Source organism: Pseudomonas sp. SLBN-26, assembly GCF_006715895.1.
Classification (GTDB): domain Bacteria; phylum Pseudomonadota; class Gammaproteobacteria; order Pseudomonadales; family Pseudomonadaceae; genus Metapseudomonas; species Metapseudomonas otitidis.
On record NZ_VFOB01000001.1, the window covers coordinates 390,736 to 447,432 of the forward strand.

At 62.9% G+C, this 56,697-nt stretch carries 49 protein-coding genes and 2 pseudogenes (2 of these 51 cut by a window edge); 32 read left to right on the forward strand and 19 right to left on the reverse strand.

The genetic code is table 11. From position 1 onward, the window contains the following. Positions 1-310, forward strand: the 3' portion of a protein-coding gene (locus FBY21_RS30135) for a methyl-accepting chemotaxis protein (protein ID WP_373870829.1). It extends 92 nt beyond the left edge of the window; 310 of the gene's 402 nt are visible here — the last part of the coding sequence; its start codon lies off the left edge, out of view; the stop codon is at positions 308-310. Here FBY21_RS30135 and FBY21_RS01915 read toward each other — a convergent pair. Beyond that, the gene (locus tag FBY21_RS01915) at positions 303-2,204 is read right to left on the reverse strand and encodes a sigma-54-dependent Fis family transcriptional regulator (RefSeq protein ID WP_142008220.1); all 1,902 of its coding nucleotides are present in this window, start codon (positions 2,202-2,204) and stop codon (positions 303-305) included. The genes FBY21_RS30135 and FBY21_RS01915 overlap by 8 nt on opposite strands. A 308-nt stretch (positions 2,205-2,512) precedes the next feature. On the opposite strand from FBY21_RS01915, the gene FBY21_RS01920 reads away from it, so the two are divergent. The 10 genes from FBY21_RS01920 (at position 2,513) to FBY21_RS01965 (ending at position 11,304) form a co-directional block, all read left to right on the forward strand. Continuing rightward, a complete protein-coding gene (locus FBY21_RS01920; RefSeq protein ID WP_142008223.1) occupies positions 2,513-3,313 on the forward strand; it encodes an SDR family NAD(P)-dependent oxidoreductase in 801 nt (266 codons plus the stop codon). An 8-nt stretch (positions 3,314-3,321) separates the two neighbouring features. Then, positions 3,322-4,386: an ATP-NAD kinase family protein gene (locus tag FBY21_RS01925; RefSeq protein WP_142008225.1), complete on the forward strand. Its 1,065-nt coding sequence runs from the start codon at positions 3,322-3,324 to the stop codon at positions 4,384-4,386. Then, positions 4,367-5,341 carry a thiamine pyrophosphate-dependent dehydrogenase E1 component subunit alpha gene (locus FBY21_RS01930; RefSeq protein WP_142008227.1) on the forward strand — a complete coding sequence of 325 codons (975 nt, stop codon included), beginning with the start codon at positions 4,367-4,369 and terminating at the stop codon, positions 5,339-5,341. Before FBY21_RS01925 ends, FBY21_RS01930 begins: the two co-directional genes overlap by 20 nt. 43 nt (positions 5,342-5,384) lie before the next feature. Next, entirely contained in the window at positions 5,385-6,404 is a 1,020-nt protein-coding gene (locus FBY21_RS01935) for an alpha-ketoacid dehydrogenase subunit beta (RefSeq protein WP_044400480.1), read from the forward strand. Beyond that, entirely contained in the window at positions 6,401-7,513 is a 1,113-nt protein-coding gene (locus FBY21_RS01940) for an acetoin dehydrogenase dihydrolipoyllysine-residue acetyltransferase subunit (RefSeq protein ID WP_142008229.1), read from the forward strand. The genes FBY21_RS01935 and FBY21_RS01940 overlap by 4 nt, the downstream gene beginning before the upstream one ends. A 63-nt stretch (positions 7,514-7,576) precedes the next feature. Then, entirely contained in the window at positions 7,577-8,641 is a 1,065-nt protein-coding gene (locus FBY21_RS01945) for a 2,3-butanediol dehydrogenase (RefSeq protein ID WP_253543847.1), read from the forward strand. A 167-nt stretch (positions 8,642-8,808) separates the two neighbouring features. Beyond that, positions 8,809-9,093: a PqqD family protein gene (locus FBY21_RS01950; RefSeq protein ID WP_142008234.1), complete on the forward strand. Its 285-nt coding sequence runs from the start codon at positions 8,809-8,811 to the stop codon at positions 9,091-9,093. Continuing rightward, the gene (locus FBY21_RS30140) at positions 9,090-9,503 is read left to right on the forward strand and encodes a lasso peptide biosynthesis B2 protein (protein WP_142008236.1); all 414 of its coding nucleotides are present in this window, start codon (positions 9,090-9,092) and stop codon (positions 9,501-9,503) included. Before FBY21_RS01950 ends, FBY21_RS30140 begins: the two co-directional genes overlap by 4 nt. 8 nt (positions 9,504-9,511) lie before the next feature. Then, positions 9,512-10,468: a hypothetical protein gene (locus tag FBY21_RS01960; protein WP_142008238.1), complete on the forward strand. Its 957-nt coding sequence runs from the start codon at positions 9,512-9,514 to the stop codon at positions 10,466-10,468. Next, positions 10,465-11,304, forward strand: coding sequence for a sulfotransferase domain-containing protein (locus FBY21_RS01965; protein WP_142008240.1), 840 nt, complete (start codon positions 10,465-10,467; stop codon positions 11,302-11,304). Before FBY21_RS01960 ends, FBY21_RS01965 begins: the two co-directional genes overlap by 4 nt. Positions 11,305-11,334: 30 nt before the next feature. Here the strand turns inward: FBY21_RS01965 and FBY21_RS01970 are convergent, their stop codons facing one another. The 3 genes from FBY21_RS01970 to FBY21_RS01975 all read right to left on the reverse strand — a co-directional run bounded on the left by FBY21_RS01970 (position 11,335) and on the right by FBY21_RS01975 (position 14,257). After that, positions 11,335-13,260, reverse strand: a complete 1,926-nt coding sequence (locus FBY21_RS01970) for an asparagine synthetase B family protein (RefSeq protein ID WP_142008243.1) — start codon at positions 13,258-13,260, stop codon at positions 11,335-11,337. Between the two features lie 44 nt (positions 13,261-13,304). Next, positions 13,305-13,463 (reverse strand): hypothetical protein, encoded by a 159-nt coding sequence (locus tag FBY21_RS29315; protein ID WP_160158550.1) that lies wholly within the window; start codon positions 13,461-13,463, stop codon positions 13,305-13,307. Between the two features lie 68 nt (positions 13,464-13,531). After that, the gene (locus FBY21_RS01975) at positions 13,532-14,257 is read right to left on the reverse strand and encodes a hypothetical protein (RefSeq protein ID WP_142008245.1); all 726 of its coding nucleotides are present in this window, start codon (positions 14,255-14,257) and stop codon (positions 13,532-13,534) included. Positions 14,258-14,362: 105 nt separating this feature from the next. Here FBY21_RS01975 and FBY21_RS01980 point away from each other — a divergent pair, with 105 nt between their 5' ends. Further along, on the forward strand, positions 14,363-15,061 hold the full coding sequence (locus FBY21_RS01980) for a class I SAM-dependent methyltransferase (protein ID WP_160158551.1): 699 nt from the start codon (positions 14,363-14,365) through the stop codon (positions 15,059-15,061). 22 nt (positions 15,062-15,083) lie between these two features. On the opposite strand, the gene wecB is transcribed toward FBY21_RS01980, so the two are convergent. The 4 genes from wecB to FBY21_RS02000 form a co-directional block, all read right to left on the reverse strand. Further along, the gene (gene wecB, locus FBY21_RS01985; RefSeq protein ID WP_142008249.1) at positions 15,084-16,214 is read right to left on the reverse strand and encodes a non-hydrolyzing UDP-N-acetylglucosamine 2-epimerase; all 1,131 of its coding nucleotides are present in this window, start codon (positions 16,212-16,214) and stop codon (positions 15,084-15,086) included. Further along, on the reverse strand, positions 16,205-17,893 hold the full coding sequence (locus FBY21_RS01990) for an ATP-binding cassette domain-containing protein (protein ID WP_142008251.1): 1,689 nt from the start codon (positions 17,891-17,893) through the stop codon (positions 16,205-16,207). The genes wecB and FBY21_RS01990 overlap by 10 nt, the downstream gene beginning before the upstream one ends. Before the next feature lie 92 nt (positions 17,894-17,985). After that, the gene (locus tag FBY21_RS01995; RefSeq protein ID WP_160158552.1) at positions 17,986-19,737 is read right to left on the reverse strand and encodes a glycosyltransferase; all 1,752 of its coding nucleotides are present in this window, start codon (positions 19,735-19,737) and stop codon (positions 17,986-17,988) included. Continuing rightward, positions 19,734-21,032, reverse strand: coding sequence for a hypothetical protein (locus FBY21_RS02000; protein WP_142008255.1), 1,299 nt, complete (start codon positions 21,030-21,032; stop codon positions 19,734-19,736). The genes FBY21_RS01995 and FBY21_RS02000 overlap by 4 nt, the downstream gene beginning before the upstream one ends. A 103-nt stretch (positions 21,033-21,135) precedes the next feature. On the opposite strand from FBY21_RS02000, the gene FBY21_RS02005 reads away from it, so the two are divergent. Next, positions 21,136-22,299 (forward strand): nucleotidyltransferase family protein, encoded by a 1,164-nt coding sequence (locus FBY21_RS02005; protein ID WP_142008257.1) that lies wholly within the window; start codon positions 21,136-21,138, stop codon positions 22,297-22,299. 2 nt (positions 22,300-22,301) lie between these two features. Further along, positions 22,302-23,606 carry a sugar transferase gene (locus FBY21_RS02010; RefSeq protein ID WP_253543606.1) on the forward strand — a complete coding sequence of 435 codons (1,305 nt, stop codon included), beginning with the start codon at positions 22,302-22,304 and terminating at the stop codon, positions 23,604-23,606. Here FBY21_RS02010 and FBY21_RS02015 read toward each other — a convergent pair. Further along, the gene (locus FBY21_RS02015; RefSeq protein ID WP_142008259.1) at positions 23,536-24,465 is read right to left on the reverse strand and encodes a class I SAM-dependent methyltransferase; all 930 of its coding nucleotides are present in this window, start codon (positions 24,463-24,465) and stop codon (positions 23,536-23,538) included. The genes FBY21_RS02010 and FBY21_RS02015 overlap by 71 nt on opposite strands. A gap of 245 nt (positions 24,466-24,710) precedes the next feature. Here FBY21_RS02015 and FBY21_RS02020 point away from each other — a divergent pair, with 245 nt between their 5' ends. The 12 genes and pseudogenes from FBY21_RS02020 to FBY21_RS02075 all read left to right on the forward strand — a co-directional run bounded on the left by FBY21_RS02020 (position 24,711) and on the right by FBY21_RS02075 (position 38,721). Then, positions 24,711-25,907: a hypothetical protein gene (locus tag FBY21_RS02020; RefSeq protein ID WP_142008261.1), complete on the forward strand. Its 1,197-nt coding sequence runs from the start codon at positions 24,711-24,713 to the stop codon at positions 25,905-25,907. Further along, the gene (locus FBY21_RS02025; protein ID WP_253543612.1) at positions 25,907-26,833 is read left to right on the forward strand and encodes an NAD-dependent epimerase/dehydratase family protein; all 927 of its coding nucleotides are present in this window, start codon (positions 25,907-25,909) and stop codon (positions 26,831-26,833) included. The genes FBY21_RS02020 and FBY21_RS02025 overlap by 1 nt, the downstream gene beginning before the upstream one ends. A gap of 86 nt (positions 26,834-26,919) precedes the next feature. After that, a complete protein-coding gene (locus FBY21_RS02030) occupies positions 26,920-28,224 on the forward strand; it encodes a hypothetical protein (protein ID WP_142008265.1) in 1,305 nt (434 codons plus the stop codon). A gap of 19 nt (positions 28,225-28,243) precedes the next feature. Beyond that, positions 28,244-30,085 (forward strand): asparagine synthase (glutamine-hydrolyzing), encoded by a 1,842-nt coding sequence (asnB, locus tag FBY21_RS02035; protein WP_142008267.1) that lies wholly within the window; start codon positions 28,244-28,246, stop codon positions 30,083-30,085. After that, positions 30,078-31,079: a class I SAM-dependent methyltransferase gene (locus FBY21_RS02040; RefSeq protein WP_142008269.1), complete on the forward strand. Its 1,002-nt coding sequence runs from the start codon at positions 30,078-30,080 to the stop codon at positions 31,077-31,079. The genes asnB and FBY21_RS02040 overlap by 8 nt, the downstream gene beginning before the upstream one ends. Further along, on the forward strand, positions 31,076-32,368 hold the full coding sequence (locus FBY21_RS02045) for a hypothetical protein (RefSeq protein ID WP_142008271.1): 1,293 nt from the start codon (positions 31,076-31,078) through the stop codon (positions 32,366-32,368). Before FBY21_RS02040 ends, FBY21_RS02045 begins: the two co-directional genes overlap by 4 nt. Further along, a complete protein-coding gene (locus FBY21_RS02050; protein WP_142008273.1) occupies positions 32,349-33,131 on the forward strand; it encodes a WecB/TagA/CpsF family glycosyltransferase in 783 nt (260 codons plus the stop codon). Before FBY21_RS02045 ends, FBY21_RS02050 begins: the two co-directional genes overlap by 20 nt. Then, complete coding sequence (locus FBY21_RS02055) at positions 33,125-34,363, forward strand: O-antigen ligase family protein (RefSeq protein WP_253543614.1); 1,239 nt, start codon at positions 33,125-33,127, stop codon at positions 34,361-34,363. Before FBY21_RS02050 ends, FBY21_RS02055 begins: the two co-directional genes overlap by 7 nt. A 150-nt stretch (positions 34,364-34,513) precedes the next feature. Further along, positions 34,514-34,885, forward strand: a pseudogene (locus FBY21_RS02060) (zinc-binding dehydrogenase); the annotation flags it as partial. A gap of 140 nt (positions 34,886-35,025) precedes the next feature. Then, positions 35,026-35,563 (forward strand): annotated as a pseudogene (locus FBY21_RS02065) (helix-turn-helix domain-containing protein); the annotation flags it as partial. A gap of 270 nt (positions 35,564-35,833) precedes the next feature. After that, positions 35,834-37,675 carry a hypothetical protein gene (locus tag FBY21_RS02070; protein ID WP_253543616.1) on the forward strand — a complete coding sequence of 614 codons (1,842 nt, stop codon included), beginning with the start codon at positions 35,834-35,836 and terminating at the stop codon, positions 37,673-37,675. A gap of 149 nt (positions 37,676-37,824) precedes the next feature. After that, the gene (locus FBY21_RS02075) at positions 37,825-38,721 is read left to right on the forward strand and encodes a hypothetical protein (protein WP_142008276.1); all 897 of its coding nucleotides are present in this window, start codon (positions 37,825-37,827) and stop codon (positions 38,719-38,721) included. 181 nt (positions 38,722-38,902) lie between these two features. Here FBY21_RS02075 and FBY21_RS02080 read toward each other — a convergent pair whose 3' ends face one another. Continuing rightward, the gene (locus tag FBY21_RS02080; protein WP_142008278.1) at positions 38,903-39,400 is read right to left on the reverse strand and encodes a Bro-N domain-containing protein; all 498 of its coding nucleotides are present in this window, start codon (positions 39,398-39,400) and stop codon (positions 38,903-38,905) included. 602 nt (positions 39,401-40,002) lie between these two features. Further along, on the reverse strand, positions 40,003-40,761 hold the full coding sequence (locus tag FBY21_RS02085; protein WP_142008279.1) for a class I SAM-dependent methyltransferase: 759 nt from the start codon (positions 40,759-40,761) through the stop codon (positions 40,003-40,005). Between the two features lie 537 nt (positions 40,762-41,298). Here FBY21_RS02085 and FBY21_RS02090 point away from each other — a divergent pair. From FBY21_RS02090 to FBY21_RS02100, 3 genes are all read left to right on the forward strand, one after another. Then, the gene (locus tag FBY21_RS02090) at positions 41,299-41,892 is read left to right on the forward strand and encodes a hypothetical protein (RefSeq protein WP_142008281.1); all 594 of its coding nucleotides are present in this window, start codon (positions 41,299-41,301) and stop codon (positions 41,890-41,892) included. A gap of 108 nt (positions 41,893-42,000) precedes the next feature. Next, the gene (locus FBY21_RS30050) at positions 42,001-42,555 is read left to right on the forward strand and encodes a barstar family protein (RefSeq protein WP_142008283.1); all 555 of its coding nucleotides are present in this window, start codon (positions 42,001-42,003) and stop codon (positions 42,553-42,555) included. 121 nt (positions 42,556-42,676) lie between these two features. Continuing rightward, positions 42,677-43,183, forward strand: a complete 507-nt coding sequence (locus FBY21_RS02100) for a hypothetical protein (RefSeq protein ID WP_142008285.1) — start codon at positions 42,677-42,679, stop codon at positions 43,181-43,183. A 180-nt stretch (positions 43,184-43,363) separates the two neighbouring features. Here FBY21_RS02100 and FBY21_RS02105 read toward each other — a convergent pair whose 3' ends face one another. After that, on the reverse strand, positions 43,364-44,053 hold the full coding sequence (locus FBY21_RS02105; protein WP_142008287.1) for a GNAT family N-acetyltransferase: 690 nt from the start codon (positions 44,051-44,053) through the stop codon (positions 43,364-43,366). 342 nt (positions 44,054-44,395) lie between these two features. Between FBY21_RS02105 and FBY21_RS02110 the strand changes: the two genes are divergently transcribed. Continuing rightward, positions 44,396-45,427: a sensor domain-containing diguanylate cyclase gene (locus FBY21_RS02110; RefSeq protein ID WP_142008289.1), complete on the forward strand. Its 1,032-nt coding sequence runs from the start codon at positions 44,396-44,398 to the stop codon at positions 45,425-45,427. A gap of 96 nt (positions 45,428-45,523) precedes the next feature. Here the strand turns inward: FBY21_RS02110 and FBY21_RS02115 are convergent, their stop codons facing one another. The 4 genes from FBY21_RS02115 to FBY21_RS02130 all read right to left on the reverse strand — a co-directional run bounded on the left by FBY21_RS02115 (position 45,524) and on the right by FBY21_RS02130 (position 50,271). Beyond that, entirely contained in the window at positions 45,524-45,985 is a 462-nt protein-coding gene (locus tag FBY21_RS02115; protein WP_142008292.1) for a hypothetical protein, read from the reverse strand. Continuing rightward, positions 45,982-46,680, reverse strand: coding sequence for a deoxyribonuclease V (gene nfi / locus FBY21_RS02120; protein ID WP_142008294.1), 699 nt, complete (start codon positions 46,678-46,680; stop codon positions 45,982-45,984). The genes FBY21_RS02115 and nfi overlap by 4 nt, the downstream gene beginning before the upstream one ends. A gap of 259 nt (positions 46,681-46,939) precedes the next feature. Continuing rightward, on the reverse strand, positions 46,940-48,322 hold the full coding sequence (locus tag FBY21_RS02125) for a DUF1329 domain-containing protein (protein ID WP_142008296.1): 1,383 nt from the start codon (positions 48,320-48,322) through the stop codon (positions 46,940-46,942). Between the two features lie 32 nt (positions 48,323-48,354). Further along, complete coding sequence (locus tag FBY21_RS02130; RefSeq protein WP_142008298.1) at positions 48,355-50,271, reverse strand: DUF1302 domain-containing protein; 1,917 nt, start codon at positions 50,269-50,271, stop codon at positions 48,355-48,357. A 288-nt stretch (positions 50,272-50,559) separates the two neighbouring features. Between FBY21_RS02130 and FBY21_RS02135 the strand changes: the two genes are divergently transcribed. After that, on the forward strand, positions 50,560-51,183 hold the full coding sequence (locus FBY21_RS02135; protein ID WP_160158553.1) for a TetR/AcrR family transcriptional regulator: 624 nt from the start codon (positions 50,560-50,562) through the stop codon (positions 51,181-51,183). Between the two features lie 24 nt (positions 51,184-51,207). On the opposite strand, the gene betB is transcribed toward FBY21_RS02135, so the two are convergent. From betB to FBY21_RS02150, 3 genes are all read right to left on the reverse strand, one after another. Beyond that, positions 51,208-52,680: a betaine-aldehyde dehydrogenase gene (betB, locus tag FBY21_RS02140; RefSeq protein WP_142008302.1), complete on the reverse strand. Its 1,473-nt coding sequence runs from the start codon at positions 52,678-52,680 to the stop codon at positions 51,208-51,210. 20 nt (positions 52,681-52,700) lie between these two features. After that, positions 52,701-54,284 (reverse strand): N-acyl-D-glutamate amidohydrolase, encoded by a 1,584-nt coding sequence (locus FBY21_RS02145; RefSeq protein ID WP_236213766.1) that lies wholly within the window; start codon positions 54,282-54,284, stop codon positions 52,701-52,703. A gap of 245 nt (positions 54,285-54,529) precedes the next feature. Next, on the reverse strand, positions 54,530-55,441 hold the full coding sequence (locus tag FBY21_RS02150) for a LysR family transcriptional regulator (RefSeq protein WP_142008306.1): 912 nt from the start codon (positions 55,439-55,441) through the stop codon (positions 54,530-54,532). Between the two features lie 140 nt (positions 55,442-55,581). Between FBY21_RS02150 and FBY21_RS02155 the strand changes: the two genes are divergently transcribed. Further along, on the forward strand, positions 55,582-56,697 hold the 5' portion of the coding sequence (locus FBY21_RS02155) for an L-serine ammonia-lyase (RefSeq protein WP_142008308.1). 261 nt of this gene lie beyond the right edge of the window; only the first 1,116 of its 1,377 coding nucleotides appear in the window; its start codon is at positions 55,582-55,584; its stop codon lies off the right edge, out of view.

A 56,697-nucleotide genomic window follows, 5' to 3' on the forward strand; every position in this document is an offset into this window, starting at 1 on the left:
GCAGACCAACCTGCTGGCCCTCAATGCCGCCATCGAAGCGGCGCGGGCAGGGGACATGGGGCGCGGCTTCGCCGTGGTGGCCGATGAAGTGCGGCAACTGGCCGGGCGCACCAGCGGCGCCACCATCGAGATCAAGAGCGTGGTCACCGAGAACGTGAAGATGACCCAGCAGATCGACGACTACATGAAGAAGATCGAGGCCAGCGCCAAGGACAACAACGCGCAGATCTCCACCGTCGCCTCCATCATGGGTGAGATCAGCCGGGGCGCCGAACACGTCGCCAAGGTGGTCTCGGCGCTCTTCAAGTAACCCTGTCGGAAACGCTCTCCAGCGGGCTCGCCGGCTCGCTCTTCATGCGCGGCATCTCGATGCCGTGCTGCTTCACCCGCCGGTACAGGGTCGCCCGGGAGATGCCCAGGGCCCGGGCAGCGGGCAGCGGTTGCCAGCGGTGGCGCACCAGGGCGTCCAGCAGGGCCTGGCGTTCCGGGCTGGCGGGCGTCTCGTCCCGGAGTTCCGGCGCTGCGCCGCGCAGCTCTTCCGGCAGGTCCTGCAGGCGCAGGGTGTCGCCGGGGCAGATGGCGCAGGCATAGCGCAATACATGGCGCAGCTGGCGCACATTGCCCGGCCAGCGATAGCCCAGCAGGCATTCCAGCGCCGACTCGCACAGCCCCAGGCGCAGCCCGCAGCGGGCCGCTTCCTCGTCCAGCAGGCGGTTGATCAGCGCCAGCTTGTCCGTGCGTTCGCGCAGGGGCGGCAGCTCGAAGCTCGCCCCGTTGAGGCGGAAGAACAGGTCCTCGCGGAACTCGCCCGCCGCCACCAGCGCCGCCAGGTCCCGGTGGCTGGCGCAGATCACCTGGATGTCCACCGCCTGCCGGCGTGCCGCGCCCAGCGGCGCCACTTCGCCCTCGGCCAGCACCCGCAGCAGGCGGGTCTGCAGGGCCAGGGGCATGTCACCGATCTCGTCGAGGAACAGCGTGCCGCCATCGGCCTGCTGCAACAGCCCGCGCATGCCCTTGCGCTCCGCCCCGGTGAAGGCGCCGGCCACGTAGCCGAACAGTTCGCTCTCGATCAGGTTCTCCGGGATGGCCGCGCAGTTCAGCGCCACGAAGGGCTTGCCCCGGCGTGCGCTGGCGTCGTGCAGCTGGCGGGCGAACACCTCCTTGCCGGCGCCGGTCTCGCCGTGGATCAGCACCGGCAGGTGGCGGTCCTTCACCCGCACCGCCAGGCGCAGGCTCTCCGCGATGCGTGGGTCCAGTTGCGTGGCATCGCGGCTCGGCAGCGCCACGCTCACCGCCCGGCGCGGCACGCTGAGGCGGATGTGCAGCCCTTGCTCGGGCACATGGCGCGGGTGCTCGTCGGCGGCGGCCCGCAGCAGGTCCAGGTCGAACACCTCGCCGATGTGCTGCGGCAGGCGCCCGTGGCGTTCCAGCAGGTAGTGCCGCGCTGCCGGGTTCAGCGCCTGCAGGCGGCCGTCGGCGTCCCAGGCGAACAGGTAGTCCGGCTGGCTGTCCACGTAGCCGGGGGCTGAATGGGCGCGCAGCACCCAGTGGCCACGGGTGCTGTGCATGAAGAAGGCGTTCTCGATATCGCGGGCGCTCTGCACCGCCATCTGGCGGATCAGGTGCTGGCTGCGGCGGTCGTCCGGCGACTCCACGGCGGACACGTCCAGCACCCCCAGCAACTGGCCCAGGGGGTCGAACACCGGCGCTGCCGAACAGGTCAGGCCGATGAAGGCGGCGCGGAAGTGGTCGCGCTTGTGCACCGTCACCGGCACCCGGTTGGTCAGCACCGCCGCCACCCCGCAGGTGCCTTCCTCGCCCTCCGACCAGCAGGTGCCCAGGTACAGCCCCGCCCGGCGGCACTCGCCACGGATGGTGGCTTCCACGCGGTAGTCGATGGTGCGGCCCTGGGCATCGGTGAGCAGCACGCAGTAGTCGGCATCGCGCACCCGCCCGTGCAGGCGCGAGACCTCCTCGCCGGCGATGCGCAGGAAGCTTTCCGCGCGTTCGCGGCATTCCTTCAGCAGCGTCTCGCTGAGGATGCGCGGCCCCTGCAGCGAGCCCGGGTCCAGGCGGTGCTGGTCCATGGAGCGGCGCCAGGAGTCGAGGATCAGGTCCGGCACTGGTGGTTCGGGCAGGCGTTCGGCGTGGCGCAGCACACGGCTGATGCAGTCCACATGGGCTTTCGAGTTGGCAGGCAGCATGGGGCCTCCACGGCTCGTGTCGTTGTTCTTGTGCCGGTCATTTAAGCGCCGGCCCGGAGGGCGGACAAGCACGGCGGCGCGCCGCCCGGCGGATGAGACGCCGCGTCTCAGCGTCTCGCCCGCACCCCGTGCAGGCTGACATGGCGCGTCTCAGATCGCGCTGCGCACGGCGCGTCGACACACCCCTTGCGGCCGCTCTGGCCCGCACCTTTGCGCCCCGCCTGCGCCGTCCTGGCACCGCCCTTGCTCCTGTCCTGGCGACACCGGGACGCCGTCCCGCACCCACAACAACAATTCAGAGGTGCGTCATGACCCTTGTTACCCCTGCGCCATTTTCCCTTTCCGGCCGGATCGCCCTGGTCACCGGCGGCGGCCGTGGCATCGGCCTCGGCATCGCCTGCAGCCTGGCCCAGGCCGGTGCCGAACTGGTGATCGCCGACCTCGACCCGGCCCTGGCCGAGGAGGGCGCCGCCCAGGTCCGCGCCCTCGGCGCCCGCGCTACGGCCCACGCGGTGGACGTCGCCGAGCCGCAGAGCGTCCAGGCCCTGGTGGACGCCATCGCCCGCCAGCACGGCCGGCTCGACGTGGCGGTGAACAACGCCGGCGTCATCAGCATCCACAAGGTCCGTGAACTCAGCGTCGAGGACTGGGACCGGGTCATGACCATCAACGCCCGCGGCGTGTTCCTCTGCTGCCAGGCCGAACTGGCGCTCATGCAGGCCCAACGCTGGGGGCGGATCATCAACGTCGCCTCCATCGCCGGGCGGGTCGGCTTCCCGGACCTGGCCCACTACAGCGCCTCCAAGTTCGCCGTCATCGGCTTCAGCAATGCCCTGGCCAAGGAGGTCGCCCGCGAGGGCATCACCGTCAACGCCCTGTGCCCCGGCATCGTCGGCACCGGCATGTGGCGCGGCGAGGCCGGGCTCTCCGGGCGCTGGGCGCAGCCGGGGGAGAGCGAGGCGCAATCCTGGGCGCGCCACCAGGCCAGCCTGCTGCCCCAGGGCGAGGCGCAGACCGTGGAAGACATGGGCCAGCTCGCCGTCTACCTCGCCTGCGCGCCCCACGTCACCGGCCAGGCGATCGCCGTCGACGGCGGCTTCTCCCTGTGAGTGCCGCCATGCCCCTGCGCGTCGGCATCATCGCCAACCCCGCCTCCGGCCGTGACGTGCGCCGCCTCACCGCCAACGCCGGGCTGTACTCCAGCACCGACAAGGCCGCTGTGGTGCAGCGCCTGCTCGGTGCGTTCGGCGCCACCGGCGTGGACGAGGTGCTGATGCCGCCGGACATGACCGGCATCGCCGCCGCCGTGCTCAAGGCCAGCGCCAGCCGCCATGCCCACGACAGCCGCTGGCCGCGCCTGGAGTTCCTCGACCTGCCGCTGCGCCAGAGCGTGGAAGACACCCGCCACGCCGCGCGCCTGATGCTCCAGCGTGGCGTCGCCCTGGTGGCGGTGCTCGGCGGCGACGGCACCCACAAGGCCGTGGCGGGGGAGGTGGGCGACATCCCGCTGTTGTGCCTCTCCACCGGCACCAACAACGCCTTCCCCGAGCTGCGCGAAGCCACCGGCGCGGGCCTGGCCGGCGGGCTCTACGCCAGCGGCCGCATCCCGGCGGAGGTGGCGCTGCGCCGCAACAAGCGCCTGCGGGTGCGCATCGCCGCGCGCGGCATCGACGAAACCGCCCTGGTGGAGGTGGCCGTCTCGCCGCTCACCTTCACCGGGGCCCGTGCCATCAGCCGCGCGGAGGACCTGGCCGAGGTCTATGCCGCCTTCGCCGAGCCCCACGCCATCGGCCTCTCGTCCCTCTGCGGGCTGTGGAACCCGGTGTCGCGGCGCTACCCCCGTGGCAGCTGGGTGCGCCTCGCCCCCGGTGCCGAACACACCCTGCTGGCGCCGCTCGCGCCCGGCCTGCTGCAGGCCTGCGGCATCGTCGCCAGCGGCAGCCTGGAACCTGGCATCCCCCGGCTGCCGCACCTGGCCGCCGGCACCCTGGCCCTGGACGGCGAACGCGAGATCGAGTTCGCCGCCGCCGACCGCCCCAGCATCACCCTCGAACTCGACGGCCCGCTGAGCATTGACGTCGAGGCCGCCCTGGCCTTCGCCGCCTGCCATCGCCTGCTGGCCGTCCCTGGCAAGCCCGTGAACCACCCCGGAGAACAAGAAGATGTCCACGCTTTCGACTGAGCAATTGCTCCATGCCTACCGCGTGATGCGCACCATCCGCGCCTTCGAGGAACGCCTGCACGTGGAGTTCGCCACCGGCGAGATCCCCGGCTTCGTCCACCTGTACGCCGGCGAGGAAGCCTCCGCCGCCGGGGTGATGGCGCACCTCGACGACGAGGACTGCATCGCCTCCACCCACCGTGGCCACGGCCACTGCATCGCCAAGGGCGTGGACGTGTACGGGATGATGGCCGAGATCTATGGCAAGAAGACCGGCGTCTGCCACGGCAAGGGCGGCTCCATGCACATCGCCGACCTGTCCAAGGGCATGCTCGGCGCCAACGGCATCGTCGGTGCCGGCGCGCCGCTGGCCGCCGGTGCCGCCCTGGCCGCCAAGCTCAAGGGCAACCGCGCCGTGGCCGTGGCCTTCTTCGGCGACGGGGGCTCCAACGAGGGCGCCGTGTTCGAGGCCATGAACCTCGCCTCGGTGTGGAACCTGCCGTGCATCTTCGTCGCCGAGAACAACGGCTACGCCGAGGCCACCGCCTCCAACTGGTCCGTCGCCTGCGACCACATCGCCGACCGCGCCGCCGGCTTCGGCATGCCCGGCGTCACCGTCGACGGCTTCGATTTCTTCGCCGTGCACGAAGCCGCCGGCGCCGCCATCGAGCGGGCCCGGGCCGGGGAGGGGCCCTCACTGATCGAAGTGAAGCTGACCCGCTACTACGGCCACTTCGAAGGCGACGCCCAGACCTACCGCGCCCCCGACGAGGTCAGGCACTACCGCGAAACCCGTGACTGCCTCATGCAGTTCCGCGAGCGCACCACCCGTGCCGGGCTGCTCCAGGCCAGCGCGCTGGACGCCGTCGATGTCGAGGTCGAGGCCTGCATCGACGAGGCCGTGGTGCGCGCCAAGGCCGACCCCAAGCCATCCCCCGCCGACCTGCTCAGCGACGTCTACGTCGCCTACCCGTAACCGGCCGGCGAGCCGCCAGAAGAACAATCAAAGGAGAGCCATCATGGCCAGAAAGATCAGCTACCAGCAGGCCATCAACGAGGCGCTGGCCCAGGAAATGCGCCGCGACCCCAGCGTCTTCATCATGGGCGAGGACAATGCCGGCGGCGCCGGCGCACCCGGCGAGGATGACGCCTGGGGCGGCGTGCTCGGGGTCACCAAGGGTCTCTACCACCAGTTCCCCGGCCGCGTGCTGGACACCCCGCTGTCGGAGATCGGCTACGTCGGCGCCGCCGTGGGCGCGGCCACCCGGGGCCTGCGCCCGGTGTGCGAACTGATGTTCGTCGACTTCGCCGGCTGCTGCCTGGACCAGATCCTCAACCAGGCCGCCAAGTTCCGCTACATGTTCGGCGGCAAGGCCGTCACCCCGCTGGTGATCCGCACCATGGTCGGCGCCGGCCTGCGCGCCGCCGCCCAGCACTCGCAGATGCTCACCGCGCTGTGGACCCACATCCCCGGGCTCAAGGTGGTCTGCCCCTCGTCCCCGTACGACGCCAAGGGCCTGCTGATCCAGGCCATCCGCGACAACGACCCGGTGATCTTCTGCGAGCACAAGCTGCTCTACTCCATGCAGGGCGAGGTGCCGGAAGAGCTCTACACCGTGCCCTTCGGCGAGGCCAACTTCCTCCGCGACGGCGATGACGTCACCCTGGTGACCTACGGCCGCATGGTCCACCTGGCCATGGACGCCGCCGCCAGCCTCGCCCGCCAGGGCATCTCCTGCGAGGTGCTGGACCTGCGCACCACCAGCCCGATGGACGCCGACAGCATCCTCGAAAGCGTGGAGAAGACCGGCCACCTGGTGGTCATCGACGAAGCCAACCCGCGCTGCTCCCTGGCCACCGACATCGCCGCGCTGGTGGCCGAGCAGGCCTTCCACGCCCTCAAGGGGCCGATCCGCCAGGTCACCGCCCCGCACACCCCGGTGCCGTTCTCCGACGCCCTGGAAGACCTCTACATCCCCAGCGCCGCGAAGATCGAAGCCGCCGTGCTGGCGCTGCTGCAAGGGAGAAACGCCGCATGAGCCGCATCCATACCCTGACCATGCCCAAGTGGGGCCTCTCCATGACCGAAGGCCGGGTGGCCGACTGGCTCAAGCAGGACGGCGACACGATCGAGAAGGGCGACGAAGTGCTCGACGTGGAAACCGACAAGATCAGCAGCAGCGTCGAGGCGCCGTTCTCCGGCGTGCTGCGGCGCCAGGTGGCGCGCCCCGACGAGGTGCTGCCGGTGGGCGCGCTGCTCGGCATCGTGGTAGAGGGGGAGGCCAGCGAGGCGGAGATCGACGCCGTGGTCGAGCGCTTCCTCGCCGAGTTCGTGCCCGGTGGCGAAGGCGAGGCCGACAGCGGCCCCAGCCCGCAGAAGGTCGAGCTGGACGGCCGCACCCTGCGCTACTTCGAGCGCGGCGAAGGCGGCGTGCCGCTGGTGCTGATCCACGGCTTCGGAGGCGACCTCAACAACTGGCTGTTCAACCACGAGGCCCTGGCCGCCGAGCGCCGCGTCATCGCCCTCGACCTGCCCGGCCACGGCGAATCCGCCAAGCAGCTGGCCCGGGGCGACCTGGACGAGTTGAGCTGCGCCGTACTCGCGCTGCTCGACCACCTCGACATCGAGCACGCCCACCTGGCCGGCCACTCCATGGGCGGCGCCGTCGCCCTCAACACCGCGCGGCTGGCCCCGCAGCGGGTGCGCAGCCTCAGTCTGCTGGCCAGCGCCGGGCTCGGCGCCGAGATCAACGGCGCCTACCTGCAGGGCTTCGTCGAGGCCGGCAACCGCAACGCCCTCAAGCCGCAGCTGGTGCAGCTGTTCTCCGACCCCGCGCTGGTCACCCGGCAGATGCTCGAAGACATGCTCCGCTTCAAGCGCCTGGAAGGGGTGGACGCCGCCCTGCGCCAGCTCGCCGACACCCTCAACGAGGCGGGCCGCCAGCGGCTCGACCTGCGCAGCGTGGTGGAGAGCGGTCAGCACCCCGTGCTGGTGGTCTGGGGCGAGGCCGACGCCATCATCCCCGCCCACCACGCCGAGGGCCTGCCGGCCGACGTGCACATCCTCCCGGGGCAGGCCCACATGCTGCAGATGGAGGCCGCCGATGCGGTCAACGCGCTGCTGCAGGCCTTCCTCCAACGCCACTGACGATCACCGGGCCCGGCACCCGCCGGGCCCCAGGAGAACCCCATGAGCATCCTCCCCAACAGCATGCGTGCCGCGGTGTGGCACGGCCGCAACGACATCCGCGTGGAAGACGTACCCCTGCCCGGCGACCCGGCCCCCGGCTGGGTGCAGATCCGCGTGCACTGGTGCGGCATCTGCGGCTCCGACCTGCACGAGTACGTCGCCGGCCCCGTGTTCATCCCCGTGGAAGCGCCGCACCCGCTCACCGGCATCAAGGGCCAGTGCATCCTCGGCCACGAGTTCTGCGGCGAGATCGTCAAGCTCGGCGACGGCGTGCAGGGCTTCGCCCCGGGCGAAGTGGTCGCCGCCGACGCCTGCCAACACTGCGGCACCTGCTACTACTGCCGCCACGGCCTCTACAACATCTGCGAGAACCTCGCCTTCACCGGTCTGATGAACAACGGCGCCTTCGCCGAATGGGTCAACGTCCCCGCCAACCTGCTGTACAAGCTCCCGGCCGGCTTCCCCGCCGAGGCCGGCGCCCTCATCGAACCGCTGGCGGTAGGCATGCACGCGGTGAAGAAGGCCGGCAGCCTGCTCGGGCGCAACGTGGTGGTCGTGGGGGCGGGGACCATCGGCCTGTGCACCATCATGTGCGCCAAGGCCGCCGGTGCCGCCCAGGTCATCGCCCTGGAGATGTCCAGCGCGCGCAAGGCCAAGGCCCGCGAAGTGGGCGCCAGCCACGTGCTGGACCCGAACGAATGCGACGTGCTCGCGGAAATCCGCGCGCTTACCCAGGGCCTGGGCGCCGACGTCAGCTTCGAATGCATCGGCAACAAGCACACCGCCAAGCTCGCCATCGACGCCGTCCGCAAGGCCGGCACCTGCGTGCTGGTGGGCATCTTCGAAGAGCCCAGCTCGTTCAACTTCTTCGAACTGGTGGCCACCGAGAAACAGGTCCTCGGCGCCCTGGCCTACAACGGCGAATTCGCCGACGTCATCGCCTTCATCGCCGACGGCCGCCTCGATATCACGCCCCTGGTCACCGGCCGCATCGAACTGGAGCAGATCGTCGAAAAGGGCTTCGAAGAGCTGGTGCACAACAAGGAACACAACGTGAAGATCATCGTCTCCCCGCGCGCGGCATAGGCGCCGTATCAGGCCGTTACCGCAGTCCGTGAAAGGCCGGGTCGAGCGTGGGCCATGCGTGTGGTGGTCATCACTGATGTGCCCTGGCTCGACCAGTTTGCGGGCTTGTAGAACCATGGAAGGCTCGGCATTATGAGCCGCGTTTTACTGAGGCGACGGAGCCAAGAATGAGCGATATCACGGGTGAGGCGACTGTCATCAGGAATGCCAGCGTGCTAGCCGCCGAAATCGGTGGCGAGCTGGTGCTGATGAGCGTGTCCCAGTGGCACTACTTCGGCCTCAACTCCGTTGCCAGCGATATTTGGGAGCGCCTCGCATCGCCCATGCGTGTAGAGGCTTTATGCGAGTCACTGGCAACCGACTACGACGGCGATATCCAGGTGATTCGCAAAGATGTCATGGAGTTGCTGAGCAAGTTGGCGAGTCGTGAGCTCATCGAGGTCAAGGCTTGATCAACGCTCACCGTCTTCGTGTTGTCGAAGCCGCCCTGTTTTTTTTGTTCACTCCTGTCTTCTGTCGCCTGTTTTCGTGGCGCCTTCTGCTGAGCTTGAGCGGGGCCCGCATTGAGCCGGCATCCTCTGATTTGAGTCCCGTCGTGTCGCCGATGGCTCGCGCAGTGGGAGACGCGGTCGCCGTTGCGGCAAGGCGCCTTCCCTGGAAGCCTCTTTGTTTGCCCCAGGCATTGGTGGCTGCTTGCATGCTGCGCTTGCGTGGGAGACGTTCCGTACTTTGCCTGGGTGTACGCAAAGAAGGTGAGTCCATAGGTGCCCATGCCTGGCTGGTATTGCCGGGGCAGGACGGTGGGGTCGTTTGTGGAGCGGAGCATATCGGCAATGTTCGCGCTTTGCGGCAGCAGGATTAGGTCACGCCATGCATGATGATTACTCTCTGTGCGGCTGGCGCGTGCACAGTGATTTGCCGTTGCCGGAGCTGTTGCCCTGGGCGGGTGATTCTCAGGCTCCGGTCGATCTTCGTATCGAACTCGGAGCGGTTGAGGCACGACTGCTGGACCCTCAATATGACGGTCCCGTTCTGCAGATGGACGCCGATGGAACCTGTCTTTTCACCATCGAGTCAGTTGCGATCTACCGCATAGCGCACGATGGCCGCACGATTCGGGTCCACCCCAGCCTCCCAGCGGACCTCCCCGCAGTGAGGGCATTTCTGTTCGGGACCGTGTTTGCAATTGTTTGCCAGCGCCGCACCGTCCTACCTCTGCATGCCTGTTGCGTGAAACTGCCTTCTCCCCAGGGGGATGTCGCGGTCGCTTTCACGGCACCTTCAGGAACCGGTAAGTCGACCCTGGCATCGGCCTTCATGCGGCGGGGTTACCCGATTCTGGCGGACGATGTCACGGTGGTAAGCCTCGATCCCGCGCGGGGTGCAGTGGCGTTGCCTACCTTCCCAAGGGTCAAGCTCTGGCAGGACGCAATGGGCCAGTTCGGCCATGCCATGGGGGACGCAGAGCGTGTACGCCAGGGGATGGACAAGTTCTCCGTCGGCTTGGGGGCAGAGCATTTCGCCGTAGGTGCTCCTTTGAGTCTGGTTGCGTTGTACCACCTTGAACGCGTCGAGGACGCCAAGCATGCAGGGCTGGAGGAGGTCGGCGGCTTACCGGCCTCGGTCCGGTTTTCCAAGGCCCTGTATCAGGAGCGCATCCTCATGACGGTTGCCGCTGGCAAGGGCGCCCATTTTTCCCTGGTTACGCGCTTGGCGGCAGGCATCAAGCGACATGTTCTGGTTCGACAGCTCTCCGGCTTTGAACATCTGGATGAGCTTGTCCATCGCATCGTGACCTTTCACGCCGGGACGACCCATCAGGCATGAGTGGTTTCTACTGGCTGGCGTCCTACCCCAAGTCTGGCAACACTTGGTTGCGCCTGGTCCTCAACAGTTATCGCCTGGGTGGGTCGAAGCCAGATTTTTCGCAGAAACAGAACTTCGCCCCCATTGCCAGCAGTCGTCGCCGCTTCGACGAGCTTCTTGGCGTCGCCTCGTCCGATTTGCTGCCTGATGAAGTATTGACGTTGCGTCCGCGCATGTATGAGCTGCAAGTAAAAGAGGCACGCGAAGCCTTGTTCAACAAGGTGCATGACGCATGGCAATTGACTCCAGGGGGGGAGCCACTGTTCCCAGCCACAAGTACCCTTGGAGCGGTCTATATCGTGCGCGATCCACGCGATGTGGTGTTGTCGCTGGCCGGGCACATCGGTTTCAGTGTGGACAGGGCGATCGACCTTCTCCTCGACGAGGCAGCCAGCCTGTGTGACCAAAAGCTCGGTCTCAAGGATCAGCTACCCCAGCGACTGGGGAGCTGGAATCGACATGTACTGAGCTGGATCGATCTTCCAGCGCCTTGGAGTCCTTTGCTCCTTCGCTATGAAGACATGCTGGTGAAGCCTCAGGAAAGCTTTGCCAGTGTCATCAGATACTGCGGATGGCCGTTGGACGATGAGCGGCTTGAGCAAGCCCTGGATGCCACTCGTTTCGATCGACTACAGGCTGCGGAGGCCAGCCATGGCTTCACTGAGCGGCCGCAACGCGCCGCCCGCTTCTTTCGAGAGGGGCGTGCCGGAGGGTGGCGTGAGCGATTGAACGAAGCACAGCTGCAGCGTATTGAAGCGGGGACCAAGTCGGTGAGAGCGCGTCTTGCTTATTGCTAGCAAGGATCCAGGCATTTGAGTCGAAGCAGGTCAGCTCTGGAGTTGGCAGCCAGTTTCGATCCAGCGCAGGAATGCGCCAAAGTGTAAACCTCTATGCAGAAGGGTGAGGTATTCCGGGCTTGCTGGTCGGTTTGGCCAGTTCGAAAGCAGGGCTCTCATTCGTTTGAGGTCGAGCAAGCGTTGGGCCAGCGGGGAAGCTTCCAGCTCTTCGAGTCGCTCGCTTAGAAAAGGGCGCAGCAGGCTCAACCGATGAAGATATTCAGGGCATTGCATGCCGCGTTTGCGGTTGTTGACTACCTCGCCAGGCAGGCGATCCGCCGTAACTCGGCGGGCAAGCACACGAGTCACGCCGCCTTGCAGGTAAAGGCTGTCGGGAAGTGAAAAGCAGAATTCCAGCAAGCGCCGGTCAGCCATCGGGTCGCGAACCTCGAAGCCATGCAGGGCACGAACAAGTCCCGTTGCCTGCAGTGCCGACTGGCGCTCCTTGAACCACTCCTGGCGTAGCTGCCAGCTCGCCATTGAAGCCATTTGCTTGCGGCGCCTGACCCCATCTTGGGTTCGAATACGTGCCTTTATCGCCGGCTCAATGGGCGATTGATGCCCCCACTCGAAGGCACTCGACCCGGCATGCAGTTTTGCTTTCCACCGCTGAACGGTGTCTGGCGCAAACGGGGCCAGGGTGGAGCGCCATATCTGGCGCGCAATGGTAGCGTTTTGTCCGCTCGTGCGGGCCAGGGCGAATGACTCCTGAAAGGCCTTCAGCCAACGACCATCCCTCATCAAGCCGGTAAGGGTGCCTTGTCCATCCCATGACAAGGTCACGTTGCCGAGCGCTCCGGCCAGCAGTACACGCCCTCCTTGCTGCCTTATGTGATCCCGGGCGGAGCCCATCCAGGCCATGTTCATTACATTTCGCCAAGGAACGCCTGTCAGCTGGAACATCCGTAGCCAGTCGGTATCCCATCGATGCTGCGCTGGAGCGTTGAAAAACAGCGGCTGCAATCCGGGCGTTTGTTCGCAGATGCTCGCTACATAGCGTCGTTCGCTCATGTAGTGGTGATCTGTATCCAGCAGCTCGGTATTGGCGGCAGGCAAACAGGTGACGGTGGTCAGTGTGTTGCCTGGCAGGTACTTCACTGCCGTCACTGACACCGCGGAAGAGTCCAGTCCTCCTGTGAGGGAGGAAAATGCAGGGCCCTCGATCCGCAGGCAGTCTTTGACCGCGCGCTCGAACAGTTCCCGTGCCGCCTCGACGTATTCCTCTTCCCTGGACAGGCGCAACTCGGTTCGTTGCTCTGGCGTCCAGTAGAAGCGTTGCTTGAGTTGGCCACAGCGTAAAACCGCAATCGAGCCCGCAGGTAGAAGGTGCAGACTCTTGTAAGGTGTGCCGTTGTCGGTTACCGGAAGGTCCGATAGCTGGGCGACGAAGTGGTCTTCGTCCAACTCGCGATCAATGCCGGGAACTGCCAATAGGGCGGTAGGGTTCGTGGCGAAAGCAAAGAGCCCGTTTCCCTCGTGGTAATACAAGGGGCGTTGACCCACAGCGTCACGTGCGAGCAACAGGCTGCGATCAGCAGAATTCCATACCACCAGCGCAAAATCACCGAGCATGCGTTCGGGACCGCGCTCCCCCCAACGCACTATTGCTTCATAGGCTATGGCGCTGTCAGCCCAGCCGCGTGCCTCCCTGGGCAGCGCCAGGGCGTCTATCAGTTCGGTGCGGTTGATTAGGTAACCATCGAATACCAACACCAGAGGAACATCATGCCGAGTGGCAGGCTGATGATCCTGACGATCTTCCGGGGCTGTAATACGTAGACGGTGGGTAAGGAGAAGGCCAGGTTGCGACCAGTGATAGGGTCGCTCCAGTCCTGGCGCATCGAGTGCAGCTGCAATACGCTCAGGTAGTTCCGCTGGTATGACCCGAGCGGAAAGCAGACCGGCAAATGCGCTCATCGATGAGCCAGGAATTTACAGTGGTTGAGCACGCAGCATGCCGGTCAGGAGACGTTCGAAAAGCCAAACGTACCGTCATTGCCACTGGTGGCGAAAATGGATGAAGTCACATCCGATATGGAGACTTCGGTGATTTCCGGCTTCTCCCAGGTTTTACGCTGCGACTCGATCTCGTTGGACTCAATAGTTTCTTGTTCGGCCATCTTCTTACTCCTGTAAGTTGGGTGGTCAAGCTATATCAACTGCTCGCATATTGGCAATCGTGGATTGGCTACGGTTCAGCCGAATAACAGACAGGCTCAGGATATAAGGGTCTGCCTTGGGTGAATTGTTTATAGCTTTCGTCACCCAACTGATAGGCGATCTGTATCCAGGTCATCATCGCCAGCGCGCGCTGTTTCGCCTTTGGCGGAGCAGATGGACGCAGTCGCTTCAGCAATTCCAGTTCGGCAGCAGCGAGTTCATCACTGAAGGTGAATTCGTTTGAAGGGCCGCAATGGACCTCATACTCGCTACAGCCACGCTTTATGCTGACGGAAACCTTGGCGCCAAGCTCAGGTGTAGCGAGAACACGTTCGAGAACCCGCTGGTAGGCTTCGCGCGCATTCTGCAGCCCATCCAGATAAAACAGGGCTCGGTAAGGGCCGGCCTGGTAGCGTGCATTCAGGCTGGCGCCAGCCTTGTAGGCATAGGGCAGGTCTTGTGCGATCTTCTGCGTAGCAATCAGCTGTTCCAGGCTGGTTGGACGTACCTGTACCTTGAAGCAGTGGCGGCAGCCTACCGGGACGGCCGCCTGACCATAAGCCTGACGGAACAGAAAGCCCAAGAGTTTCCCGCAGGGAAATGGTGTGTGGTTGGGACCTACGACCCAGTTCTCGTTCAATCGGGCAGGGCGGGCCAGTTCCCAGGTGCCATCTTCATGCAGAACGACATCGCCCCTTTCGCGCGCGATCAGGAGATTTTCCCCAATGGTGGACTTGCCCAGTTTGAGGTTCATGAAGTCCGTGCTTGCCTTGGCCAAGGGAACCCGCTCCGCATCGTTTGTTGGCCGACAGTTTCCTTGTCACAGGGGTTACGGTAAAGCGAAATGAGGAGAGGCTGGTTGTTCCACGATTGGGTACGTTTCATGGCGCAGGTTTTGCGCGGCGGCGAGCGGCGGAGGTCTGCACTCCTGATGCGGCGGCGTCCGCAAGGCTTGTTTCAGCCCTACGGCACGACGCAGGAAGATCGTTATCCCGAGTTGTTCCAGTCGATTCGCCAGGTTCTGGCAGACACTCCGCAAACACGCCTGTTGTCGTTCGGCTGCTCCACGGGCGAGGAAGTCTTCAGCCTGGCACGCTATTTCCAGCAAGCCCATATCCGTGGTGTGGATATCGATGCTGGCCGTATTGGTCAGTGCCAGGCGCGGTGGCGACGTGAGGGGCGGGAGCTCCGCCTGAGCTTCACCTGTGCAGGGGGCGTGGCGCAGGAGGAGACTGCCAGCTATGACCTAGTGATGGCCATGGCCGTCTTCCGTCATGGCGCGTTGGGGGGGCGCCCTGCTGACTGCTCCGCCTGGATTCGCTTCACCGACTTTGATCGCGTGCTTGGCGATTTGGCCAGGATTCTCAAACCGGGTGGTTTGCTGGTGATTCGTCACGCCAACTTCCGTTTCGGCGACACGAGCGTGGCGGGCCTGTTCGAGTGCCTGCGCGGCGAGGCGGCGTTGGGTTCGCCGATCTACGGACGGGACGACTGCTTGCTACCCGGCGTAACGGGGGACGACGGCATCTACCGCAAGCGGCCAACGTTCATTATCTAATCGAGCATGGCGTGGGTGGTGCTTATCCGCCGTCTTGACCTGCTGGCGTGCATCGGGGCTGTCCCTGGTTTGTACCGTAATCATCCAGCAACACATGCAGGATCCGTTTCCAGGCTTGGCCGTCACCAAATGGATTGCTCCAGCTGACGCTCGAATGGCACAGCTCATCTGCAGCATCGATCAGGCTGTTCCCCGACACCACGGGCACCAGCCTGGAGCCGCCGCTATCCAGGCTCTCCGGGCGTTCGGTATTGGCTCGCAGCACCAGGCAGCGGCGCTGTAGGACGCAGGCCTCCTCCTGCAGGCCGCCACTGTCGGTCAGCACCAGCTCGGCGTGTTGTAGCAAGGCCAGCATGTCGATGTAGCCGAGGGGGGCTGAGGTCTTTATATGCGACGAGCCGTCGATGATTTTCCGGTGCTCCTGGCTCAGCCGTGGGTGGACGGGGAAAATCACTGGTTTATTGCGCGCTTCAGCCAGGCGTTGCACGGCCTCGATCAGTTTGGCGAAATGCACGATATCGTCGGTATTGGAAGGCCGGTGACAAGTCAGCAGCATGTAGCCCTCGGCTTGAACACCCAGGCTCTCCAGGATTCCCGAGCGCGCCCGGGAGATCTGCGCATAGCGCAGGGTGGCGTCGTTGCCGGTGTTGCCTGTGATATGCACATTGGCACTTTGGATGCCCTCGTTGGCGAGTAGCTCGACCTGCAATGCCGAGGGGCAGAACCAGAAGTCGGACATATGGTCCAGCTGGATTCGATTGTTTTCTTCCGGCATGGACTTGTCGAAGCTGCGTAAACCAGCCTCGACATGGGCAATCGGTATATCGACATTGCGCGCAGCGAGTCCTCCGGCCAACGAACTGTTGGTGTCGCCCTGAACAATCACATAGTCCGGCTTCACCGCTCGCAGTATCGGTTCGATCCCCATGACCATGCGCGCCACTTGCGAGCTTGCGATATCAGACCCCACTCCTAGATTGAAATGCGCGAGCGGCAGCTCGAGTTCTTCGAAGAACAGCCTGTCCATGGTCGAGGTGTAGTGCTGGTTGGTGTGGATCAACGTATAGCGGATGCCACGCTGAATGCAGGCATGAATCAGTGATGAAAGCTTGATGATTTCGGGGCGTGTGCCCAATACGAATACTAGATGCATGATTGGGGGTGCTCTAAGACGTCGATATCCGAATCGGACCCGGGTGAACACATGAAGTCCGTCAGCGTGCCGTCGGCCATCAGCACGTTACGGTCGGTATGGTGCAGGGCGGTGAGGCGATGGGTGATCAGCACCACGGCAAGCTCGGGCCGTGCGGCGCGCAGGGCTTGCAGGAAGCGGCTCTCGCTCAGTTGATCCAGTGCTGCCGTGGCTTCGTCCAGAATAAGCAGTACCTTGGCATGGGCCACCGCACGGGCGAGCCCGATACGTTGCCGCTCGCCGCTCGATAGCTGTTGTTCGAATGCTTCCACGGGGGTGTCCAGGCCCAGGGGAAGGCGCTTGAGCAAGGCATCGACGCCAGCAATGGCCAGCGCCTCGCGTAGCACCTGCTCAGTACCGCCGCCCAGAAAGGCCAGGTTGTCGCGCAGCGTGCCAGGAATCAGCGTAGTGCCAGAGGCGGCATAACCGATGGTCCGGTGCTCCGCTGGTAAGTCGAGCCATTGCAGCGAGCCCTGGCTGGGCTGCAACTCGCCGATCAGTACATCCACCAATGTCGATTTGCCCACGCCCGATTCGCCGACCAAGCCCAGCCATTCCCCTTGGCCGATGCTCAGGTTCAGGTCGCGTATAACCGCCTGGCTGGTCTGGGGGTAACGGTATTGCAGTGCTTCGCACAGCAGCACCTGTTGGCGCGGGGCACAAGCCGGTGCCGCATGCTGCTGGGAGGGCGCCGCGGGTGTTCGCGTGGGCGAGTCGGGCGAGGCCAACTCGTCAAAATACGGGCGTGACAGGCGCAGCGTCTGCAGGCTGGACAGCACACGCCTGAAGCCCGGCAGCAAACGCAAGCCCACGGCCAAGAACAAGGCCAGTGCATGCAGGTCCGTTTGCCCGCTTCCCTTGCTGGCTATCAGTACGCAGAGCACCAGCAGCATCAGGAAAAACAGCTCCATGATGGGGGACTGGACTTCCATCAGCGTACGTTCGCGGGCCGTGGCGCGGGCAAAACGTTCAGCCACCGGGTAGTAGCGATCCAGCACCGCCTGCACGCGGCCGTACAGGTGTATTTCGCGCAGGCTGGCCATGCTGTCGACGACCCAGCGTTGCATCAGCACCTGACTTTCGCCTCTGCGCGTTTCCCTGATGTCGTTCAGCATCACCGACAGGGCACCGCCAACGCCAGCAGCCAGCAGCAATGCACCGAGCAGCATCGCGGTCGCCAGAGGCTCCAGGGCCAGCAACACACAGAGCAGCAGGGCGACCACCAGGGATTCGGTGAGCAGTTCCAGGCTTGGCAATAGGGTGCCGATGACGATTCTGGGTGCCATGTGATTGACGGCCACATTGCTTCCCTGTGCGGTTGTGTTCGAGAGCTGCGCAACGGGGCGGATCAGTTCGTGTTGGAAAACGCTCAACGAGATCATCAGCGTCCAGGCGTCGATCAGCCGGCTGCGCGCGGCAGACAGCAGTGGCGCCAGCACGCCCTTGCCCAGCACCAGGGCCACCACCAGCAGCGGCAACGCGGACACGCTGCTACCAGCAATCGCTGACCAGTGCGTTTCGACCTGCGCATACCAGCCGGAAGATGTGCGCCCCGTCGGTAGCAGCGTGCCCAGCAGGATAGCCACCAGCAACGCACAGAGCGTATCGATGGCGGCCTTGCCCAGCAGCAACGCCAGCATCGACACGATGCTGGACGTGCTGGCGCCACAGCGTCTGACGAAGGCCAGTGCCCGTGGTGGAAGGTCGAGTAGTGCAAAGGGTTTCACGAATTTCACGGGCTTAAGGCGATCAAGGATTTGGGCAGACCCAGGATGCGTTCACGGATGATGCGGGCAGTGGGAAAAAGAACCTGCATCTGTCTGCGGGTCAGCAGGCGGGCGCTATCCACGAGGAACTCGGCCTGCTTGTGGTCCGCGGCACGTTGCCAGTGCCCCAGCGCCGCACGGCGTACCAGCCTGATCCTGAGGCGACGCGGCAGCCAGTGAAAAAATGGCGTCATACAGTGTGGTTCGAGTGGGCACCAGAAATCGGGTGTCTGGATAAAGTAGCGTTCTGCAACGCGCACCAGCTCCCGGGCAAAACGTTCGACACGCTCCGGACCACCCACATGCTCGATCACGGAGTTGGAATGCACGATATGGAAGGCGCCGTCTTCGAACTGGCTCAGGTCACAGCCATCGGCACAGAGTGCGCTGAATGGCGGTAGCGGGGGCTGGCGGACGGGCGTGGTGTTGAGCAGCGTGATGGAGACTCGGCGTGAGGCCAGGTAAGCCGCCGGCAGGATTTTCCAGTAGCGCTGGGTGCCGCCTACATCGAGCACGTTGACATGGCCATGGCGGGCGTAGGCCTGCTCGATCATGTCCCGTAATGGCCCGATACGGCGGGTACGCAATCGTGTGCCGAGCGAGCGGGGGTTGTCGTAATCGGTCAAATGACGCGTCAGTCGTTTCATCCAGCCGGCAGGCCGCGGCCGTCGCACGGCCTGCTGGTAGAAGGCCACCAGCTCGGCAGCCTTGCGCTGCCAGGTGAAACCCTGGCGCACGGCCTCTATCACGCTGGCCGGCACCTGGCTCTGCGCGCACCGGGCCGCGCAGGCACCCAGGTCCGAGATGTCGCCCAGGGCGAACACGCCGTCCCAGCCGACGGCATCGGTGATGGCACGGCAGCCTTCGATATCCGAGCACGCCATCGGCACACCGGCCAGTAACCCCTCCAGGATGACCGTTGGCATACCCTCGCGCTCCGATGCCAGGACCATCGCATCACATCCGGCCATCATCCTCTGTGAAACGCCGTCGTCCTGCCAGCCGTGAAAGCGCACGCGTGAGGTCAGGCCCCATTGCGCCGTCAGGGCCTCCAGCCGGGGCCGGTCATGACCCTGGCCCACGATGTGAAATACGGCGTGCATCAGGTCTGAGGTTTTCAGCGCGGCGATCACATCGTCGAGGCGCTTGACCGGATCCAGCCGGCCGATGGACAGGAGGGCAGGGGTGCCTTCCAACTGAATGGGGCTGGTATCGCCAGGCTGACGGCGCTCATCGAGGCAGTTGGGAATGATCAGCACCTGCCGGGGGAACAAGCCACGCCGTGCCAGATCGGCCTCCCAGCCTTTGTGCAACAACACCACGGCACGGGCTGTTCTTACCATCAGGCGCTCGACGGTGCGGTCCCACGCATGCTTGAGCAGACGCCGCCACCAGTTGCCTGTGTCGTAGTAACAATGCGGCGTGTAAACCAACGGCACGCCGCGGATGACAGCCAACAGGGCGGTGAGTGCCGCGATCGGTGTCCGGGCACCATGTACATGCACCAGGTCGTGTTCGCCCAGCACTGACCAGAGACGACGGTAGCCACCCTGGCGTACGTCGAGGTCGCTACCGGGGTCTCCGATGACCGGTGCCAGGATGGTCAGGAGGATCTGATCATCGGCCCGTATCGCTCCGGCCAGCCCTTGAATATGGCGCGCTACGCCACTGGACAGGGGTTCGAACTCCTTGCTGACATGCAGCACTCGTAGCGTCATGCCACACACTCCATCGATGGTGACTGCTGGAGTCGACGCAGCAGGGCGTCGAACTGGTCGTCTCCGTTGGCAAAGTGGCCGCGCAGCCATTGGGCTTGCGCCTGTGCACGGTCACGGCGAAAGGCCGGGTCATCGCGCAGGCGTTGGTAGATATCGACTACCTGCTCTGCCGTGGCGGCCTGCAAGGGCGCCGCCAGGGCTTTGCGTATCGCCAGGTTGCCCGGCAATGACAACTGCAGGGCCACGACCCAATGCCCGGCCAACGCGGCATCCAGCATTGCAGTGGAGCAGTAGCCCACCACCAGGTGCGGTCTGGTGGAAGGGCTCTGCAGCTCCGGGTGTGGCGGGCGGCAAACGGCGCGCGCAGCTGCGCCGGTATAGGGCTGGCCTTCCTGGGGGTGCAGCAGAATGCGGGCCCCCGGTGCGATCCGCAGCAGCGCGTTGGCAAAGGCGGTCAATGCTTCGCCAATGCCTTCACCCAGCACCTGGGCATGGGTTTGCGAGAGCAGTGCCATGCCTTCCGGGGCGCATGCAGGGGGCTCGGATGTCCCGCCCCGGCCCAGTGCGTCCATCACCAGTCGGGTATCCGAGGTACCGTTGGCACCGAACACCTGACGACTGGCCTCACCCCACACCACGTACCAGTCGGCCCGTGTCGGGAAAAACTCATCGGTTGGAATGCCGTGCTGCATGCAAATGGTGGTGAGCCCCTGGCCGATGGCCGCTCGGCTCATCAGGTCGAAGTCGTTGTGCAGCAGCAGTACGCCACGGCTGGTTGCCAGGGTGCGCTGCAGGCTGCCAGCCCATAGCGTGCGACGGGCCAGGCAACTGGCGAGCAGCAATGGCTGGCGTTGGCGCAGTGCGGCGATGAATACCTGCAGGGCCGAACGCCACGTGCGCCGCTCGGGCCTCACGGGGCGAATGATGGGCAGGCCTGTGTCGATATCGCGGTTTGCCAGGCGCGGATGCAGCAGCACAAGAGGTTCATAACCGGCCGACCGCAATGTGGGCAGAACCCGCTGTAGGGTGCCCCAGCCACTCATTCCGGCCAGGGTGGTCAGCAGGACGGCGTGCCGCTGCCCCTGCGTCTTCCGCGCGGGTCCGCTGTGCCGAAGCAATAGCCAGGCATCACGCAACAGCGCCCCGAAGGCGCGCATCCCTGCCGCGGTCTGACTTCTGCCGGCGTGCAGAAAGAACAGTTCATGGCGAACCTCTGCTGCAGCTGGGCCGAAGTGCTGGCACATGTATTCAATCTGCTCGGCGAAAGATCCCTGTAGCCATGCGGATGATTTCATAGGCTAATATCCGATTTTTCCTACGGACGACAAGCTACAGTCGCCTCGTCAAGTTGCCAACTGCAATCAGTTGGTCATTCACCGGAATGGATACGGGCCCTTTATGTTCACACCTCATGCGCACTGCATCGGGCGTGCCGTCGATCTCGATCCCAGCGAGTCTGGCACCAGCCTTGGTGACGCCGAGCTGATGCAGGCCACGCTGTGGTTGATGGGGTTCGATCAGCCATTCGTTGCGCCTGCGCCGTCATCGCTTTGCCGGTTCATCCGCCACCATGGAGTGGCGGGCTTGTTGCAGCTCGACAGGGTGCAAGCCCTGGCTCCCATGTATGGATCAGTGCTGCTGGCGGAGCGCCAGCGTATTGCCATGCGGGCCCTGGCGCTGGGCGCCGGGCTAAAACGCCTGGTCACGGCCTTTACTGCTCAAGGCCTACAGCCGCTGGCGCTGAAGGGGCCTGCGTTGGCGTTACAGGCGTATGGCAGCCTAGCTGCCAGGGGAGGGGTGGACCTGGATGTGCTGCTGGAAGCCGAGCAATGGCCCGTGGCCCTGGAGGTTTTGCAGAGCCTGGGTTATCACATTGCTCCCGGACAACCTTGGCCCCTTCCTGCCGCCACCCATGAACTGGTACTGACGCATGCGCAGCATCAGCCTCGCGTGGAGCTGCACCGACGGCTGTTGCGTCACCAGCATTTGCTCCGTGATCCACAGCGAATGACCCAGGTCGTCGATCTGCACGGCACCGATGTGACCTGCCTCGCGCCGGCTTACGCTCTGCCCTATCTGATCGCCCATGCCAACCAGCATTGCTTTCGACGCCTGATCTGGCTCATGGACATCTACACGTTGTTGCAGCATGCCGACCTGGACTTCGAGGTGCTCGCTGGCCAGGTGAAGCGCAGCGGCACCTGCGCCATGCTCGATACCTGTCTCAGCCTGCTGACCAGGCTGTTTGGCTTTCAGGTTCCGGCTCCGTTGCAACAGGTGCGACGACCATCCCGGGCAAGCCGCGAGATGGTCGAGCTGGCACTGGAAGCGCTGCGCAAATCGCTGAGCGATGACGAAGTCGCGAAGAGGCAGGGCCTGTTCGCCCGAGTGCGCCTGGATATCGCCCTGCAAGACAGGCTAACAGCGCGTTGGCAGGCGCTGACCGGTTGGCTGAGCCCGACGGCCAAGGACAGCCAATGGCTGTTGCTGCCGCGTGGGTTGGCTTTTCTCTACCCTCTCGTTCGCCTTTTCCGGCTGGCACTGCGCCAGCGAGGTCACTGAGCATGAAGCCTGCTGTTCCTCGCTCCCGTATTCTGGCTCGCGGTCTGAGCGTCTTTGCCACGGCCTTGTTGGCAGGCTGGGTCATAGAGCCCGGTACCGCCTGGTCAGGTGCCTGGGACTTGGCGTTGATGGCTACGCTGCCGTTCATGGCGCTGGACTGGCAGCTGTTGCGCCCCCGGCATCGCTTGGCCGAACGGCTGGCCACCGGCAGTGGCCAGCTTTTGCTGGGGCTGGTGATACTGGTTTGTGTGGCGCCGTTGTTTGGCTGCTCGCCGTCAGTTGCATGGGCGCTGAGTTGGCTGGTGCTGGCCAGTATTGCGCTGCTGTTGCTTGAGGTGGGCAGTCGGCGAATCGCTGCATGGCGCCCTCCCATGCCCCGGATACTGCTGGCAGGTGGCTGTCCGCATGTCGGCCAGTTCGCTGAACAGCTTGGCCAGTCTGCCGTTCAGCTGTCACGTGAAGACGCCTTGGGGTGGTTGACGGATCGGCCAACCCGGCAGCTCTCAGACTGCGTGGTGATTTTCGACACCTGCCTCCACGCCACCTCAACCCATGCTGTTCCAACTGGGTGTCCTGTGCCGCCCCTGCATGAGGCGCCCGCTTGTTCGGCGGGCACTGCGGCAGCCAAGCGTCTTTTCGACCTGCTCAGTGCTGCCGTTCTGCTCAGTGGCCTCGCTCCGTTGCTGGTGTTTGTCGCGCTTGTCGTTCGGCTGCAGGACGGTGGACCGATACTGTTTCGTCAGCAGCGCCTCGGCTTGCACGGTTCGATGATTACCGTGCTGAAGTTTCGCAGCATGCGCGTGGCTGCCTGCAGTGACCTGCTAGCCCCGCAGGCGCGCGACGAGGATCCGCGCATCACGGCGTTCGGCAAATGGATGCGGCATTGGGGTATCGACGAATTGCCGCAGCTGTTCAACGTGCTGCGCGGCGATATGTCCATGGTCGGCCCGCGGCCCCATGCGGTTGCCCATGACCTGTACTACGGTGCCAGGGTTGTCGGCTATGCCGCCCGCCAGGCGGCCCACCCGGGCATCACTGGGCTTGCCCAGATACGCGGGCGGCGCGGAGAGACTCGCGCTATTGCCGATATGGCTTTGCGAGTGAGCGATGACCTCGAATACATCTCGCGCCAGTCACTCTGGCTGGACCTTTTCATACTGCTGGTCACGCCGCTGACGTTGTTGCGAAGCGCCCGTGGGCGCAAGCAAACGGATCGTGCGGCGACCCCGGATAGTCCTACATTCGAGCCATTCGCAACGCCATCCGAGGATAGCCGCTGCGCAGACTCAAAGGCCGAATCTGTTTGAGGATGTGTGTATGCATGGCACTGGCAGAAAGTGGCGCAGATGTTGCGGCAGGTTCAGTTGGCGCGCCGAGCCGCGCATACGCACGTAGATTGCCTTCGTAGATACCGTAGGCTTCCCGGCGCCAGTGCTGGACGTGGAAACCATTCGCGCTCAGCAGCGCCTCCAGGGTTTGCTGGCAGAAGTAGCTGCGGTGGGAAATGTGTACCTGCTGCAAGCCAAGCTCTTGCCATTCGGCGCTGATATCCGGGACCTCGATCACCAACCAGCCCTGCGGGTCCATCAACGTAGCTATTTTGGCTAACGCCTTGCCGGGCTCCTGCAGGTGTTCGAGAACATGGAACAGCGTCACCAGGTGCGGCGCGAAAGGCAGCTGGGTCTGTTCATCGAGCCCGGCTGCGCGCACGTGTTCGCCCAGGCCTAGCACGGTGACAGCATGGTCGCGTTGAGGGCCGCCAGGCTCCAGGCCCATGTATCGCGCATAGCCATGCGCACGGCAGGCATCCAGGAAAAATCCCAGGCCGGCTCCGATGTCCAGCACCGAGTCGCACTGGCCGATCATGGCGCTGATTTCGCTGAAGCGGTAGCCGGCGAGCAGGCGGTAATTCCATATCGCTTTGCTGGCCGGGGGTTGTCGCATCAGGCGAGGGTAAAGCTGGGTATAGAACTGCGCCTGGGTGTCGCCGCTCAGGCCGCGCGCCAGGTAAACCAGCCCGCAATGGCGACAGCTGGACAGATTGACCCGTAGAAAGTAACGGTCATGACGCCGGATCAGTTGGGGATCCCGCTGTCCGCAGCCAGGGCAGGGCAGCTCGACCAGGCGCCGATTAATCTCGCGAAGCTGATTGATCAGTGAAAGCACTATCTGTACCCGTTTTCAGCAGAAATTCGAAGGACTCAGTGGACGTCGCTGCACTCTAGCAGCCTGCAAGGCGATGGTGTGCTAGATAGGGTTTTCCGGTAGCAAAAACATGGGCAGCGAATTGCAGCCGCCTGGTGGCTATGGCAAATTCCTGCACCTTTTACGTAAATACCAGACCGCCTGCACGGTATTGCAGGCAGGCCCACCAGGCAGGAATGATGCAGGCAGCGCAGACAGCAAGACCTATGGAGATCCAGGATGAGATCTCGCTGGCCGAGTTGGCCCTGCGAGCGTTGCAGTTCTATCAGCGATTTGGCCGCTTGCTTGCGCTGATTGCGCTGCTTGCTGCCTTGGTCGTTGCCAGTTGGGCAATCAGTCGCCCGCTATATAGCGTGACCGCGTTGCTTGAGGTGCCCAAGGTAACGCTTGAAGAATGGCGGCAGTCTCAGCCCTTCCTCTGGGACAAGCGCTGGGTTGATCGCGCCTTCGGTGACGAACAGTCGGAGGATGATCCTCAGCAGCAACTGCTGCGCACCCGCGCACTGAATCCCGAATACTGGGCTAATACGGTGCGCTATCGTTCTTCCCTCAATCGCGACGACGCCCGTGATGTTCCCGTCGCGCAAATCCAGAGCAGTGGCGGGCTTGGCTTGGAGTTGAACCTGCGGGTGCGCGACGAAGAACAGGCTGGCCGGACCATCGAAGCGCTGTCCCGGCAGGTACGTGAAGCCCTTCTGGCCAACAGCCTGATCGACCTGGTACGGACCAGCCAGGCCAGTCTGGATCGCCGTCCACAACTTAAGTTGGATGTGCTCAACGCCGAGTTCGACATCGAGCAGAACCGCCAGCGCATCGCCGACATGCGCCAGTTGCTGGAGCGCTATCCAGATCTGCGTCACCTGGAAACCAGCACCCTGTTCTCGGTCAGCGATGGTGGCGGTAAATACCTGTCGCCCTTGCCGCAGATCGTCGCCCTGGAGAGCACGGTTTCCGAGCTGCAGGCCAAGGCGCGAAAGGCCCAGCGTGAACTGGAGACGCTCGACTGGAAGGAACGGCTGCTGGCGGGAGTGGACGACACGATCCGCAACGCTACCTCGGGTGAAGACATTCTCGACAAGCTCAAAAGCAACCGCGAACAGGTGCTTGCTGCTTCTGCACAGCAAAACGCTGCAGCCCGGGAGGCGGCCGAGGACATCAACGTCAAATTGGCACAGGCCGAATCGCGCCAACAGGCCATCGGCATCAAGACACGCTCTGCGATTTCCACGATGCCCGTGATGCAGCGAAATCCGCTGATTATGGGGGGCGCTGCGTTCGCGCTGACCTTCGTTGCGCTTTCCATCCTGCTTGCTCTGCACGTAGCGCTGAGAAGGGAGCAGGGTGTACTGACGTGGCTGCCACGCCCCATGCGGCGCTGGCTGATTATGGAGAAAACACAGTGATGCGCCTGCTTGTGACCGGCGGTGCCGGAATGCTGGGACGTCGCGTTGTGCGACAGTGGCGCGAGGCGGGTGGTGACGTGGCGGTGCTGGACAACCTGTCCAGTGGCTTGTCGATGCCGCCCGAAGCCAACCTGACGGTGGTGGGTGATCTATGTGACGCCCAGACAGTCGCTGACTTGCTGGCCTCCTGGCGGCCCGACGCCATTTTGCACTTGGCGGCGGTGCACCATATCCCCACTTGCGAGATGCAGCGTGCGCACTGCCTGGACGTCAACGTGGTGGGCACCGAGCGATTGCTGGCCGCCGCCGAATCGGCGCAGGTAAGTCGCTTGGTGATTGCCTCCAGTGGCGCCGTCTACGCGTGGCAGGAGGGGCCGCTTTCTGAGCTCTCCAGCCCCCTGGCGCCCTGTGACAACTATGCCTTGTCCAAGTCCTGCAACGAGCAGCAGCTGAAGTTCTGGAGTGCACGTGGTGTGCACATCGGCCGGGTGGCGCGGATTTTCAATGCGGTGGGCCATGACGATCCCAATGCCCATCTGATCCCCGAGGTACTCAAGCAGCTGCGTCAATCGAGCGATGGCTGCATACGCCTGGGCAACCTGGCGCCTAGACGGGATTACTTGCACGCCGACGATATCGCCCGCGGCCTGATCGCCATGCTGCATGACCCGCGAACAGACATTCCATTTGACGTGTTCAACCTGTGTTCGGGGGTGGAGCATTCCGTCGAGCAACTGGTGCGGCAACTCGGCGAAATCGTCGGGGTGCAGGTCAAGGTTGAGGTGGATCCGGCCCGCCAGCGGCGTGTCGATCGTCCCAGCCAGTTGGGTGACCCCAGCCGCACCCTGGAGTTGCTTGGCTGGCAGCCGCGTCTGGCATTCACCGAGGCGTTGCGCCAGGTCGTGTTCCCGGACCGGGTACTGTGAAACCAGACTCGGTACCCCGGCCCGCTGACTTTGCTCCGGAGCCATCCGAGCCTTCGCATGGCGCTGGGTCGATCACCCATTCGTTCGTGCTGGCGGCCTCCACCTATGGCTTGGGGCAGGCTTCCAACCTGGCGTTCCAGCTGCTGCTGCTGAAGCTCTTGGGGGCGGCCAGCTACGGGGTGGTTGGCTTGGCGCATCTGCTGTTGATCACCCTGATCTTTCTCGCCGACCTGGGCTATGCCTCGCTGTTTCTCCGTGAAGACCGCAGCTCCAGCCACTGGCTGGAGACCTGGCGTTGCGCGCAGGGGCACCGGCTGATCGCGACCCTTCTGTTGTTGGGCCTTGCCCTGACGGGATGGGTGTTTTACAGCGATGACCAGGCCGGTCGGCAGTACCTGTTCAGTGCCGCCCCCGCCAGCGTGTTCGCGCTGTTCAATTTTTCCGCACCGCTTATCGTCTCCGGCCAGCGCCTGCGTGGGCTGCTGGTGGCGCAGATCGCCTGGCCGGCCGCACTGCTGTTGTGGTGGCCCGTCAGCATTGTCTTGCCCCTGTCACCTGCAGCAAGCGCCGGGGTGGCGGTCAGTCTGGGGTATTTCACCCAGGCCGTTATCAACATCGCCATGAGTCGCCAGCGCCTGCTCTGGCTGCCGATGTTCGGCAAGGGGCAGGTGGGGGCGGCACTGCATTTGTCCGTATTGGGCGTATGCGGAACCTTGCATGACCGGCTTACCCCCTTTCTGCTGGCTCCCCTCGCTCCGGGGTTCATGCCTGTCTATTTGCTGTTGAACCATGTGCTCGGTGGTCTTTCCGGGGTTCAGAGTCAGTTGTCGCGCCTATTGCTGGGCGATGCTGCCCGCGTGCGCGGTCGCCAGCGGATCACGGCGGTGGCCTCGTTGCTGGGGTGGGCAACCGTCAATCTGTTGTTGCTGGGGGCGCTGGCACAAGGTCTCGAGCTGCCGGATGAGCAGCGCCAATGGCTGGGGTTTTCAGGGCTGGTGGTGCTCGCCTGGGGCTTGTCTGCTTCCAGCGGGTTTCTGGTGCTGGTTTTGATCGCTGCCCGTCGCGAAGGACAGTTCGTGCGACCGTTCTTTCTCGGGCTCAGCGCCAGTGCCCTGCTGCAGCTCATGGCCGTATGGCAAGAAGCGCCTGGCTACCTGCTGTGGGCAAGGGTCGTGGGCATGTTGCTGGTAATGAGTGCGCTGCTGATGTTGCTCAAGATGCGTCCAGGTCGCTGGGGCATGCTCGCATTGGCGGGCGCGCTGGTCGCATGCGCCAGCGTCGGAACGAGCTGGGCGGGTGGCCTGGTCATCATGCTGGCGGTGCCGGCCCTGGTCGGCTTGTTGGGGCGGCGTCCTTGCTACCTCGAACTACGTCGCAGGGTGGATGGATGAATACGCTTGAGTGTCGACCATGTGTGGCCTGATCGCGGTACGTGCGCTGTACGAGACTCCGGACCTGCAGTCGAGGGCGAGCCGTGCCCTGGCACGTCTGGCCCGCCGCGGCCCCGATGCCGAGGGGCTGCTGATGGTCGAGGCGGCACCACCGACGTTGCTTGGACACCGTCGCCTGGCCATTCTGGATACCCGTGGCGCTGCGGGGCAGCCCATGCGTTGCCCGGTGACTGGCACGGTGCTGGTGTTCAACGGTGCCATCTACAACTTTGTCGAACTGCGTGAAGAGCTGCGAGCCCTGGGCTGTGTCTTCGTGACTGACGGCGATACCGAGGTGCTGTTGCACGGCTGGCGAATCTGGGGCGAGGATGTGTTTTCCCGCTGCAACGGCATGTGGGCCGTGGTGCTCTGGGATGCACCCAGTGGCGACCTGGTGTATTGCCGTGACCGTCTGGGCGTAAAGCCCCTGTACCTGCACCACGATGGCCGGCAGATGACGCTGGCCAGTGAAATCAGCGCCATTGCCGAAATGCTCGGGGGGTATCCGGCACCCAATCCGGAGAAGCTGTTCGACTTCCTGCTTACGGGATTCTCCGAGCAGGGCACCGCCACCTTTTTCCAGGGGATACGGGCCGTCACGCCTGGCGTGGTCGGACGGATGAGCCGAACCGGCCGCTTCAGCCAGGCGCCTTACCATCACTGGCCCGAACCCGGCGGCGCCGAGCCGATGTCCAGTTCGGAGCTGCGGGAGATGGTGGAGGATGCGGTGCGCCTGCGCCTGCAAGCTGACGTGCCGGTGGCCAGCCTGCTGTCCGGCGGGCTGGACAGCTCGATCATCACCCGGGTGGCGCTCAACGCCAGCCAGCAACCCCGGCAGCGGCTCGAAGGGGCGTTTACCTACGGCTACAGCGCAACCGAACAGGCAGTGTTCGATGAGTCGGCACGGGCAGCACAGTTCATGACCGAAAGCGGCCATGGCGACCTTCATCATGTAGTGCGTTTTACCGCTATCCCATCGGCCGCAGAGCTGATGAGCCTGGTCACGGTGCAGGGAGAACCGTTCAGCACGCCTTCGGTGTTGGCCAGTTTCAGGACCTATCGCGCCATTGCTGATCGGGGATTCAAGGTGGTGCTGTCCGGTGAGGGGGCCGATGAGCTGTTCGGCGGCTATTCCGCCCGTTATCACTCCGTGGCTGCCCGGGATGCACTGTGGTCAGGGCACCTGCTCCAGTTGGCCCGCCTGCTCGGACAGCGCACCTTTCCTGCCGGGTTGCTGCTCAACCGCCTGGTCTGGGACCTGCCCCTGGCGTTGCTGGGGCCGTTGTTACGGCGTCATCGCCCCAGTGTCGGGGTGATGAGCGCCGGCTTGTGGGAGTCCCAGCAACAGCGCCTTGCAATCGTGCGCGAGCGGATGTGCTGCCGCCTGGAGCAGCGCATGCGCGAGGACCAGCTGGACAACCTGCTGCCGATGGCACTGCGGATGGCTGATCGCAACAGCATGAGTGCCGGCATCGAACTGCGCAGCCCGTTCATGGATTACCGCCTCGTCGAGCGTGCATTCCGTACGCCGGCCCTGGAGCGCGTAGGCAGCGGGCGCTCCAAGGGCCTGTTGCGTGATGCCTTCAAGGGCGTCCTGCCGGATCGGCTGGTCGCCACACCGAAAAATACCGGCTTCGGTCATGCCGAGCAGTTCCTGGTGGCGCAATTGCCCTGGCGCGAACTGCTGGAGGATCTGCCGCCCGAACTGGATGGCTTCCTCGACCTGAATGCGCTGCGAGGGCATCTGGCCAGCCCGCACAGCCACAGTACGCTGTGGTGGGCGCTGTCGGTGGCACTCTGGTACCGGAGTGTCTATGCCTGAGCACGTCGATGACTGGGGCCTGGCGGCGGCTACCGGCCAGTGTCGCGCCTGTGGCAGCAGTACCGAGCAGCGCGCCTTCTGGCCTGAGGTCTACGCCCGTTCCGGGCAGACCCTCACGCGTTGTGGCTATTGCGCCACGGTGTACCTGGCCCCCGGTTTCAGCGAAGCCGGGCTGGTACGTTTTTATACCGGCCCGTACCGCCGCCTGTTCCCGGCTGAAGTGCCCTGGCGCAGCACGGCACGTTTCTTTGCCTGGCGCGGCGACCGCGACGTGGCACGCCAGCGGTTTTCCCTGATAGGCGCGAACCTGCCGCCACAGGCACACCTGTTCGAAATGGGCTCCGGGTTCGGTGCCTTCCTCGGGCAGGCGGCGCAGCAGCGTAGCGACCTGCAACTGAGCGCCAGTGAGCCGGACAGGGCCCAACGGCACGCCTTGCTCGGGCAGGCAGAGGTGCGTTTCATCGACAGCCTGGCCGCTCTGCCGGAGCGGAGCCTGGATGGGGTGGTGGCCTTCCATGTGCTCGAGCACCTGATCGAACCGCTCGGTTTTCTCCAGCAGGCCGCCATGGCCCTGCGCGATGGGGGCCGCCTGTGGGTGGAAGTGCCTGACCTGATGAGCGACTGGCAGACCCGATTGTTCGTCCACCCGGCGCACCTGAGCTACTTCTTTGCCGACAGCCTGCGTCGCCTCGCCGAAGCGGCTGGACTGCAGGTGGTGTACTGCGGTGTCCATCCGCTGACGGCGCTGGAGGGGACCCTGTGGCTGGAGGCCTTGCGCCCGGCGACGCCGATGTACCAACCCGTGGCACCGGCAACGAAGCAGGTAGTGGATGCGATTGATCAGTGGATCTCACGGGTCGGCTGGGGCCCGAAGGACCGGCTCAAGGCACTCCTCAAGACCATGGCCATACGCGTGCTGGGGCCGGGGTTGGTCGGCGAGTGGCAACGCTGGCGACAGCATCGCCGCCATCGTGATGAGTCGGCGCCGCGATGAGATTCAGGCTGCTGCTGCTCATCATCCTCTGGGTGCATCTGGGCGACCTCTGCAGCGCCTGGCTGTATGGCGACGGCGCCTGGCCAGAGGTAGGGCTGCTGCGCAATCTGCGAGACATGCTGGTGGTGGTGCTCGCGGGGTGCTGCCTGCTCAGCACCCGTCTGACCGCGCGCCTGTTGTTGCCGCTGGTGGCATACAGTGCTGTGGCACTGAGCTACCTGCTGGTCAACAGGGTGAACGCGTCGTCGGGCATCCTGTTGGGCTCCTATGGCACGTTGATGATTCCCGTGCTGTTCTTCCTCCTGGGTTTCTATTGCGTACGCCGGCCCGAACAGTTGCGGGCCTGTGTCGCCCTGCTGGTGCTGCTGGGCATCGCCAGTACGCTGTTTGGCGTCTGGGAGCAACAGAACACGGCATTCTGGACCGAAACCATCGGCTACCCGCGTTACATGCGCGATATCAAGGGCCTGGCGTTGGGCGCCAATTGGGAAAGCGGCTTGCCCTGGAATTTCTACGGCGGCATCGAACTGGAACGCCGAGCGGCGGGCCTGCTGGCTGCACCCTTAGCACAGGGGATGTTCCTGGCGGTCGTGGCCGTGGTGGCCATCGCCTGGTCGCCAAAGCGCGCCGGCTACTTCGGCCTGTTGCTCTGCGGCGCGTTGTTCGTCGGCGTCTGGATGTCAGGAACGCGCGGCGCCATGCTGGCCGGCAGCCTCGCCCTGATCGGTTACCTGGCCAGCGGCGCCACTCTGTTCCGTTATCGCTTCGTGCGCTGGCTGGTGGCTGCTGCTGCTTGCGGCGTGATTGCGATGGCTTCCTACAGCATTGTCCAGATGAGCATCAACTTCCTGGACGGATCAACCATCGGCCACTGGATGGCGTTGCAGAAGAACCTGCAGGACCTGCCCAGGGTCGTGCTGTTCGGTGCCGGCCTCGGTGCGCAGGGGGCGCTGGCGGCCCAGCAGCAACAGACGCTGATCGGCGGAGGGGAAGGGGCCATCTTCAGCATTGCGTTCCAACTGGGGCTGCCTGCCGCACTGCTGTTCCTCTGGTTCTACCTGAACATGTCCCTGGCCTTGTGGAACCGCTACCGAAGGGGCCGCGAGCCCATGGTGCTCGCGGTGTTCTGGCTGACCCTCGGCCTGGCCACTACCCTGATCAGCTCCGAACACCTGCTCACGGTCTCCGGCACAGGCGCCTTCTGGCTGCTTTGCGGCGCCACCTTGCGCAGCACCTCGCCAACGGCCCACCACACAGAATCACTCACTCATGAACAGCGAACCGGATAGCCGCCGCATTGAATTCCTGGGGTGCCCTCTGGATCTGCTCAGCACCCGGGAAATGATCGAACAGGCCCGTCAGGCCCTCACGGACGGTTGTCGCCTGCGACTGGAGGGGCTCAACGTCGCCAAGCTGGTCGACGCGCGCGCCACCCCCTCCCTCATGCAGGCGCTGCACGAGGCGGAGCGCGTCCACATAGATGGCGCGGGCATTACCCTGGGACTCAAGGCGCTGGGCATCACGGCGCCATCGCGCTGCGCGGGGATCGACCTGATGGGGCTGCTGTGCGAAATGGCCGCGGAGAGCGGGGCGTCGGTGTATTTACTCGGCGCTCGCCAGGAGGTGGTCGAACTGACCGCCGAGCGCCTGCTGGCCCGTTACCCCGGCTTGCGTATTGTCGGTATGCGCAATGGTTACTTCACGGCCAGTGAGGAGGCCGACGTGATTCAGAGCGTTCGTGCCAGTGGGGCGGACATACTGTTTGTCGGCATGAGTTCACCGAAAAAAGAGCTCTTGCTGCAAACCCACTGGTCGAGCCTGGGCGTCAAGGTGGGAATGGGAGTCGGCGGCTCCTTCGACGTACTTTCCGGCCAGTTGCCACGGGCACCGCGCTGGGTACGGCGGATAGCCATGGAGTGGTTGTTCCGCTTGTTGCTAGAGCCTCGGCGCCTGCTCTGGCGTTATCTGCGCACCAACAGCCGTTACCTGCTGCTGCTGGCCGCTGCCCGCCTGAGACCCGCAACGCGGGACAAGGACCAGGCCCAATGCTGAGCGCCGGCTCCTCCATGTCCTGGGAATCCTTGCGAGCCCTGCTGTCGAGACCCGGGCTAGCCCTGTTGGCCTTGGGCCTGTTCGTGCAACTGAGCGGCTTTCTGTTCAATAACGATGGCAGCCGTCAGGCCACTCAGGTCTACCTGCTGCTGTTCGTACCGGCGCTGGTTCTGCTGCTGGTCGAGCGCCTGGCGCTGCCCCTGTGGCGCCAGCCCTGTGCCTTGGTGTTGCTGGCCTTGCTGGGCTGGGTAGTGCTGCGGGGCTGCTTTGGCGATTCATTGAAGACGCCTGGCTACCTCCTGAAGGCAGTGCTGCTGATCTTGCTGTATATGTTCGCGATCAGCCATCTGATGGGCAAAGGCGTGATCGGAATTCCTCTTGCTCTCGCGGTGCTGTTCGCCTGCTGTTTTGCCTGGCTGACACTGATCGTTCAGTTCGTCGTTTTGGATAAGCCGCTTGCCTACGAAGCACTTAGAGGCACGGGGCGGCTACGAGAGTTGGGCTGGCATGGTTTCGCGGATTTCTCACACCCCATCCCGGCAGGCCTTTACTACGGGATCTTTACCGTTCTGCTGCTAAGCGTACTGGTGGAGCGTGAGCTCAAGGCGTGGGCGTGGCTGCCTGTACTTATCGGTCTCACGGGCTTGCTGGTGTATGTGCTGCTCACCTTCTCGCGTGGTGCCTGGTTCTCAACCCTGGCGGGTAGCCTGACATTACTTCTGCTCAGCCCTCAACGGCGTGCTCGTCTCCTGCTGCTGATCGGCGCACTGTCGATAGTGTTGATGATGGTGGTGTTCTGGTCGCGGGTTGAGCATGAATGGTTTCTGGGCACCAGTCAGCGCGGCCTCATCTGGCTGAATTGGCTGGCTCACTTGCCCGAGTTCTGGGCTTTAGGCGAGGGGGCGGGAGTCAACTTGGTCTACCGATATCCTTGGGGCGATGTGGTGTATTACGCCCACAGCCTGTACCTGCAACTGTGGTTCGAGTACGGGATCGTCGGTTTTGTCTTGTTTCTACTGCTGCTCGGCATGTCTCTGCTCAAGGCGTGGCGGTTGCGTTCCGATCCTGCGGCCCGTGTGGCCCTGGCGATCTTGGTGTTCGCCCTCGTGGCGATGGTCTCGGAGATCTCAAGTGTGTTCAGTCGGCCCAGTCTTGATTGGGTCGTCCTGTGGCTTCCAATCGGATTGATCATGGGGTTGCGACCACCGGTGGAGCAATCCACGACCACATAGCGATCAAGAGTGATGTTCGTCGGTCACGATGACTCCGTATCTCCGTTCATCAATGAGCTTCGTTCGAGCATGAGCTAAACAGACTGAGTCATGACCTCCTCGGCTTTGATGAAGCGCTCGGCGTGGCCGACCTTTACCGAATACATCCAGGAAGCCTATGCACTCACCCAGGACCTGGGCGCCGACGTCAGCTTCGAATGCATCGGCAACAAGCACACCGCCAAGCTCGCAATCGACGCCATCCGCAAGGCCGGCACCTGCGTGCTGGTGGGCATCTTCGAAGAGCCCAGCTCGTTCAACTTCTTCGAACTGGTGGCCACCGAGAAACAGGTCCTCGGCGCCCTGGCCTACAACGGCGAATTCGCCGACGTCATCGCCTTCATCGCCGACGGCCGCCTCGACATCACGCCCCTGGTCACCGGCCGCATCGAGCTGGAGCAGATCGTCGAAAAGGGCTTCGAAGAGCTGGTGCACAACAAGGAACACAACGTGAAGATCATCGTCTCCCCGCGTGCGGCATAAGCCCCGACTGTGGCCGCGAACTGCGGCCTGACCCCGGCGCCAGGCCGGGGTTTTTGTGGGGGAGGGGGAGTAAGTGGGCTTTTGATGGGTAGGTGTCGGCCAGAGGCTGTGACATTGAACTTCACCGATAAAGCCTCGCCGACAAGCCGTACCTCTTCGGCTTTTCCGGCGCCATGCGTCAGTTCATCTTCAAGATCCCCCCTGGTGCTGTTCGGCAAACGCTGCCTGGGCCGCCTCGACGGCACGTTCAAGGTCGGCGCGGAAACCCGCCTGCAACGCCTGCTCACCCGCACCCTCTGCGAGCGCACCCAGGGCTTCTTCGACCGCCCCGCCAACCGCGAGGCCGAGCACTTCGAAGGCGACGTGCTGGAACTGCTCTCCAGCATCATCGCCAGGCAGACGGGCGAGCACCGCGTCAGCGCCCTCAGCGCCTCCTACCTGCTCACCGCCAAGCGCCTCATCGCCGAGCAACTGGGCGACCCGACCCTCAGCTGCGAACGCGAGGCCCAGGGCATCGGCATCTCCGTGCGCCACCTCGAACTCGCCCACCGCTTGCTCAGTAGCGGTTTGGATATCAGCGAGTTGGCCTACCGGCACGGCTATTCCGGCCATGCGCATTTTGCGCGGAGCTTCAAGGCGAGGCATGGGCGGACGCCGAGTGAGGTGAGGGAGAGATAGGGGCGGATTTCGTTTATTTGCGACTGCTTTTGGCCGGAAGTTGCCTGTGGAGGAGGATAGCAATCGACTAGGGGAGACAGTCTGATCTATAAGTAATGCACCCTCTATTCGATCCAAGGGTTGTGCGAATGGTAAGGAGGTTGATGACGCGATTGGTGGCCGCAGCAGGCGTAGTTCAGATAGCTATTATTAATAAGTGCCGCTACGTTAAATCTGTTTTACATGTTCAGAATTAAACTAGAAAACAGCTAATATTCCATAAAATAACGCATGGAAGAATATATGTCAGAACTTTTAGGAAGCCCATCATCCAGAGCTATTGAGAGTGTTTACAAGGAGAATAAAAAATTTGTTGTGATTGGACTGACTGGAAGAACTGGCTCTGGCTGCTCTACGTCAGCGGAAATTCTTTGTAGTGCCTCCATTGAGCTTCCGGAGAATGCCTATTCCGGAATCACAAAAAATGAGCTAAGAAAGCATCGAATAATCAAGAAATTTATTGAGCATCGATGGCAGCCATTTAAGTGTCTTCAAGTTAGGACGGTCATAACTAGATATATTCTTGAATTAAATTTTTCAGAGTTTTGCCGATTTGTTTCTGATGTTATGGCTGGAGATATGCATAAAACATTAGAGATTATGCGGGAAATAAAAGAAGAATATGATGGTCTGCACGTCGAAATATCTAAGTATCTTAAAAGTCCTGAAGGCACGATTGATGAAATGGAGTTTAAGCAAGAATTTGCTTTTGATCTTTACTTCAAAAAATTGCCAGTGTTTTCAAATAAAATACGAGAAGCCCTAAAAAATATCTCGATAGATGCATATACAAAAATATATCAGCGTGCAGGTGATAATATTCGAGCCTCGGGGCAAGCAAATAACTCTAAGTTCGATGACTCGAAAATTTTCCATTTCCCAAGGGTTATAAATAAAATAATAAAATCCGCACATCATGTGGCCCGGAAAAACAATGAGTCCTGTTTTGTTGTGATTGATGCTATAAGAAATCCATACGAAGCCATGTTTTTCAAAGAGCGCTACGCTAGTTTTTATCTAGTTTCAATAAATACGGAAAATGACAATAGGCTAGCTCACCTCCGTAGTGCACATAAATTTTCTGAGTCTCAGATAAAAGAGCTTGATGAAAAAGAATATCCAAGTAAGCTTGCTGGATATAGTAAGTTTATATCTCAGAATATACAGAAATGCATAGAGATATCCGATATACACGTACACAATCCAAGAAAAGAACAATTCAATAACGTTGAGCTTAAATGTCAACTTGCATGGTATGTTTCTTTAATACAGCACCCAGGCTTGGTGATGCCGACATCTTTGGAAAGCTGCATGCAGATTGCTTACACGGTCAAGCAAAGTTCTGGTTGTATATCAAGGCAAGTGGGTGCGGTTGTAACTGATGAGGAGTTTTCTGTTAAGTCGGTTGGATGGAATAACACACCGCAAGGGCAGGTGCCATGCCTTCTCAGAAATGCAGAAGACTTACTGCTTGGTCAGGACACTTATGCATACAGCGAGTATGAAAGAAACGATAGTAAATTTAGAGAAGTGCTTCATGATAAATTTGACAAGTTAAGAAAATCCATATTGTTGGAAGGCCGCAATTTGTCTTTTTGCTTTAAAGATATGCAGAATGAAATAGATGAGGAGAAGAATCAAGTTCATACGCGCTCGCTACACGCAGAAGAGAATGCATTCCTTCAGATTTCAAAGCATGGCGGAATGAAGCTTAGGAACGGGATATTATTCACTACAGCCAGTCCATGCGAGCTCTGTTCCAAGAAAGCTTATCAACTTGGAATAAGCAAAATTGTGTTCATTGATCCATACCCTGGCATTGCCACCAGACATACTCTGTTAGTAGGGGGTAACAGCCCAGAGCTACAACTTTATAGGGGGGCAGTTGGGAGGGCTTACCACCAGCTTTACCAGCCAATAATGCCCTATAAGGACGAACTGGAAACGCTGTTATCAATACCCGGAAACACAAACAAGAAAAATATTCGAGCAAAGATGCTGGAAAAAGAAAACCTGAAATTGAGAGAAGAAATTGAACGACTAAAAATCCAACTAGATAGTCTTGGTGGGTAAAAATAATATTCGTACAATTATATTTTTGTTAAGATTTTTCGGCGGAATAAGGGCAGAATAATTCAGTTGCTCTAATTTAGATTCCGTTAATAAGCCTGTCCCCTTTCTGAGAGATTAGTGAAATTCACTTTAATCTGAGGTTGACTTCGATGAGTGTGCGAATTTCAGCCCTGAAGTTGATGGCTTCAGAGGCCGATTTCAATGATGGTTTTGGAATAGTTGCGGCGTTTGTCCACTGTCTTGAGCCCGGAGAAGTCGCTGAACTATTGAGAAGTGAAGCAGGTAAATCTTCAAAGCTCCGGAACTCTCTTTTGCGCAAAGCAGTTCATGATGCTGAAGGGGAGTTTCTACCCGCTCATCAACGATTAGTTGAGTTTCTAATTGAGGAGCTTGCTGTTTCTGATGGGAAATCCAGGCAGGGGATTGGCTTCACACTTTCTTCACTCTTACCTGTCTTAACGGTGGAGCTCAAACAAAAGATTTACTTGACATTCCTCCAGTCGCGGTATGTTGGGCTTCGGAGGAGAGCTTATAAAGCAATGACTCATGAAACGGAGCCAATGCTGGATAGCTTACTAGATGCTTGGAGAAATTTTCGCGATTGGGAGTGTTCTTGGCTTTTGGTAAAAATCCTACCACCAGAGGATCTTCTTTCATTGAAAAATGAAATCTTGCCGCTCTTATCTGAGCGTTGGATGATTTCACGACTTTATATTCGAATAGCTTGCGTTGAGCCAGCGGCTGTCATGGAATTGGCTGAGATAGATGGTATTTCCTACTGTTATGTGCTCGCGAAACTAGGGCGTGCGATCCCGGGAGCTGATGCTAAAGAACTCATCAAAAAATATCAGGCGGATGAGCGTTTTGGTCTTCTTGTTTGGTGCGTTGGTCAGATGGGCCTTTGGGATGTTTTGGTCTGGTTGAAGGGATACTTGCCTCACATAGAAAAAAGCCAGACCTCCGCTCTCAACGTTCATTCTTCCTCAGAGAGCTGCTTAGATAAAAAGGTAGAGATTTGCCCCTCTACTCTAAACGTCATCTTCTAGCCGTTAGCTACTTTACTTCAATTGCCCTCCCGCTCCCTCATCCCTATCCTGCACCGGCCGCGGTAAGTCCCATGGCCGGGTTTACAGCCCGAAGCAAAAGCTAGCGATGGAGCAGGGTGGTGGCGATATCTTCGCAACTAAAAACGCCGCACTCCCATGCGGCGTTTACATTTCCAGCTCCCTAGAAAAACCGCTTCCAACTCGGCCCATCCCCCAGCCGCGGATCATCGTGCGCGGCCATGAAGCGTGGCAGGTCCTGCCGTGCGATCCAGGTTTCGCTTTGCCAGTGCAGGGCGGCGATGCGTTGGTTGGCCCAGGTCATGAGAATGCGTCTCGGGCTGGCGTGCGGGTCGCGGTGGTAGTCGTGGAGGGTGGGGATCACTTCGTCGCTGAGCCACTGGCTGAGGGCGCAGTGTTCGGGGTGGCCGAAGCGGTAGAGGGCGCGGTAGAGACCGGCGTCACTGACCAGTTCCACCTCTTCGCAGCGCCCTGTGCTGTAGCGGAGAAAGGCGAAGCGGAATTGGTGGGGGTAGAGGCGTTTGGTCAGGCGGTAGGGCCGGGTGGCGGCGATCATCAGGGCGAAGTCGAGGGCGACGAACCAGGGGCGGTTGTCGATCATGACGGCGCGCAGTTGGTGGCAGTGGCGTTGGAAGGTGATGGGGGTGAATGCGTCATGCATGGTGTTGCTCCAATGTCGGTTAAGGAGCTGCCACCTACGTCGCTAAACGAAAGGGTGGCAGACCGCGCAGGGTTAGCGAACCGGAGACATTGGAATCCGGCAGACCCGAGGGTCTCCCCACGCGATCTGCCATAGAGCGGTGCAGTAAAAACTGCATGCGTGCCAATGCCTGCAAGAAACATCCGCCGTTTCTCGCATGCACCAGCTGGCGCAATCGCGCCAATGTCTTTCGGGTCGCTAAACCCGGCCACGGGATTGACCGTGGCCGGCGCAGGATAGGGACGGCCGGGCCCGAGGGCAAGGGGAGGAGGGGGGCGGCACGCCGACAGGCTGCCGTCTTGTCTGGGAGAAAGTGGCGGATCTTGGGGCGGAAAGCGTTACGTCAGGCCGGGCCCACGATCTGCCGCTGACCGAGTGAGGCGGTTGCTTGAACAATCGCCTCGGCTGCACTCAGCGGTGTGGTTGCCGGTTGGGTTGATCGGTACGCTCACCCCCCGATTCGGGATGAGCGTGCCGGGGGTTACGGCCCTTCCCGGTTGGCGTGGACCGGCCGCTTTCGATCCGCTGCGCCCACCTTTGCCACGCGCTTGTTCAAGGCCTCGTCAACCTGGGCGGCGTGCTTCGAAGCTGATGATGGGATCGCTCTGGCAAGGGGAGCGGCCATGCTGGTAGCCGCCTGACGCCACCACCTCTACAAAGCCCGCTTCGCGCAGTGCGAATGCCAGTTCGTCGACGCCCCACCAGCGCAAGTGGAACAGATCCAGTTCGGCGGACTGCAAGGTGCCGTCTTGCCAATGCTGGTAGTGCAGATGGGACAGCGTGGTTTGCTTGCGGTAGTCCACTTCGGCCCGGTGGCTGGTCAGTGTGAGGAGGTTGCTGTCATCCACTTTCCAGCTCCGTGCCGCCTGTGCCTCCCCGATGATGCTCTCGATGGGGTCGATGTCGATGATCAACCGCCCGCCGGGCTGCAGGTGATTCCAGAACCGTTTGAGCACGGCCATTGCGGAGGCAGTTTCGGTAATCAGCTGGAATGACCCGGCGGGCATGATGATGGCCGCGAATCGCTGGTCATAGCGGAACTGCTCGAACGTCTGCTGTGTGAGGGGCGCGGGCAGCCCTCGCGCCCGGCATTCCTGCCGGCAGTATTCGAGCATCTCGTGGGAGGCATCGAAACCCTCGATGGCCAGGCCCCTCTCCAGCAGCGGTATGAAGATCCGCCCATTACCCACTGCGGGTTCCAGTACCGGGCCATCAACGTCCGCCAGGCGCTGCTGGTAGTACTCCAGGTCTCCAAATGAATGGCCGATGGGTTTATCCAGGTGATAAATCCACGAGGCGAGTCGTCCGTATCGGTTTTGCATATCACTCTCCATGGCAAGCGCGGGATGCTACCGCAACTCGGGGGCCGTGCCTGCCTGTGAAGTCGAGCGTCCTCATGTCGCTGTTACAGCGTGCAGCCCCTGCCTATTCGGCCGTGCGTGGGGCATGCGCGAATGGTTTGGGTTGATTGCGGCGTTCCGGTGTGGGGTGGAGGGCTCTGGAGCGATGTCAGGACTGGCGCCGATGCTGCGGCTTTTGCCTGCTGAACAGTCCCGCATTGGCTGCAGATGGGGAACTGTCGACTCGGTCTCGGCAGTCTCGTCGGAGACTCCGATGCGTGGATCGCTCTGGCTCGTGCGTTGCAGCATCTTGCGCAGTTACTCGCCAGGCAGACAGTGGCTATTGGCCTGAAGTAGGAGGGTTGGCGCAGCGGTGCTTCCCTCATTCGCAGCGTCGAAACAGATGGCCGAAGTCTGCCTTGGAAAGGATAATCGCAGCCGCAGCCAACTCTCAGATTCACTGAGTCAGAGCAAGTTAAAGAGTTTTAAGTTGTATACGAACCAACCAAAGGACTGACCATGTTCCGCTATTTCGCCATTGTTTCAACTGTATTTCTTCTGACCGCTTGCGGTTACCTCGAACACAAAACGCCCGAGGCCAGGCAGCAGATCAAGCGAGACCTCAAAGTGGCCGAGATCACCGATACAGCCGTGACGAGTTATTGCTGGCTCCGTATCGGAGGGGCAGCCAGGTGTAAGTACACTCCAGGTATCAGTGTGCTTACTCCCGACAGCCTGCTCTTGGTTGATTATGAAGATGGTGTCTATGTGAAAAAGGACATTCTCAAGGCGGAGGATGTGAAATGTATCAGCGATGTAGATGGTCAGAATTTTTATGTATTCAAAGACCAGCTGGCTGTCTCGATAATTCCGTATACAGAAGTTTATAGATCCCCTCCGGTAAACAATCCCGAGTACCGGGCGAAGGTAATAAGCATGCTGCTGAAAAATGGCCAGCCCTATCTCTCCGGTACTGCCGCTACTGTTACGAAAACAACAGGCAAGAAGCAGTACGACGTGTATAGCGTTACCGCCGCCACCGGACCCGTTCCCATAGTTGTGGGAACCGAGGTTAGAGAGCTCTTCAGTCCTTGCCCGGCAGAAAGTCGATAGGGCCTTCTGAATCTACGTCGGGCCGTTGGTAAAGACGGGGTCTGATTGGCCGCCTGTAGGCAGATCGGCAGCCTGCTACAGGTTCTAACTATGCAGCTAGGGAACGGAATGGCGCGGTTGAAGCAATTAGAGGTTGATCTTGACGGTGTAACCAGCTCCCGCGATCTGCATACCGTGTTGAGTCGTGCCCTTGGATTTCCCGTTTGGTATGGCGCCAATTGGGATGCGTTTTGGGACGCGATTACAGGACTAGTGGACATGCCAGTGCAGCTGGTTTTTTCGGGCTGGCAGGGCCTGGCCACGCGTTTTCCGGAGGACGCAGAGCATTTGAGCCAATGCCTCATGGGGATGCAGGCCCAATACCCCTCGCTCGCTCCGGTGAAGGTTTTGTGGCAGGTCTCTACCGTTGACGCTGTATCCCCGATTGAGCGCATCGAGTTCGCTATTGCGTCACGCGTACACCAACTGTTATCGCGTGTTGTGAAGCTCGGCTCCCCAATGCTGTTCAAGACACCTTCGGGTGACTGGCTTGAGGCCACTCTCAATGGCATGACACCAGCTGCAGAAGTTGCTTCGATCTTGCAGGGGGATCTTGTTCTACGGGCAGGGTTTCCGGCTGCGGATGTACCGGTTGGTAGCAGAGTATTCCTTGTCTCCTTATAGAAATCTTCCGGCTGGCAGAGAGGCACTCGGCGCAGGGATTTAATTTCTTATGACCGCGAGTCAGGGAGTTACTCAAGGTTGGTTTCTAATCACGCCATTTCACGCAAATACAAGGATTGTTATGCAAAGCATCAATGCGCCCTATAGCGCTATTAACTGCCTGCCTCGTTTGCGGAACCCCCTTCGATTGGGGCTCTCCGCTGCGGTGCTGCTTTTACTCCCAACCATTGCAATTCCTTGCCTCGCCGAACCCACCTTCTCCGGAAGCTGGTACCTGGACCTGCGCACGCCCGAGCAACAGGCCGCCCAGGCCGAGTGCGGAGGCGCCGGCTTCGATCTGACCCAGCAGGGCAACACGGTGCTCGGGACGCACTACCTCGCCACGGTCAACTGCGGCAAGCTCAACGATGGCGGCGAAGTCCGGGGAACCGTGACGGGATCCGAAGCCGTTCTGTTTGTCACCAGCGGTCGAACGGGCGAGGTCGTGAAGGGCAAGGCCACGCTGGAGGGCGACACGCTCAGGTGGCAGGTGCTGGAAACGGTCAAGGCCGGCGAGCCGGAGTGGGAGCCGGGGCTTGTTCTGCGAGAGGGGACACTGGGAAGGGTAGCGGGCCCAGTGGCCAAGTGAGGCGGCCATCAGGGCGCCAAGACAACCTGCCACCCGCCATCACTGAACGAAACCTTGCCCTTTACCGGCTGGGTTGCGCAGCACAGCGCGTCCTTCTTCCAGTCGGGCTTGAAACCCGAGAACAGGATCTCGACTCAGCCAGCTGCTGTCATCTGTGCTTTTCCTGCGGTGCACCGGCCTTCAATGCACCGTGGGAAAACGCTCCTTCACCAATGCCTGGGCGTGGAAGGCCAACTGGTCCAGCAGCCGGTCGCGCTTGGCTTCCGCTTCGCGCATGGCCTTGCTGCCGTGCTGCTTCACCAGGTAGGCGTGGATCTGCCGCACTTCCTTGGACTGGTAGATGGGGGCGAGGTCCTGCACGGCGACCAGGCCGTCGGAGCGGTGGTCACGGGTGTTGAGCAGGACGTGGGGCCCCTGGGCGGCCAGTACGCGCAGCCCCATGGCTTCGAAGAGCGGTGCCTTGCTGGCGACGCAGGCCAGTTCGAGGTGGGGCCGCTGGGCGATCACCTGCTGCAGCAGGGCCCGGCCGATGCCGCGTCGGCGGTGGCTGGCCTTCACGGCGATGTAGGGGAGGGTGCAGGCCTCGGCGTCGTCCGCGCTCGGCAGAAAGAGGGCAAAGCCGAGCACCTGGGAAGGGTCTTCGTCATCCAGCGCCAGGACGAGCCGCGCGGCACCGTCCAGCCCGCTGTCCATGGCCTGCAGGTAGAGGTGCACCTCGTAGCCGATCACGTACTGGTACAGCGGGTAGAGCGGGTTGCTGGGCGTCAGCGGCACGGGGCTGATGTCGCTGAAATCGTCCACCACCACCTGCAGGACCTGGCTCTTCAGGGACTCGGGCGGCGGCGTGTCGAGGGTAACGAGGGTGAACATCGGGAAGCAGGCTCCAGGCGTGCCCGATCAGGGGATCGGCGCGGGCGCCATTGTAGCGCTCGCGTGGGGCGGATGATTGGAGCAGTGTCGTTGCCGACTGCAGCGAGGAGGACTGGCGGCGTCTCTACCCATCGAAATGGACGACCACGACGAAGTACCGCGTTGCGCCCTTGCCGGCAGATGCCGGTGGAGTCAGGCACGCCCCGTGACGCGTTCACATCCTGAATTGAAACGGGCTGCCGTAGCGCCTGGTTACCGCCAAGAGGCGGTTTCCCCTGGTTTTATTCGGGCTGCTTTTGGCTAACAATCCCGCATCCGTCCACAACGCCGTAGTTCTTGCCCATGGACCACATACTGTCGCTTCTCTCGGAAACCGTTCCCAAGGCCCGGACCCTGGAGGAGCTGACCCGGCCACTGCTGGCCCTGCTGGGGCAGGTCACGGGGATGGAGTCGACCTACCTCACCACCATCAACACCGACGAAGGCATCCAGCGCGTCGAGTTCGCCCGCAACGTTGGCAGCATGGTGATCCCGGAAGGGCTGGTGGTGCCCTGGGCGGACACGCTGTGCAAGCGAGCGCTCGAAGAGAAGCGGCTGTACTCCGACAACGTCGCCGAGTGCTGGGGCGACTCCGAGGCCGCCGCTGCCCTGGGCATCAAGACCTACCTCAGCGCACCCATCTGCTCCCACGATGGCCGGGTACTGGGCACGGTGTGCGCCGCCAGTTCGGCGCAGGTGGCCCGCTCCGCCGACGTGGAGCCGCTGCTGATGCTGATGTCCGGCTTGCTCAGCTATTCGCTGGAGAGGGAGCTGCTGGTGGAACGGCTCCAGGCCGCCAACGCCGAACTGGCGAAGCTGGCCATGACGGACAGCCTCACGGGGCTGTCCAACCGCCGGGCGATCCTCAGTGAATTCAACCGGCTGTTCGCCCAGGCCCAGCGGGAACAGAAGTACGTGCTGGTGGCGGTGATCGACCTGGATGGCTTCAAGGGCATCAACGACACCTACGGCCACCAGGCGGGCGACCAGTTGTTGCGGGGCGTGGCCGCTCAGTTGCAGGCGTGCCTGCGCGCCAGCGACATCCTCGGGCGTACGGGCGGCGACGAGTTCGTGGTCATCGCCCTCGGCGCAGCTGCCGAGCCGGCAAATCCGAATGGCATGCAACAGGCCGCCAGGCTGCTTCAGGAGCGCCTGGCCCAGGCGACAGTCGGAGCGTTCGAACTCGGCGAGGGGCTGGACGACATCCATTACCCCGGCGCCAGTGTCGGTGTGGCCGCTGTCACCCCGGAAGGCATCTCCGCCGAGGACGCGCTGAAGCTGGCCGACCGGGAGATGTACAAGGCCAAGGCCAAGCGCAGAAAGCGGGGCGACTGAGCGGCATCATCGCCACGGTGCCCTTTTTGATCCCCGCCCATTACCAGGCTGGGGTGACTGTCTCGAAGAGCGCCATCTCCGATCCGGTACTGCCACTCACTCCTTGTTCATCGCCCAAGGCCCCACCCGCTCCAAGGTGCCGCCGATAGCGCCCCGCAGGCCGCAGAAGGACTGGCAGCGCTGTGCATCCAGCGGTTTCACCACCACCTTGTCCTCTGCGAAGACGAGGCTTACCTGGCAGCGGGGTGATGCATCGGGCGCGCCATAGCCCTCCCAGTTCGCGTACAGGTGATGGTCCGGGTCGTCGGTGAACAGGTAGGTGCTGGCGGCACCGGGGACCGGGGTTGCGATGCCCGGTACTTCGCAGCGGGCGGCGCCCGATTCCGACACGTAGAAGAACGACAGGCCGCGCGCCGTGGCCAGCACGGTGAGGGTCTGGTAATGGCCAGTGGCAGGGGGTGCGGCCTGGTAGTAGCCGTGCAGGGGCGCTTCGGCCCGAGCGGTCAGGCTGCTGGCGGTGATGAGCATGAAGGCGGCAACGCGGAGAGCGGGTGTCATGTCGGCGTACTCGATGGAGCGCTCAACTGCCGGGCGAACTGCCGGCCATGTTGGTCGGCGCAGCGCGTGGTCTCGGGAAGGCGGAAGCGTGGTGAGGCGGCCAGCACCCACTTGCAGGCGGTTTCCAGGGTGACGTTGTGGCCAATCGAGACGTAGACCGGGTTGGTACCGTCCTGGGTCCGCAGCGCTGCGCCAATCTGTTCGTCGCCGTCCATCAGCGCGGCGACGCCTCCCCGCTGGTTGGGTGGTGGCAGGTGCTCGCCGATGAAGCGGGTCTTGCCGCAGCCGATGGTGGGGACGTCGAAGAGCACCCCCAGGTGCGAGGCCAGCCCAAGGCGGCGAGGGTGGGCGATGCCCTGGCCGTCGCAGATGATCAGGTCGGGCCGCTGTTCGAGGGTGGCGAGCAGTTCGATGACCGGCGGCAGCTCGCGGAACGAGAACAGCCCGGGCACATAGGGGAAGCTGGCCTGGCCAGCCAGCGCACGCTGCTCGATCACTTCGAGGGTCGTGGCATCGAGTACCGCCACGGTGGCGATGAGGGTGTCGTTGTCCTTGTGGTAGGCGACATCGATGCCGGCGATACGCGCGACCGCGCCGAGCCGGTCCTCCTTCACCACGCGTGCGGCGAGGTGCTTCTGGATTTCGAGCGCGTCGTCCGGGGTGACGTCCCAAGGGTGCTGGATGACCGGTTGCATGGCGGGGTACGTCCGTGTGGCAGCAAAAGGGCGGTCGCTCTGAGGCAGTGCGCCGTGTCAGGCGCACCGATCATACAGGTGCAGGCCTGCAACTTCGCGCAGGCGTCATCACGTATTCGAGGTGGAGGAGTACGACATGGGAGCTTGCGGAGTATCGGGAAGGGCGGTGGGGTGCCGTACGTCATTTCGCCACCGAGATACCTGCCCTGCAGGTGCGCACCGTGCCCGGTCACCCGAGACACGGTGCATTCCGGAGCCGTCAGCGGCTGCCCATGCGCTGCAGGCTGGCCGGCTTGAACAGATCCAGCGACGGAATCGGTTGGGTGAAGTCCAGGGTGCTGCTTTCCTCGTTCTCCAGCTTGTGCACCACGTAGCGGCGTGCTTGCAGGTCGTAGAAGGCGTCGATGGAGGACCAGATGGTCGGCAGGTCGTAGAAGTTGGTCAGGTAACCGACCCCAACGCGCCACAGCTCACCTCGGTTGTCGTAGCGGTCGGCCATCGCGATCTGCCAGCTGTCTTCGTCGAGGAAGAAGGTGCGCTTGGAATAGATGTGGCGTGCCGAACTCTTCAGTGAGCCTTCCACCACCCAGACGCGATGCAGCTCGTAGCGGGTCTGTTCCGGTGCGATGTGGCCCGGTTGCAGCAGGTCCTTGTATTTGATCGACGGGCTGAGGATCCGGTAGTTGTTGTACGGGATGTACATCTCCTGTTTACCCACCAGCTTCCACTCGTAGCGGTCCGGCGAGCCGTTGAACATGTCGCGGTCGTCCACCGTCATCAGGTTGTCGGAGTTGTCTTCAGGGGTGTCGTAGGCCAGGGTCGGCGCGCGTCGTACCCGGCGAACGCCAGGCACATAGCCCCAGGCCTTGCGCGGCTCCTTCACCTGGTCGAGGGTTTCATAGACCAGTGCGGCCTGCCCGGCGTTACGCGCCGGGCTGCGGGCCTGGGCAAGGTAGTAGAAGAGGATGTTGCCCAGCTTCGAGGTGTCGCCATCCTTGATGTAGTAGTTGAACAGCACGCGCTGATCGAAGGTCGCCAGGCTATAGGCGCCATTGGTCTGCACGGTGGCTTCGGACAGGTTCCGCACCAGGTAGGTGCCGCGGTAGCGGGCAATGTGGTTCCACACCGCTTCCACGCCGTTTTTCGGTATGGGGAAGGGCACTCCGCCGTAGGCGTTGCTGAAACCGTTGCCCCCTTCCAGCAGCGTCGCGCTCACGGCGTTCTTGCGGGTGTTGTCGTACACCCATTGCGGTGCCGCAGCCGTGCGGCGGGTCGTGTACACCGGGTAGGACAAGGTCTGCGGGTAGAGCCTGAGCAGGGCGACCTGGCCGGCAGAGAGCTTGTCGCGGTACTGCTCGACGTTCTGCGCGGTGATGGTGAAGAGCGGCTTGTCGTCCGGGAAGGGGTCGACATAGTGCTTGCCGGGCACGAAGCCCGCCGGGGGCGTGGTCAGGCCGCCGTTCCAGGCGGGGATGCTGCCGTCGGCATTGCCGGCGCGCTCACCGCCCAGGGGAGTCAGGGTGGTGCCGAGCTGGGCAGCCTCTTCGGCGCTGATGGCGGCGCCGGCTGAGCCGATGCCGAGCGAGGCCGCCGTGGCCAGGGCCAGCAGGCAGCGTTTGCTGTAGGACAGGGAAGTACGCATGGTGGGTCTCACGGTTTGATGGCTGGGCAGGCTTAGAACGAGTACTGGACGTCGAAGCTGACGTTGTCGCGGTCGCGGATCAGGTTGCTGGTCCCGGCGCCGGTGAACGCCGTGTACTGCAGGCCCGCTTCGAATCGCTTGAGATAGTCCGCCCGGATGCCGACGGTGTAGGCCTTGCGTCCTTCCATGAAGCTGCCGGTCAGGTGGGAGTTGCCCTTGAAGTCGTAGCTGTGGACCACGAAAGGCGAGAGGTTGACCCCCGCGTACACGTTGCTCCAGGTGCCGCGCATGCTCACGGTGTAGCCGTAGGACTCGCGGTCGATCGGGTTGCTGGGGAGGTCCGGGGTGCCGACGAACTTGCGCGGCACCGCGTTCGGCCCATAGCCGGTGTAGGTCAGGCTGCTGCCGTGGAGCTGTTCGGTGGCCACTTCCGCCACGCCGGTCAGGGCGTCGAAGCCCAGGGAGGGGCCGAAGTTGTAGATGGTGCCGAGGGAGGCGTTGAAGGCCTCGACGCGCTCGTAGTTGGCCACCTTGCCGCCTCGGCAGAGGCGCTGGTTGGCCACCTGGGCGCAGGCGTTGGCCGCCGGCTGGTTGGCATCGTAGAGGGTGGCGGTGCCCGCGATGCCCTGGGCGAGAAGGTCACCGAGGATGTCGTTGGTGGCGCTCACGGCGATCGGCAGGTTGGGCTTGTAGGCCAATTCACCGAAAACCGAGGCGTCGCCGATGGTGGTGCTGAAACTGAGGCCCATCACCCGGACGTCTTCTACGTAGCGGCGGCGTACGTTGGCGTTTTGCGACATGTCGACGGTGGCCAGTGCCTGGGCGGTGGCGGGGCCGAGGATCGAGCCCAGGGTCGCCATGTCCACCCCGTTGTAGCCGTCGAAGTCCACCTGCTGTACCGGCTCCTTGGTGTGGTAGTTGGCGAAGTAGAAACCGAAGTCCGTGTAGTTCAGGGCTTCGGCAATGTAGTGCAGGCTGATGCCGAACTGCCCGCCATTACGGGCCTTGGCGTCCGACTGGACGGAGCTGACCTTGAAGGTGCCGGTGGCAGGGTCGATGTAGCGGCCTGCCTGGTTGGGGCCGGTGCCCAGCCCACCGGGGAGGGTCGTGGCGAAGTCGTAGGCGGCCAGGGCCGGCGCCAGGTCCGGGATACTGGCATAGGCGGCTTCGCCGCCGGCGCCGAAGATGTCCGAGGTGGAGTAGTAGGAGCCCACCGCGTCCATCTGGGTGGGTTTCCACTTGAACTGGTAATAGGCCTCGAGGCTCAGGCTGTCGGTCAAGCCCACGTTGAAGCTGAAGGCCTCGACCGGAATGATCACTTCCTTGACCTGTGCGCCGGGCAGCCGGTACTTGGTGGCATCCAGCGGGTTCGCCACACTGACGCCTCGGTAGAACAACCCTTCGCCCCAGTTGAACACCTGCTTGCCGAGACGTGCGGTGAGCGGATGGTCGTAGAGGTCCCAGTTGCCGTAGACATAGGCATCGAGGATGTCGGCGGAGCGGCCGGCGGTGTGCCGCGTACCCTGGGTGAAGCTGCTGTTATCGGGGTAGTTCTGGCTGGGCTCCTGGTTGGGGTTGTTCTTCTCGAAGTCGTTCCGCTTGTCCATCACCTGGGTGTCGTAGAACGCCGAGCCACGGACGAAGACGCCGTAGTTCTGGTACTTGGCTTCCAGTTCCGAGGTCACCTTGAACACTTCCGATACCAGGCCGGTGTCGAAATTGCGGTTGCCGTCGTTGCCGTTCAGTGCGTCGTTGTCCTTGGCCTGGCCCTGGACGCGCCACATCTGCCCGTACGAGACGGTGGTGTCGAGGGTGCCGGTGACTTCGCCGTCCGCGAAGCTGAACTCGACGGCGCGGGCGTCAGGGGTGAGGGTGAGTGCAGAGGCGAGCCCGAGCAATGCAAAGCCATGCTTTGAATGGTGCCAACGGACCAGGGAGTGGATGGTCATGGTACTGCTCCACAGATGTTGTTTTTGTTGTATGCGTCCCTCGGAAGGGCGCAACGCAGGCCTCATCGCGATGATTAAAATCTGATGACGAGCAACATCAAGATGGCGCTCGGCCGTGTTTCGTGTCAATCGGGATCTGGGCCTGGGTATTCAGTTGTTTCAATGGATTTGTTCAGTAAATTAGAGCCTTGCCACGTGATGGAAGGGTGCCGTCGGCAGCCGGGATGCTATGATTCGGGCCTTCGATTCATCTGAAGATCAATGAGTCCAGAATCAGGAGAGACAAGGATGGCGAAAGGAACGGGGGCAGGCGAGCGGGCCTATCGCGGCGTCAGCCAGGAGCAGCGGGTGAAGGTGCGCCGCGAGGCATTCCTGCAGGCGGGCATCGAGTTGTTCGGCTCGGCCGGCTACCGCGCGACCACCGTGCGTGACCTCTGCACCCAGGCGAAGCTCACGGATCGTTACTTCTACGAATCCTTCGAAGGTGCCGAAGACCTGCTCTGTGAGGTCTATACCCGGGTGATGGGGGAGGTGGAGCAGCGAATCGCCGCCCAGTTGCAGGACGATGGCCTCGACAAGGACGAAGCCAAGCGTGCCGTGCTGGCGACCTTCTTCGAGGGCATGCGCAACCCCAACGTCGCGCGCATCGTGCTGGTGGAAGTGCTCGGGGTCAGCGAACGCATCGATAACCTGTACCAGCAGAACAACCTGCGCTTCTGCAACCTCCTGCTCAGCGGCATCGGCCGTCTGTATGGCGGCCTGAAGCCGGTGGGGTCCGAGCTCTACGTGTGCATGGGGCTGATCGGGGCGATCAACCAGATGGCGGTGTTCTGGTACCTGGGCAACTACCGCGACCCGATCGAGAAGCTGGTGGACAGCGCTAACGCCATCATCGAGGGGTGCACCCGCTAGCCGGGCGCACCTTCCTGCCACGGCTCAGCCCGGTGGGAACACCGAGGTGTAGGCGCCGAGTTCGACGAACACCGACTTCACCTGGGTGTGCTCGTACAGCGCCTCGATGCCGTTCTCCTGGCCCAGGCCCGAGCATTTCTGCCCGGCCACCGGCATGTGGGCCGGCACCTGGCCCCAGGTGTTGATCCAGCAGATGCCGGCCTGCAGCCCGTGGGCGATGCGGTGGGCCGTGGCCAGGTCACGGGTGACGACGCCGCTGGCCAGGCCCAGGTCCGAGTCGTTGGCGCGGCGCAGGACCTCGTGCTCATCGTCGAAGCCGAGAATGCTCATGACCGGCCCGAAGATCTCCTCGCGGACGATGCGCATGGTGTCGGCGCAGTCGGTGAAGACCGTCGGCAGCAGGTAGCTCCCGGCAGCGTAGCGTGGGTCCTGCGGGGCGCTGCCGCCGCTGAGCAGGCGAGCACCTTCGTCGATCCCGCACTGGATGTAGTGCATCACTTTGTCCCGGTGCGCCTGGCTCACCAGTGGCCCGAAGCGCGTCTCGGGGGCGGCCGGGTCGCCCAGGGCGATGGCCTTCACTCGTGCCATCAGCGCCGCCTCGAAGGGGGCCTGGATGCTGCGGTGGACGAACACCCGCGTGCCGCTGGTGCACACCTGGCCGCTGCTGAAGAAGTTGGCCATGGTGGCGATGTCCGCCGCGCGTTCGAGGTCGGCATCGGGCATGACGATCAATGGCGACTTGCCGCCCAGCTCCATGGTGGTCTTCTTCAGCGTACCGGCCGCCGCTTCCATGACCCGCATGCCGGTGGGCACGCTGCCGGTAAAGGACACCTTGGCGATGCCCGGGTGCTCGATCAGCGCACGGCCCACCGCATGGTTACCCTGCACGATGTTGAACAGGCCGGCGGGCACGCCGGCCTCCACCAGCAGCTCAGCCAGCCGATGGGTGCTCAGGGGGGTGACCTCGCTGGGCTTGAACACCATGGCGTTGCCTGCCGCCAGGGCGGGTGCCAGCTTCCACATGGCGATCTGCACCGGGTAGTTCCAGGCGCCGATGCCCGCCACTACGCCCAGTGGCTCGCGGCGCGTGTAGGTGAAGGCACTGCTCCCGGAGGCGGATTGCCGGCCTTCGAGGGCGGCGGCCAGCCCGGCGAAGTAGCGCATCACCGCCACACCCCCGGCGATGTCGACGCGGGTCGTGTCGTGGATCGGTTTGCCGGTGTCGGCCGTTTCCAGGTGTGCCAGTTCGTCGTTGTGGCGCTCGATCAGGCTGGCGGCGGCCAGCAGGGTCTCCATGCGCGCTGCCGGTGGCAGTGCGGCCCAGTCGCGCTGGGCGCTTGCCGCCTGGCCGACGGCGTCGTCGATCTGTTCGATGCTGGCCTGCTGCACGTTGGCCAGGACCTGGCCATTGGCCGGGTTCAGGGTGGTGAAGTCAGTTGCGCCCACCACGCGGCAGTGCCTGCCGCCGATGAACTGGCCAATCGTTTTCGTTTCCATGGTGCGGTTCTCCGGCTGGCTCAGCCGTGGGGATGGTGGGCGGGAAGGAAGCGGCCGTAGACCTGGGACACGCCAAGATCCTCGGCGTAGCCCTCGTCGCGGCTGTAGGCGACGCGTCCATTGACCAGGGTGGCCAGCACGGCGCGGTCGTTGCGATTGACCAGGCGCATGAGCGAGGTGTTCTCGATGCGGGCCTCGGTCACCGTGTCCAGGCTCTCGTCCAGACCGCTCGGGTCGACGATGGCGATGTCGGCGCGGGCGCCGACGTACAGGTGCCCCGCATCCAGGCCGTACCAGTTGGCCAGCTCCGACGTCAGGCGGGCCACGGCATCACCGGTGCGCATGAAGGGGCGGCCGGCCAGTTCGGCGTCACGTACGTACTTGAGCAGGCGCAACGGGAAGTTGTAGAACGCCAGCCCGCGGATGTGAGCGCCCGAGTCCGCGAAGCCCACGTGCACGTTCGGGCTGCGGATCAGGCTGTGCATCACCTTCTCGCGGCTGTTGCCCATCAGCGTGGTCCAGACCAGGTCGGTCCTGTAGGTGGTGGCCAGGTCCAGGAAACAGTCCACCGGATCCTGCTGGCGGGCAGCGGCGATCTCGCCGAAGTTCTTGCCGACCACCGACGGGTCCGGACAGGCGATCACGTGGGCATCGGAGAAGTCGCGCTGCCAGAGGCCGACCTTCAGCACGCTGTTGATGCCGTCCTTGAACATCTTGCGGAACTCGGGCTTGGCCGCCTCGGCGTACTGGTCTTCCTCGTTCTGCAGGTTGCGCAGGACCAGGCCGCCAGCGAACTCGTCGAAGTTGTTGAAGTTCAACCCCGAGCTGTAGACCCGCAGCGGTGCCGGCAGGAACTGCCACTTGAGGTTGCCCTGCAGCAGCCAGTTGGAGATCCAGCCACTGAGGCGCGCCTGCAGGTGCAGCAGCGGCGCGACCTTCAGGTCCAGGGCGGTGAGCAGGGTGGTCTTCAGTCTCGGACGGAACCAGCCGGCGGTGGCGAACATCAGCCTGACCGCGCTGGAGGGTTCGGCCACGTCCGGCGCGCCCTGGAGGATCGCTCCCCGCTTGCGCAGCTTGGCGAACAGGCGCTTGTACTCCTTCCAGGTGGCGAAGGTGGAGGGCAGGGGGCGCGACCAGGCACGCTCGCCGGCAACGCGGTCGATCTTGGTCTTCATCACCGACAGGCCGAGGAAGCCGCTGTCCAGTGCCTCGTCCAGCAGGCGCTCCATGTGCGCCTGCTCGGCGCTGCTGGGCAGGCGCGGGGTGGTGGCGTCCACCAGGCCCATGGCGGCGGAGCGGATATCCGAGTGGCCAATGAAGCAGGCCACGTTCGGCCCCAGGGGCAACCCTTCGAGGAAGCGTCGGTACTCGGAGGGCGTGCGCCAGGTCTTCTTCTCCTGCAGCAGCGACAGCACGTGATCGTGCGGGATGGATTCCACGCGGCTGAACAGGTCGGCGCAGTCTTCGGCGCTGGCCGTCACCATGCTCAGCGAGCACAACCCGGTGGCCACGGTGGTCACGCCATGGCGGATCGACTCCTTCAGGCCTGCCGCCGTGAGGATCTCCGCGTCGTAGTGGGAGTGCATCTCGAGGAAGCCGGGCATCACCCAGCACCCCTTCGCATCGATTGATTTCTGGCTTTTGGCGTCGTCAGGTATTTTCGGTTGGATAGTGGCGACTTGCCCTGACTTGATACCGATGTCTGCATGGATGCCGGATTCATTGGTGCCGTCAAAGAAGAGGCCGTTTCTGATGATCAGGTCATAGTTCATTTCTTGTCCTTTAATTTGACTACGATCAACATCAGAATACAGGCGAGCCTAGGCCTGTCAAGCCGCCGCCGTGGTGGTTAGCGGAAGGCCTGCATCTGGCTGGTGAGGACCTGGAGCATGCTGCTGGCGGCCACCGACAGGCGTCGCCCGACCCGCGTGACCAGGTGTGCCTCGGCTTCGAGGAACAGCGGATGGTCGATGTCGCGGCAATGGATCTCGCCGGATTCCAGCTCGCTGGCGATGGCGAAGGCAGGGAGGAAGGCGATGCCCAGGCCGGACTTGGCGAACTGCTTGAGCGTGGCGATGGAGTTGGTGGTCATCACCGGGTCGAAGCGCACCTTCTCGGCGAATTCGAGAACGTCCAGCAACTGGCGAACGCCATGGGTCGGGTAGGTCACCGCCAGCGGGTACTCCAGCAGGTCGCGCGCCTTCAGGGGCGTGTCGTCCCCGCGTAGCGGCGAGTCGGGGCCGAAGATGACCTTCATCGGCTGCTTGCGCACCGAGCGCGAGACCAGCTTGGGGTGGCTCGGCGGGTTGTAGACCAGGCCGATCTCGGCCTCGTCCTCGAGCACCTTGCGGATCACCTCATTGGTGCCGGCCGAATCCAGGCTGAGCTTGATGCCGGGGTGCTTGCGGCAGAAGCGACCCAGCGGGCCGGCCAGGATGTCGGCGATGAAACCCTCGCCCAGCACCACGCTGACGTGGCCGGAGCGCATCTCCCGCAGCGACTGCAGGCGGGCCTGCAGGTCGGCCACGTGAGCCTCCTGCTCGCGGTGGAACTCCAGCACCTGGCGGCCGGCTTCGGTGACGGCCACCCCCCGGCCACGGCGCTCCAGCAGCGCGGTGCCCAGTTCCGCCTCCAGCAGCTGGACCTGGCGAGTCACCGCCGAGGGCGCGACGTTCAGCAGGTCCGCCGCCGCCCGGATACTGCCCAAGCGAGCGGCTTCGTAGAAATACGCGATGCGGGAAAGGTTCAGGGGACTGGCCATGCGGGGCGCCTCGGAGTTGTTCGAATTAAGAGAACAAAAAGCGAAATTCGCTTGATTGAAGTCACTTCTACTCGATCCTAGCATCGGCCCCACTCTGGCGGACACGGCAAATTTCCGCTGAATCCTGCGGGCTGAACATCATGCGATTGAGCGTTTTTGATCTCTTCCGGATCGGGGTCGGGCCCTCCAGCTCCCACACCGTCGGACCCATGCGCGCGGCGCGCACCTTCGTCGAGACGCTGGATGAGCGGGGCGACCTGTCCCGGGTGGTCCGCGTCAGGGTCGAACTCCACGGGTCGCTCAGCGCAACCGGCAGGGGGCACGGCACGGTCGAGGCGATCCTGGCCGGCCTGTGCGGGGAGGCGCCGGAGACCATCGGGCCGGACACCTCCGCCCAGCTCTTCGCTCATGTCCAGCGCTTCAAGCGCCTGCGTCTGCGGGGCATGGAGAGCACCCTGCGCTTTTCCCTGGACGATGACCTGCTGTTCCACCCCGGCGCCTTGCCCCAGCACCCCAACGGGATGCGGCTGAGCGCCTGCGACGAGGCCGGAGTGGTGGTCTTCGCCCGCACCTACTTCTCCATCGGCGGTGGCTTCGTGGTCAGCGAGGGGGAGCATGCGAGCGCGTCCACCCCGGTGGTGGACGACCAACCGCTGGCGTTCAGCAGCGCCGCCGAGCTGTTGCAGCTGTGCCGCCGCGAGGGCACCGACATCGCCGGCATCATGCAGCGGCGTGAATGCCAGGTGCGTTCGCCCGAGGCCGTGTACGGCGGGCTGCAGCACCTCTGGCGCACCATGTCGGCGTGCATTGACCGGGGCATGCACAGCACCGGCGTACTGCCCGGCCCGCTGGAGGTTCGGCGACGCGCCTCGCAGGTCTACTCCATCCTCAGCGGCCGTGACCCCGCGCTACAGCACACGCCGGATGCCGCCCTGGACTGGCTGAGCCTGTACGCCATGGCCGTCAACGAAGAGAACGCCTGCGGCGGCCGCGTGGTGACTGCGCCCACCAATGGCGCTGCCGGGATCATCCCTGCGGTCATCCGCTACTACGTCGACTTCATCCCCGGCTCCAGTGAGGAAGGGGTCAACCGCTTCCTGCTCACCGCTGCGGCGATCGGGATCCTCTACAAGCTCAACGCCTCCATCTCCGGCGCCGAAGTGGGCTGCCAGGGCGAGGTCGGTGTCGCCTGTTCCATGGCGGCTGCCGGGCTCTGTGCGGTTCTGGGCGGCACGCCCGAGCAGGTCGAGAACGCC

Excerpts from the sequence above, each read along its gene's own strand:
- FBY21_RS01915 (WP_142008220.1), bottom strand. The coding sequence starts at position 2,204 with ATGCTGCCTGCCAACTCGAAAGCCCATGTGGACTGCATCAGCCGTGTG.
- FBY21_RS01920 (WP_142008223.1), top strand. The coding sequence starts at position 2,513 with ATGACCCTTGTTACCCCTGCGCCATTTTCCCTTTCCGGCCGGATCGCC.
- FBY21_RS01925 (WP_142008225.1), top strand. The coding sequence starts at position 3,322 with ATGCCCCTGCGCGTCGGCATCATCGCCAACCCCGCCTCCGGCCGTGAC.
- FBY21_RS01930 (WP_142008227.1), top strand. The coding sequence starts at position 4,367 with ATGTCCACGCTTTCGACTGAGCAATTGCTCCATGCCTACCGCGTGATG.
- FBY21_RS01935 (WP_044400480.1), top strand. The coding sequence starts at position 5,385 with ATGGCCAGAAAGATCAGCTACCAGCAGGCCATCAACGAGGCGCTGGCC.
- FBY21_RS01940 (WP_142008229.1), top strand. The coding sequence starts at position 6,401 with ATGAGCCGCATCCATACCCTGACCATGCCCAAGTGGGGCCTCTCCATG.
- FBY21_RS01945 (WP_253543847.1), top strand. The coding sequence starts at position 7,577 with ATGCGTGCCGCGGTGTGGCACGGCCGCAACGACATCCGCGTGGAAGAC.
- FBY21_RS01950 (WP_142008234.1), top strand. The coding sequence starts at position 8,809 with ATGAGCGATATCACGGGTGAGGCGACTGTCATCAGGAATGCCAGCGTG.
- FBY21_RS01960 (WP_142008238.1), top strand. The coding sequence starts at position 9,512 with ATGCATGATGATTACTCTCTGTGCGGCTGGCGCGTGCACAGTGATTTG.
- FBY21_RS01965 (WP_142008240.1), top strand. The coding sequence starts at position 10,465 with ATGAGTGGTTTCTACTGGCTGGCGTCCTACCCCAAGTCTGGCAACACT.
- FBY21_RS01970 (WP_142008243.1), bottom strand. The coding sequence starts at position 13,260 with ATGAGCGCATTTGCCGGTCTGCTTTCCGCTCGGGTCATACCAGCGGAA.
- FBY21_RS29315 (WP_160158550.1), bottom strand. The coding sequence starts at position 13,463 with ATGGCCGAACAAGAAACTATTGAGTCCAACGAGATCGAGTCGCAGCGT.
- FBY21_RS01975 (WP_142008245.1), bottom strand. The coding sequence starts at position 14,257 with ATGAACCTCAAACTGGGCAAGTCCACCATTGGGGAAAATCTCCTGATC.
- wecB (WP_142008249.1), bottom strand. The coding sequence starts at position 16,214 with ATGCATCTAGTATTCGTATTGGGCACACGCCCCGAAATCATCAAGCTT.
- FBY21_RS01990 (WP_142008251.1), bottom strand. The coding sequence starts at position 17,893 with ATGCTGGCGTTGCTGCTGGGCAAGGCCGCCATCGATACGCTCTGTGCG.
- FBY21_RS01995 (WP_160158552.1), bottom strand. The coding sequence starts at position 19,737 with ATGACGCTACGAGTGCTGCATGTCAGCAAGGAGTTCGAACCCCTGTCC.
- FBY21_RS02000 (WP_142008255.1), bottom strand. The coding sequence starts at position 21,032 with ATGAAATCATCCGCATGGCTACAGGGATCTTTCGCCGAGCAGATTGAA.
- FBY21_RS02005 (WP_142008257.1), top strand. The coding sequence starts at position 21,136 with ATGTTCACACCTCATGCGCACTGCATCGGGCGTGCCGTCGATCTCGAT.
- FBY21_RS02010 (WP_253543606.1), top strand. The coding sequence starts at position 22,302 with ATGAAGCCTGCTGTTCCTCGCTCCCGTATTCTGGCTCGCGGTCTGAGC.
- FBY21_RS02020 (WP_142008261.1), top strand. The coding sequence starts at position 24,711 with ATGGAGATCCAGGATGAGATCTCGCTGGCCGAGTTGGCCCTGCGAGCG.
- FBY21_RS02025 (WP_253543612.1), top strand. The coding sequence starts at position 25,907 with ATGCGCCTGCTTGTGACCGGCGGTGCCGGAATGCTGGGACGTCGCGTT.
- asnB (WP_142008267.1), top strand. The coding sequence starts at position 28,244 with ATGTGTGGCCTGATCGCGGTACGTGCGCTGTACGAGACTCCGGACCTG.
- FBY21_RS02040 (WP_142008269.1), top strand. The coding sequence starts at position 30,078 with ATGCCTGAGCACGTCGATGACTGGGGCCTGGCGGCGGCTACCGGCCAG.
- FBY21_RS02045 (WP_142008271.1), top strand. The coding sequence starts at position 31,076 with ATGAGATTCAGGCTGCTGCTGCTCATCATCCTCTGGGTGCATCTGGGC.
- FBY21_RS02050 (WP_142008273.1), top strand. The coding sequence starts at position 32,349 with ATGAACAGCGAACCGGATAGCCGCCGCATTGAATTCCTGGGGTGCCCT.
- FBY21_RS02055 (WP_253543614.1), top strand. The coding sequence starts at position 33,125 with ATGCTGAGCGCCGGCTCCTCCATGTCCTGGGAATCCTTGCGAGCCCTG.
- FBY21_RS02070 (WP_253543616.1), top strand. The coding sequence starts at position 35,834 with ATGGAAGAATATATGTCAGAACTTTTAGGAAGCCCATCATCCAGAGCT.
- FBY21_RS02075 (WP_142008276.1), top strand. The coding sequence starts at position 37,825 with ATGAGTGTGCGAATTTCAGCCCTGAAGTTGATGGCTTCAGAGGCCGAT.
- FBY21_RS02080 (WP_142008278.1), bottom strand. The coding sequence starts at position 39,400 with ATGCATGACGCATTCACCCCCATCACCTTCCAACGCCACTGCCACCAA.
- FBY21_RS02085 (WP_142008279.1), bottom strand. The coding sequence starts at position 40,761 with ATGCAAAACCGATACGGACGACTCGCCTCGTGGATTTATCACCTGGAT.
- FBY21_RS02090 (WP_142008281.1), top strand. The coding sequence starts at position 41,299 with ATGTTCCGCTATTTCGCCATTGTTTCAACTGTATTTCTTCTGACCGCT.
- FBY21_RS30050 (WP_142008283.1), top strand. The coding sequence starts at position 42,001 with ATGGCGCGGTTGAAGCAATTAGAGGTTGATCTTGACGGTGTAACCAGC.
- FBY21_RS02100 (WP_142008285.1), top strand. The coding sequence starts at position 42,677 with ATGCAAAGCATCAATGCGCCCTATAGCGCTATTAACTGCCTGCCTCGT.
- FBY21_RS02105 (WP_142008287.1), bottom strand. The coding sequence starts at position 44,053 with ATGTTCACCCTCGTTACCCTCGACACGCCGCCGCCCGAGTCCCTGAAG.
- FBY21_RS02110 (WP_142008289.1), top strand. The coding sequence starts at position 44,396 with ATGGACCACATACTGTCGCTTCTCTCGGAAACCGTTCCCAAGGCCCGG.
- FBY21_RS02115 (WP_142008292.1), bottom strand. The coding sequence starts at position 45,985 with ATGACACCCGCTCTCCGCGTTGCCGCCTTCATGCTCATCACCGCCAGC.
- nfi (WP_142008294.1), bottom strand. The coding sequence starts at position 46,680 with ATGCAACCGGTCATCCAGCACCCTTGGGACGTCACCCCGGACGACGCG.
- FBY21_RS02125 (WP_142008296.1), bottom strand. The coding sequence starts at position 48,322 with ATGCGTACTTCCCTGTCCTACAGCAAACGCTGCCTGCTGGCCCTGGCC.
- FBY21_RS02130 (WP_142008298.1), bottom strand. The coding sequence starts at position 50,271 with ATGACCATCCACTCCCTGGTCCGTTGGCACCATTCAAAGCATGGCTTT.
- FBY21_RS02135 (WP_160158553.1), top strand. The coding sequence starts at position 50,560 with ATGGCGAAAGGAACGGGGGCAGGCGAGCGGGCCTATCGCGGCGTCAGC.
- betB (WP_142008302.1), bottom strand. The coding sequence starts at position 52,680 with ATGGAAACGAAAACGATTGGCCAGTTCATCGGCGGCAGGCACTGCCGC.
- FBY21_RS02145 (WP_236213766.1), bottom strand. The coding sequence starts at position 54,284 with ATGCCCGGCTTCCTCGAGATGCACTCCCACTACGACGCGGAGATCCTC.
- FBY21_RS02150 (WP_142008306.1), bottom strand. The coding sequence starts at position 55,441 with ATGGCCAGTCCCCTGAACCTTTCCCGCATCGCGTATTTCTACGAAGCC.